We start from the raw sequence: 57,671 nt of genomic DNA on the forward strand, positions 1-57,671 counted from the left end.
TTCCCGGTGCCATCCCCGTCGGCACCTCGGCCCGGGCACGACGTCCACAGCCGCCACAGCGCCCGCCGAACAGTTCGATTCGGGTCACCACTGGGCGGATCACCGGGAGGTCGATGTGGTCGTAGCGGTGACGGCACCGCTGCCGATCCGCCGACAGCGGCATCCCGCAATGGGGGCAGACCTCGACCAGGCGGCACTCGGTTTTGTCCGGGTCCTCGGCCAATGGCCGCGATACCCCGGGGCGTGACGGACGCGGTTTCCGGGGGCGGTCCTCGTCCGGCGAACGATTCTTCCGGCCGGGGCCGTCCTTGGACGGCGGAAAATGCGAATTCGACGAGGTCTTTTTCGGCTTGCCCAGCGCCGCTTCAAGTTCGGCAATTCGGGCGGCCTGACGTTCGATCAACGCCGCCTGCTCTAACAGCAAGGCGTCCTTATCGGCGTCACTCAGGCGGTAGCGGATCGGAGACTTCATTCATCGGTTGACCCATATTCCGCGCCTCGGCGCAAGCCCTTTTGCCAACCCCGTGAGCAATTACGTCGCGACTATGAGTGTTCATCAGATCGCGTACCCGTTCCAACTGTACTCGGGTCAGGTCGGGGCGGTTGACCAACAGGTTCCGTATCCATTCATCATGGATCAGGTCGGTCCAGCGAGCACGAAACAAGTCAGCGACGGTCAGTTACATCAGCAGGTCGCGCAGCGGGGCCGGATACAGCACACAGGTGTCCAGCACGACGGTGAAGCGACCAGCCATCAATAGCCCATCCCCAGGTCCTGAGAGGCCCGAGCCAATTCGTCCAGAGCCTGGGAGCGGTCGGCATGCAGGCGACCTTTGTAGGCTTTGACATCGTGGAAGCGGACGCGGCGATGGGTGCCGACCTTGTGGAAGTCGATTTCGCCACGCTCCAGCAGCCCGATCAAATGGGGGCGCGAGACGTTGAGGAAGTCGGCGGCCTCCTGCGTCGTCATCTCGGCATGGATAGGGATCATGGTGACGGCGTTGCCTTCCGCCATCTCGGTCAGGATGTGGCTCAACAGCCGCGCCACCGACTGGGGCAGCACCAAGGTCTGGCCGTCATCCAACTGAACCCGCAACTCGCCCCTGGCATGGCCTGCCAGAATGCGCCCGGATTCCTCGGCGATCCGGGTCTCGGCTTCCGTCGGCACCACCGGGTCGTAGGCCTTCAGGTCCGACATTGATCTCTCCCGTATTTCGGTAACAGCCTGTGGCCCTTCATATGGCACCCAACCGCAATAAACGCAACAACCGAAACATCCGAAACGGTCACGACGCCTCGTAGCTGCGTTCCAACAGGGGCTTGGCCCGCTCGAAATCCTCGCGGGAGCGCAAGGTCAGTTCCAGGTCGCCGGTACCGAAATGGCCGAGTTGGCGGACATCGCGGCTAAAGCCGGGGACCAGCTCGATCTGGTCTGGATCGACCTTGATGTAGACCAGCAGTTTTCCCTGCTGGTTGTGGATTTCGACACAGGCGAAATTCTTGATGCGGCGGAAGGCGATGTAATGCTTCAGAATTTTCACCTGAACGTCATCGCCGAGCGAGATCATGAAGCTGTTCAGTGCCGCGTACAGGTCGGAGAGCGGCTGGCTGGCCTGGGCCAGATGCTGGGTTACGGTCTTGCCCCTGGTCCCGCCATTGCTGGAGCGGGGGCTTGGATCGGCCGGAAGGGTCTCGGTGGTGGAAACCGCGTTAACCAGATCGAGCAGCAGCAGATCGTCGCCATAATGGTGGTAGCGGATCAGCTCGATATTGCGGTTCATCTGCTTGACCGCGTGGGAATCGTATTTGGTGAAGTCGCCGGCGATGCACAACAGGCGCGGCGACGACCATTCCACCGACGCGGCGGCCTCCTTGCCATAGCGGTCCAGCACCAGCCATTCGAAATCCTTGCGGTGGTCCATCAGCCAGTCCAGATAGAACAAACCCTGGTTGATGACGTTCTCGTTGCTGGACCGTTTGTATTCGATGATGACCGGGCATCCGTTCTCGTCGATACCCAGCGTGTCCATCCGCCCGCCGTGGTCTTTGCCGGTACTGTATTCGCTGGCGAGGAAGCGCACCCCCAGGAAGGTCTCCAGGTGCCGCTCGATCAGGGTCTGAAGCGACTTCTCCAACGCCGCCGACTGGCCCACGATCTCGGTCGGGCCATGGGGCGCGAGGCGGAATAGCTTGATGTCGCTCATGGTGTGATCCCGTGGGGTAACCGATCTACAGCTCTCCGCGAAAGGCCCGTTGGGAGAGGGAGGCGAAGAGAGTATCGGATTGCACCGCAAGCACAGCCGCACCCCGTTTTGTCGATTGGACCCTTGCGTACAACTCGGAGAAACGCCGTTGCAGACCGATGGCGGGAACGACGATAGGAAGATCGAGAAGCTTGGCCTTAGAGATGTTGGGCATCGATCCGGCAGCTCCGTTGGCTAAACCTCGAATCCGTTCCCTCACACCAGGGTGGGTCAGTTGCGCCCACAAAAAAGGCTTATGAATCTGCTCGTTGCTCTTGGTCTGAAGCCTGAAAATCAAGTCAGGAAGCAACAACTTAGAGGGGCACTGCTCAACGAGCGCCGCAGCACCGACCAATTGATAAGTGTTTTTTCGTGAAAACAGAAGGTCTCCAGGCCGAACCTCATGGCGCGGATCAACGTCATCAAGGCTTGCAACAGCCTTACTTTCGCTGGACCGGAATACGGTTGAGGTAACCGCACTAAGCTTCAACACTCCCCATTCATCGAGAAGTGCCGCACGGTCCTGACAGCGCGGGCTGAAACCGCTATCAATGTTGCTCAGGACATCGCCGAGAGCGACAACTGGCCACTTGCGAGCATTCACAACTGGATCACCGAACATGTCCAGGAAGGCCGAGCGCAGGAAGTCGTCGGCCAGGGCGATGGCCTGTTGGCGTTTGCGGCGGATGGCATCCGCCTTGTCCAGGATGACGGCGATGCGGCGCTGTTCGTCGAGGGGCGGGCACGAAACCTCAATTTCGGCCAATGCCGAAGGTCTTGCCCGAAGAAGAGAACCGCCAACACCAGCAACCGTAGACATGAAACTGGCGTGAAATGGTGGGCTCAGCAACGTATGACGAAGATATTGAGGAAGAAACCGTTTGCTGCGATAGGGAATCCATTCACCAGACCCGATTAGTCGATAGGCATTCTTCGGCCCGACGATCCATACCCTTTGGATGTGCGGAACGATCCGAGAGATGACAACATCGTCAGGCTCAAGGAGTTGCTTCGATGACCCGATTTCAACCCCTCGAACAATCTCCGGCTGCCCCGCGTCATACGCTGGGATGCTGTAAAGTTCGAAGGTCTCATCAGGATATTTTTGAGGATCGACACTACCGCGTCGCTTGACTGCAATCTCCCCGAGGGCGATACGCGGCCATTTCCCAGCCTGAACGCTGCTCACCCCAGCATCTCCTCAAGCGCGGCCATATCGTTGGCGATATCGTCGTGGAGAGCCTTCATCCGCTCCAGAATGACCTTGGGCGGGTCGTACTCTTCTTCCTGGTGGATGGTCTCGCGGTAGCGCGACAGCGACAGATCGTATTTCTGCGCTCGGATTTCGGCGGCAGAAACGAAGAAGGCCTTGGCGGTGCGGTCCTTATCCCTGGCCGGATCACGGGATTTCCAGCGGGCCACGGCGTCGGGCAGATCGTTGTCCTTGACCGGATCGCGCTTGTCGTCGAGCGAGAAACCATCCGCCTGAACGTCATAGAAAAACACGTTGTCGGTGCGTCCACCCTTGGTGAAGACCAGGATGCCGGTGGAAACTCCGGCATAGGGCTTGAATACACCGGACGGCAGCGAGATCACCGCCTCAAGCTGGTTCTCGTCGAGCAGCATCTTGCGAAGCGCCACATGGGCGGTGCTGGAGCCGAACAGGACGCCATCGGGGACGATGGTAGCCGAGCGCCCACCCAGCTTCAGCATCCTGAGGATCAGGGCGATGAACAGCAGCTCGGTCTTCTTGGTCTTGACCTTGGCGAGCAGGCTGGGGTGGACGTCCTCATAATCCAGGCTGCCCTTGAACGGCGGGTTGGCGAGGATGAGGGTGAGCGCATCCTTGGCATGACCGGGGAAGTTCTCGGGGAAGCTGTTAGATAGGGTGTCCTGGTAATGGATATCCGGGGCCTCGACACCGTGCAGCATCAGGTTCATCGAGGCGATCCGCAGCATGGTCGAATCGAAGTCGAAGCCGTGGAACATGCCCTTACGGATATGGGCACGGTGGGGCTCCAGCAGATCGCCGGTATAGGCCTTGTTGCCCTCGGCATCGACCAGGACGCCTTTTGGCGAGGTGTATTTCTCGGTCAGGTATTCCATCACGCCAACCAGGAACCCGCCAGTGCCGCAAGCCGGGTCGCCGATCGTTTCGCGCGGGGACGGGTCGAGCAGATCAACCATGAAGCGGATGATGTGGCGGGGCGTGCGGAACTGGCCGTTGATGCCGGCGGTCGTCAGCTTCGAGAGCAGGTATTCGTAGAGGTCGCCCTTGGTGTCGGCGCTGCCCAGCGGCAGGGCGTCGATCATGGTAACCGCCGAGACCAGTAGGCTGGTCTTCTGGATCAGCAGTTGGGCGTCCTTCATGTACTCGCCGAAGGTCGTTTCCTCCACCCCGGTGGTGCGGAAATGGGGAAACACCTGATCGCGGACCAGGGGCAACATCTGGGCACCGCCCAGGTTCTTGAAGTGCGACCAGCGCAGATCCTGCTGATCGGGGCCGAACAGACGGCGAAAGGGCTTGCCGGTGCGGCCAGCGGTGCGTTCGTTCCGTTGCTCGGTGATGTCGAGCAGGCGGGCGAACATCAGGAAGGTGATCTGTTCGATGACGGTCAGCGGGTTGGTGATGCCGCCGGTCCAAAACTCCGTCCACAGGCGATCGATCTGACTCTTCAACTCTCCGGTGATCATTTAGGCGGTGGGTCTTTCAGGAAGGAAGGTCTCGATGACCCGCAGCAGGTGGTCGCGCTGGACATCGTCCGGGAATATGCCATCAATGCCATCGGCATCGAGGTAGGTGAAGGGGGCTTCGACCAGCCGGTCGAATTCGATGGCTCCGTTTTGGGCGATATGGTTCTGAAGCAGTTGCAGAAATTGGGTCTGCTCCGCCGTCAGACTGGGATAGGCCAGAACGAAACGGGTAAAATGCCCCTTTACCGCCTCGGCGTCGAGACCGACGATGCGGCGGATCAGCAAATCCAGATGGCCGGCGGCATCGGGGTAGAACTCGGCGAGCAAGGTCAGATCGATGTCGGGGCGGCGGGTCAGCACCAGCGAGACCAGGGCGTCGAGGTCGGCCTGGGTTACGGTTTGCCCCGCCCTGATCTTCTTCAAGGTCGGGTCGGTTTCGAACAGTTCGTGCAAGGCCTCTTCGACCCGCACCCGATAGGCCGCGAAATCGACCGAACGGATGTTCGACGTGCGCTGACCTCCCTCGATCAGGCCCCCGTCCTCCTCGACATCGTAGATGCGGATGACGTGGCCCGGCCCGGTGCCGTTGGTCTGGCGGTATTGCATGATGCCGCGCAAATCCTGGCGCAGCTCCTCCAACTGGGCGGGGGTGACCGTGCCCCAGAAGGCCGGGTCCTTCACCTTGCGGATCGAGGCGGCCTTGGCCCGCACCTGATTGAGGGTGACCTGAAGCGCATTGACCGCGTTGACCAGATCGCCCTTCAGGTTCTGGAACTCGGCCGAGCGGGTGATCAGCGCCGTCTGCATGCCGGTGACCAGAAGATCGAAGGCGAGCGCGTCGGAATGGCCGCGGACGTTGACCCACTGCATCAGGGGGGCGATGCGGGTGCGCAAAATCTGCTGAGTGGTGGGGGTGAACGCGCTGACCACGCCCTCAACCAACACCGCGTGAACGTCCCGCCAATGCTCGCGAACCGAGATGCTGTCTTCCGGCAAAGCCCGAACATCGGCCTCGATCAGCGCGGCAGTGGCGTTGAAGGTGTCGAGGTCCATCGCGGTCAGTGCCGTCACGGCGAGAGTTAACCGCGCCTCGAACACCAGACGCATCAGGGGCCGCGAGACCGAGGGTTCCGCCTCGGGCCGGTTCTGCTCGAAATACTCGAAATTGCCCCAGTGATCGAAGATGCGAAACACGGTCTTGTCCTGGCCCGGACCGAACAGATTTTCGCACAGGCGGGTGCCGCGCCCGATCATCTGCCAGAACTTGACCTTGGACTTCACCGGCTTGGCGAACACCAGATTGACGATCTCGGGCACGTCGATGCCGGTGTCGAGCATATCAACCGAGATGGCGATGGTCAGTTCGTCATTGGTGCCCTCGCCCTTGAAATCGTCGATCAGAGCCTCGGCCCGAGGGTTGTAGGTGTCGATCACCTGACAGAACCGGCCCCCATATTGGGGATACATGTCGTCGAACAACTTACCCAGCAGGATGGCATGGTGGTGGTTGCGGGCAAAGATCACCGACTTGCCCACGGTCTGGCCGGTGGCGTCGCGGATGCCGTTTTCCATCAGGTTGCGGATGATCAGCCGCTCGGTGTCCTTGTTGAACACCAGCTTGCTGACATCCTCCGCCTCGTGGTTCACCATGGCGGGGTCGATGTCGCCGTCCTCGATCTGGCGGCGCTGCTCCTCCGACATTTCGGCATACTTGATGCCGTCGCGCAGAAACTGGGTGGTGTGCGTGAAAACCTCGTAAGGAGTCAGCCATTTCTCGCTGACGGCCCGTTCCAGCGAGTAGAACGCAGTCGGGTCTTGGTTGCGGCAGCCGAACAGGTCGAAGGTGTTGCGCGAGATGAACTCGACCGGGGTGGCGGTCAGCCCCACCTGGAGGGCATCGAAATAGCGGAACAGGTCGCCATAGACGTTATAGACGCTGCGGTGGCTCTCGTCGGCGATGATCAGGTCGAAGAAGCCGACGTCGAAGGTCTGGAACACGTTCATCATCGACGGATAGGTCGCAACGTAGATCCGGCGGTTCCGATCCTTGGCGGTTCTGGCATTAACGACGGTAAGCGGCTCTCCGGACAGATGGTCGGTGAAGGCGTTCTTGGCTTGGCGCCGCAATTCGTTGCGGTCGCACAGGAACAGCACCCGCTTCACCCAGTTGGCCCTGATCAGCAGATCAACCAAGGCGATGGCGACCCTGGTCTTGCCCGTCCCGGTGGCCTGGACGATCAGCGCCTTGGTCCGCTTGCGGCTGAAGGTCTCGGTCAGCTGTTTGATGGTCTCGATCTGGTAAAGACGCCCGGCGATGGCCGGATTGACGGTCAGCGTGTCCAACGGCTTCTTGGCATTTCGCCGGAAGCGGACCAGATGCTGAAGGCTGTCTTTGGAGTAAAAGCCGAACACTTGGCGGGGCGGGTAGCCACCGGCGTCATCCCACAGCCAGATGTCGTATCCGTTGGTGGTGAAGATCGCGGGGCGTAGGCCGTGGGCCGTCTCCAGGGCGTTGGCGTAAAGTTCAGCCTGCTTGCGACCCATTTCCGAATCGACCGAGGTCTTCTTCGCTTCGATCACCGCGAGCGGCTTGCCGTCCTCGTCCCACAAGACATAATCAGCAAAGCCGGTTCCGGAGTCGGTGGGCTGGTCGCGCAGTTCGACCTCCTGGCCCACGTCGGCGGTGTCGGCACCATTGGCCCCGACCGTCCAGCCCACATCGGCCAAGGCCACATCGATCAGCCGGTGCCGCGTGGTGGCCTCGTCGAACTTCAGAACGTCGGCAACTCGCTGCCCTTGCGCCTTGGCGTCCGCCCGGACCTCCAGCGCGTCATAGGCCTGCTTGAGGGCATCGCGTTCCGCCACCAGGGCGGCAAGCTGTTGTTCCAGGGACTCGCGGTCCGCACCGCTCTCCGCCTTGTCCCGAGGTTCGGGAACGGGCCTGAACGGGGGAAGCTGGTCTGGCTTGGCCCCCTGGAACCGCACCAGGAACCAATGCCCGAGTTGGGCCGCTTCCTCCAGAACCCAAGCCGCCCTGCTGGTGTCTATGACTTGCCCGTGGGCCGCCTTGTTGCCTTCTCTGCGCAGGATGTGGAGCTTGTCGAGGATGACCTTGGGAAGAGCCTGCTTGAACTCGGACGCAGAGATCAAAGCATCGAAGTGCTGGTCTTCCGGCCGCTTCAGTCGCAGTTCCCAATAGATGGCCTTGGTCAGCTGCTCACCGAAGATACGCAGCTTGGTTAGCGCACTTGTCGGGTCTGAATGCAGGTAATGTTCGGCGAAACCACCCAGTTCAGCCAGGGCCGGACGGTGGCCGCGCAAATTCTCGAAATTGACCGACTGCATGTTGCCCGACCGCTCCCCTGACAGCAGACACCGCCACCCATGCGATCAAACATATAACAGGGCTCAACGCAAGGCAGACCATGCCGCTTATCTGCTTCTGAACATTAATGGCATGTAAGCCCTATCGCGACGGCCAGTGTTGGGAAGACATTCACCGGACTCTGTGCGTTCTGCGTTTCTGTCCAAAACGACCACAGGCCCCCACGTTACGTCGATGACGTTCAGCATCTACTATCTGTACTCAGACCCAGAACATCAACAAGAAGATGAAAATACATTTCATTACGGTGAAATACCTAATAGCGTAATTTGAAATTAAATATGAAAAACTATTAATATTTTTTATTAAATAAACACATATTTTTTGTTTTTATTAAAAATATTATGATTTTGTTTGGAATCAAATCCGTCCAACATTAGCGTATACATTACAAATAAAAAGAAACTATTGATGAATTTACCCCCCATCGCACCATCAGGAGATCATTCACTCGATAGACTAGGCAAAGCCAAGCTAGGGATTGATCTGGCTGCGTTAAACGGTAATCTACCAAAGGGAGATCCGTGCTCCAGGCAAATACCGCTGCCACAGACCCCACCATCTAGCGTCAGTCGGTGGCGTGTCAGAGAGGGATTTGATGTGAGAGCGCAGAGGCAGGAAAGAAGCCGTGATCTGGCACGTTGAATGTATGGCCCGGAAAGGCTGTCTAGAAGGGGGTAGAAATGTTGAATAAGCTGAATGCTGTTCGCTTGCGGCGCTCTTTGGTTGTCTTTGGGGCAGCGATCATGCTTGCATCGTGCCAGGCAGCCACGACAATGCTGGATAAACAAGATCTCGACATCCAAACCCATATGAGCGAGACGATATTCCTCGACCCCGTCGCGCCAAATAAAAAAGTGATCTATGTTTCCGTCCGAAACACGTCAGACCATCCAGAGCTGGACCTGAAGTCACAGATCATCATGAAGCTGACCGCGCGTGGCTATACGGTCGTGGAGGATCCCAAAGCTGCACATTTTCTGATGCAGTTGAATATTATCCAGGCTGGACCTGTCGATCCGCAGAAAAAGAATTCTTTCTTATCAAGCGGCTACGGTTCCGCACTTGAGAGCGCAGTTACCGGCGCGGCAGCAGGGGCGCTGACGACATACGCAACGGGAAGCACTGCCGCTGGCGTCGGAGTCGGTGCCGGAATCGGTATCGGCAGCTTCATTGCCGATCGTCTGGTCAAAGATGTCTTCTTCACAGTGGTCGCCGACATCCAGATCTCAGTTCGTCCCGAGAAGGGAACGAGCGTCAAGGAAACAACAACGACCGCACGCCTGAGCGGAAACGCGTCCCGAAAAGATCAAGGCAACAAAGGAGTCGGGGCTTCGGAAAGCGTGACGTCTCGCGATCTCAACCTGTCTTCCAGTTCCAATGGGCGGACGCAATCCGTGGAATCAAACTCTGAATTCATCAAGTACAATGTCCGCGACGTCGCCTATGCCAACCAAGTCAATCTAAAATGGGAAAATGCGTCTCCCGTTCTTATCGATAGAATATCTTCAAGCGTTGCCAACTTGTACGAATGAGGCATAACTTGAAGCAAGTCATCTACGTCTGCTTGCTAATGATGACCTGTTTCGTCTCCGCTGCCTCGGCGGCGGAGACTCGGGTTGCTCTCGTCATCGGCAACGGAGCCTATCGGAACGCTCCCACCCTACGGAACCCCGCCGCCGACGCGACCGCCGTCGCAACTGCGTTGCGTCGATTACACTTTAACGTTGTCCTGGGCACTGATCTTGACCAGCAGGCGATGATTAGCAAGCTGCGGATATTTCGGCAAGCATCTGAAAACGCAGAAATCGCAATCATCTACTATTCGGGACACGGCATACAAGTCGCGGGAGAGAACTGGCTGCTACCTGTATCCGCTAAATTGGAAAGCGATCGAGATCTGCAATATGAGGCGGTCAGGGTCGACTCCGTTTTGGAAGAGACCATGGGAGCCAAGAACTTGCGTGTGTTCGTGATTGACGCGTGTCGTGACAATCCATTCAAACAGAGCCTTGCCAGATCAATGGGAGCAACACGTTCGGCGGCGATTGGACGCGGACTCGCTCGTTCCGAACCAAAAATCAGAGGAACTCTAATAGCTTATGCAACCAAGGCTGACGATGTTGCCAGCGACGGAATAGGAAACAACAGTCCTTTCACCTCGGCTTTCCTAAAGCATGTCGAGACACCGGGTGTTGACGTGCGTCTGGTCTTTGGGAAAATCCGCGATAGCGTCATGGCGGAAACCGCTGGAGCGCAAGAGCCTGCAATATATGCCTCGCTCGGTGGCGATCCGATCTATCTCAATCCTGCGGTAACGCAAGGCGCTCCTTCGACGGCAGATTCCACATCGACGGAAATCGTATTTTGGAACTCTATAAAAGATGAAAATAATCCCGGTTCTTTTTTAGAGTATAAAAGGCAATACCCGAGCGGCCGATTCATAGGCTTGGCTGATATCAAGCTGAAGCAATTAGCAGAGAAATCGTCCTCCACCCCGTCAAAATCAGCCGACGGAACGATAATGGGTCAAGTCTCATCATATTCGCCTGACGGCTGGCCGGTTATTGGCGGCAAAGTGGTTCGGCTTTATGGCGTTCAATCATTTCCAATCAAAAACATCGAATTCTTTAAGTGGTTCAGCACGAATTTCTCGACAATCGTCTGCCAACCTCGTCCGGGAGACAGTTATCGCTGCCTAAATCAGGACAATATAGACCTTTCTCAGGCCATCCTCTTGAATGGTGGAAGTCGAGCCACAAAGGATGCCATTACAGAATATCGAGAAATTGAAAATCGTGCAAAAAAAGAGAAGCGGGGAATATGGAAGGGATAGATATGAAGCCTATATTAATATTAATTGCAATAACCGCCCTTCTCTCCGGCTGCGGAACAGCAACAAAATTTGCACAACTCAACCCGGAAATTGAAAAAAAACTCATAGAAGACCTAAAGAAAGGCAATGCTGTTCTTGATTGTGGAATGTCGTGCGAAGGATCGTGGTCAGATGCGTCCAGCCGCATGTTTAATTTATACAGTGCCGCTTCCTGGGAAAATCTAGGACTGACGGTAATGCAAATTGGTCGGCGGCGGGACTTGGGTTATTTCTACCTGGGGGCGGCTGCCGCCGGGTTGGGTGCCCATGAGGCCGCCGTCAAGTATTATCGCATGTCGGGCGCCCTGGCGACAGATTACCAAGAGACATTCAAATGCACCGGAGTCAACATCAAGGTATTGCTTGGCGACGACTGCAATGGCTTTATCTTGCCACGTGATATTTACAAGCCTCTATGGGCATCTGAGGCGATCATCGTCTCACAAAAACCGAAACTACCTTCGGCTTCCGCTGGAGTGAAAACACAGGAAACGACGAAACGTCCCAAGAAAAGGAACACATCCAGCGCCTCTCCCCAGCAGGGAGACCCGCCGCAGGAAATTGCTTCCGCTGCCAGTGACGGCTGGATCACTCCGCCGCCAGTAACCAGATGACAGCGCCGATGGCACGTTAAACATCAAGTCGGCTCGACGAATTATAGCAACCGGCCAACGGGGCAAATCCAGGGTTGGCCGGTATTATATAAAAGCCTTGAATTCTCGCTTCGGTGTCGAAGACACATAACCGGAGAAGCGCTCTCCACTCTCTCCGGGCACGTCCACTTCTAAACCAAGCCCTCACATGAGGCCGGGCCAATAGAAGGAATCATCGGTTGGTCGCTTGCCAAAGATAGCCTGTCCAACTCGCACGACATTGGCACCTTCCTCAATGGCGGCCTCATAGTCCCCCGACATACCCATCGAAAGTTGCGTAAGGTCAGGGTGAACGGTGACGGCACGGTCCCGCAGGCGACGCAACAGACGGAAGCATGCTCGCACGCGCTCGGTATCCGCGCTGAAGATCGCGAGCGTCATCAACCCTTGGGGTTTCAGCCGGGGATATGCGGAGAGGCGTTCGACGAATGGCAGGAGATCATCGGGATGCAGACCGTATTTGCTGGCCTCGCCAGAAGTGTTGACCTGCACGAACACATCGAGATCCCGCCCCTGAGCCTCAAGGCGACGATTCAGTTCCTCCGCCAGCCGGAAGCTATCGAGCGCATAAAACGCCGACGCAAACCGAACGATATACTTCACCTTGTTCGTCTGGAGATGACCGATGATGCTCCAACGGATCGCCAGATCGGCCAGGGCCGTCTGCTTGTCGCGCGCCTCCTGAAGCTTGTTCTCGCCGAAGTCAGAAATGCCCGCCGCGAAGGCGAAGCGGAGGATATGAGCGGGAACCGTCTTGGTGACGGGGAGCAGCCGCACATCGCCGAGAGGGCGGCCACTGCGAAGGCAAGCCTCAGCGATACGCTCTTGCACGGCTTTCAAATTCGCCGCGAACGCCACGGTGGGATCATTGCCGAAACGTGCGATGTCCTCGGGCGAAAGATCGACCTTCAAAGGTGAAGTCATATCAGAACAGGCTCCCGCATCATGACGATCAGTAGGGTAGCGGGAAGCGCGCGACGAGATTGCGCACCTGCCCGTTAATCTGCTGTCGGTCGGCGTCGAGCGATCCCCCCCGAACGGCGTGAAGCGTGTCGAGAATAAGACCCGCGATACGGCGATACTCGTCGGCACCGAAGCCACGCGAGGTTCCTGCGGCACTCCCGACCCGGATTCCGGATGTCACCATCGGCTTTTCGGGATCGTTCGGGATGGCATTTTTGTTAAGGGTTATGCCGACCGACTCAAGAGCCTTTTCGGCAACATTGCCAGTCACGCCGAGGGGGCGCAGATCGACCACGGCCAGATGGCAATCCGTGCCGCCCGACGTGATCTTCAGCCCGCCCTCGGCGAGACTCTGTGCGAGAACGCGACAGTTCTCCACGACACGCTGCGCATAGATCTTGAAAGAGGGGTGCAAAGCCTCGTCAAACGCCACGGCTTTCGCCGCGATGACATGCATGAGGGGGCCGCCCTGAAGGCCAGGGAACATCGCCGAATTGATCTTCTTCGCAAGCTCAGCGTCATTGGTCAGCACGAACCCGCCCCGCGGCCCACGCAGCGTCTTATGGGTGGTCGAGGTGACGACATCGGCGAAGGGCACCGGAGACGGATAGACGTCGCCCGCGACCAGTCCCGCGAAATGTGCCATATCGACCATCAGGATTGCGCCCACCTCGTCCGCGATCTGGCGGAAGCGCGGGAAATCCAGTCGGCGGGGATACGCTGATCCTCCCGCGATCAGGAGCTTGGGGCGATGTTGACGCGCCAGCTCGGCAACCTGATCCATGTCGATGAGATGGCTGTCCGCCCCGACGCCATAGCTGACGACATTGAACCATCGCCCGGACATATTGACCGGCGCACCATGCGTGAGATGGCCGCCCGCTTTCAGATCAAGACCGAGGATCGTATCGCCGGGATTAAGCAGCGCGAGGAAAACAGCCTGATTGGCCTGGCTGCCCGAATGCGGCTGGACATTGGCATAGGCGCTGCCGAAGAGTTGCTTCAAGCGCTCAATGGCCAAGTCTTCGACCACATCGACATTGACACAGCCTCCATAATAGCGCCGGTGGGGATAGCCTTCCGCATACTTGTTGGTGAGAATCGAGCCTTGGGCTTCCAGAACGGCGCGGCTAACGAAGTTCTCCGAAGCGATCAGCTCAATGGAATTGCACTGACGATCCCGTTCGTCCGCAATGGCGGCGAATACGGCATTGTCGGCGTTAGACAGGTCGGCACTGTTGATGCCTCCATCTGCTGTCAGTTGACACAAGGTCTGCGGGGTCGATGTTTTCATCGCTCATCTCCTTCACGGTTCCGGCAAATGTTCCTCCCAGTCCTATCATGTGAGTGGTCTGGTTCTCCCATCCACTTAACAAATATGGTCCAGACCAATTTCCGCCGTGGCGGTGACACCGGACGGGTCAAGACGCCATGGAGAGCATGACCTAACCGCCCTTCACCATATGAAGTGCGTTTGCCAGCTTCCTGACCGCGACCTCTAATTCAGACGGAGTGTAGGCGGCAAAGCCCATTAGGAAACCAGCCTTGCCGCCGCCAACGGCATGAAGTGCCGATAATCCCAACAGCTCAATGCCAACACGCCGCGCGGCGTCGATAGCCGCCCGCTCGGAAATGTCGCAGGTCAGCAAACAAGGCATTTGCAGCCCCCCGATGGGGACGCGGGGTTCGACAAATTCGGAAAGATGGGTGTGAACCAGCCTGGCCAACACGTCGAGTCGCTGCGCGTAGATTCCCCGCATGGCACGGACATGCGCCCCGAAATGTCCGCCGTCCATGAACCGGGCCAGCGTCAGTTGCGCAATGGAAGCGGTATGTCCGTCAAGCAGCGTGCGCGCGACCGTCATGGGCTTCACCAATTGCGGCGGCAGGACAACGTAGCCTATCCGCAAACCTGGAAAGAGGGACTTGGTGAAGGTGCCGATGTAGATCGTCCGATCATGTGGGTCGAGACCCTGCACGCAAGCCGTGGGCTTGCCTGCGTAATGGAACTCGCTGTCGTAATCGTCCTCGATGATCCATGCCTGATGCCGGGCCGCCCATTCGATCAGCGCCAGACGGCGATCCAGTGCCAGCGTTGCGCCGGTCGGGAACTGGTGCGAGGGGGTAAGGAATACAGCCTTGGCTCGTCGAGGATCGTCCATGATCCGTTCGACCACGATCCCTTGACGGTCGACGCAAACCGGCACGCATTCCAGCCCCGCAGCATCGAATGCCTTGCGTGCACCATAATAGGCCGGATCTTCAATGAAGATCCGATCACCTGGATCGAGCAGCATGTTCGCACAGAGCGTCATTGCCTGCTGCGAACTGGTGAGAACAAGCACGCGGTCGGCGGTGGCGCGCGCTCCACGTTCGAGATTCACATAATCCGCAATCGCCCGACGCAGCGCCTCGGCGCCTTGCGGGTCGCCATGATGGAGCGCCGATGTGCCAAGCTCTTTAAGCACCTGCCGTTCCAGTCGTTCCCATAGCTGAAGCGGGAAAGAGCGCGTTTCCGGCACACCGTGCGCGAACGGCCGGGGAGACAGCATTTCGCGCACGCCTCCGCTCTGGAACATGCCATTTCCACGCTTGCTGAGGTTCGGAGCCTGGTTGCGCAAGAGCGCATCGCGTTGCGAAATTCGGCGGCCGGGCGTGAACTCGGTCATTTCCGAGACGAAACTGCCACTGCCGACACGTCGCTCGATGAACCCTTCGGCGTGAAGCTGCGCATAAGCGGCCTCTATCGTGTCACGGGACACACCAAGCGATTTAGCCAGTGCGCGCGAAGCGGGCAGCGGCTTACCCGGACCGAGCGCGCCGTCGAGGATCAATTGCCGGATCGCACGTTGTATCCGTGCATGCAACGGCATCGCCGCATGTGCGGGATGAGCAAGCCATGCCGTCACGGATTCGAGTTGGGAATGCCTGAACAAATGGTCTGGCTCCATCGATAAAAGTGGCGGGGAATAGCAGGCCATTGACCCGCTATAAGTCAAGGCATGTTTTTCGGCCTCGCGCCCGTTTTCAGGAGATCGGTCAAAGCCATGCCCTCCAGTCCACCATCATCGTCCCTTCGGTTGAATGACCTCACCCACCCCATCGTCGCGGGGCTGATCTCCGTCATCGTCAATTATGGCGGCACGTTCATTCTGGTGTTTCAGGCCGCGCACGTTGCCGGTCTGAGCCCCGAACTTACGGCATCCTGGGTGTGGTCGGTCTCGATTGGCGTAGGCTTGACGGGCCTTCTCCTAAGTTGGCGCTATCGCGAACCGATCATCACGGCCTGGTCCACACCGGCAGCGGCCTTCCTCGTGACCGCGCTCGCCACGACCTCCTATGCCGAAGCTGTCGGGGCCTACATCATTTCGGCCGTTGCCTTCATCCTGCTCGGGGTGTCGGGTTATTTCGAGAAAGTCATCCGGCTTATCCCGCCCGGTATCGCCTCGGGTCTGCTTGCGGGCATCCTGCTGCAATTCGGCATCGGAGCCTTCGGCGGCGCGAGTGTCGATCCAATGCTGGTCGGCCTGCTGATTGTTGCCTATGTGCTGCTGAAGCGCGTCTCCGCGCGCTATGCCGTCGTCGGCATATTCTTGATCGGCCTCGTCTTTCTACTTTTGCAAGATCGCGTCGATCTTTCCGGGCTGCGACTGGAGTTCGCCGCGCCAGTCTTCACCATGCCGGCGTTTTCGCTGAACGCTCTTCTGAGCGTCGCGCTGCCGCTATTCCTCATTACGCTGACCGGCCAATACATGCCGGGGATGCTGGTCCTGCGGAATGACGGCTTCAAGACCAGCGCCAATCCAATCGTCACGGTGACGGGGATTGGCTCGCTCATCATGGCCCCGTTCGGCTCACACGCCTTCAACATCGCGGCAATCACGGCAGCCATCGCCACGGGCAGAGAGGCGCATGAAGACCCTTCGAAGCGCTGGATTTCCGGGATCGCGGCCGGTGTGTTCTACATGCTGGTCGGCGTGTTTGGGGTGACGCTCGCGGCCGTCTTCATGGCCTTTCCCGCGACCTTCATCACCACGTTGGCAGGTTTGGCGCTGCTTGGCACCATCGGAGGAAGCCTTGCCGGAGCCATGGCGGAACCATCTTCTCGCGAGGCTGCGTTGATAACCTTCCTGGCTTCGGCTGCGAACATCAACATGCTGGGCGTCGGTGGAGCGTTCTGGGGGCTGGTAATCGGCCTTGTGGCCTACATGATGCTGAATGGTCGGCTACCCCGGCGGCAACGTGTCGAACTTGCAGCCAACGGGAGCCCGGCCGAGTGATGACAATGCCAACCTCTATCATCTCCATCCAGAGCCAGGTCGTGCACGGACATGTCGGCAACAGCGCCGCAATCCTGCCCATGCAGGCGCGCGGGCTGAATGTCGCGGCGGTGCCGACAACCCTGCTGTCCAACCATCCCGGTTACGAGACCATGCGCGGCCGTGTTCTCGAACCGGAACTTGTCGGCGACCTGCTGCGCGGGGTCGAGGAACGAGGGCTGATCGAGACGAGCCGCTACATTGTCTCGGGCTATCTGGGGTCCCGCGCGAATGGCGAGGTGGTCGCGGCCTTCGTCGAGCGGGCGCGGCAACTCAACCCGAACATCGTCTATATCTGCGATCCGGTCATGGGTGATTCCAACCTTGGAGTCTTTGTGGCCGATCAAGTGATCGGATGCCTGCTCGACCGGCTCGTGCCGCTTGCCGACCTCCTGACGCCCAATCAATTCGAGCTTGGCCTGATGACACAAAGCCAGCCTGCTTCCTGGCTGGAGCTGGCGGCGGCGGCAGGAAAGATACAGGCGCTACGCGGCGCACGGCTGATCGTCACCGGCTGCGCTTTCCCGGACACGCCGGACGACTCACTTGAGAATGCAGTCTTCGAAGGCGATGAAACGACACGCCTGATATCGCCCCGCCTGCCCATCGTGCCAGTCGGCACGGGCGATCTCTACACCGGCCTCGTGACCGCCAACCTCGCACTTGGCCTCACACTCGTTGAAGCCGCGCGCGATGCCGCCACAATCGTGTTCGACGTGCTCGGCCGCACCATCGTCGCAGGCGAACATGAAATGCAGCTCGGCAGCGTCATCGACGCTCTGCTGCCTGCGCGCAAAGAGGATAAGCAATGACCCTGTTCAATAACGATGCCTTGATTGCGGCACAGGCTTCGGCTCGTGGCACCCTTCCCCACACCGTTCAACCCAACACGTCCACCGTCACCATGGGAGACGTCGAATGACCAGTGCGCTTCTCCCGGTCTTCCAACCCGCCTCCATGCTGTTCGAGCACGGTGAAGGCGCATGGCTGACCACGACAGATGGCGAGCGCTATCTCGATTTCGGCGCGGGCATTGCGGTCAACGCGCTCGGCTATTCGCATCCACATCTTGTCGGAGCGCTGGAACAGCAGAATCGCAAGCTATGGCACCTGTCCAATGTCTATCGCATCCCCGGCAGAGAGCGCCTTGCCGAACGGCTGACAGCCGCATGTTTTGCCGATGTCGCGTTCTTTGCCAACTCCGGGGCCGAGGCCAATGAGTGCGCGATCAAGATCGCACGCCGCTATCAGGATACTTGCGGCCACCCCGAACGCTGGCGGATCGTCACCTTCGACGGCGCATTCCACGGCCGCACGCTGGCAACGATGGCTGCTGGCGGCAATCGGAAGTATCTCGACGGTTTCGGGCCGGCGGTCGATGGGTTCGATCTCTGCCCGCGTAAGGACATAGAGGCGGTTCGGGCCTGCATTGGCCCACAGACAGCCGCCATCATGATCGAACCCATTCAGGGGGAAAGCGGGATCAGGCCGGTAAGCCACAGCTTCCTGCGCCAGCTCCGCAACCTCTGCGATGAACTCGGCCTTCTCCTGATCTTCGACGAAATCCAGTGTGGGATGGGCCGCACAGGCTATCTGTTCGCCCATCAAGAAGCGGGGACCGCGCCTGATATCATGAGTCTGGCGAAGGGCCTTGGCGGCGGCTTTCCCATCGGGGCCTGTGTCTCGACCCGGCATGCGGCGCGCGGCATGATACCGGGAACGCACGGCTCGACCTTTGGAGGCAATCCACTTGCCGTCGCCGTGGCGAATGCGGTTCTCGACATCGTACTTGACGAGGCACTTCTCGCCGAGGTCCGCCGCAAGGGCGATCTGGCGCGGGCGCACCTCGACGATGTTGCCGGGCGGTTTCCCGATCTGATTGTCGAGGTGCGAGGGCGCGGGCTCATGCTCGGGATCAAAACCACACATACTTCGCAAGAGGTCGTTGACGCGCTGCGCACGCATGCGAAGGTTCTGACGATTGCCGCAGGTGATAATGTTACCCGCGTCTTGCCGCCATTGATCGTCACCGACGAGGAAATCCATCTGTTCGCCGAACGCCTTGACCAGACGCTGGCCCTCCTCTCGAAACGCGCGGAGACGCAGATCGCCCGGCAGGGACATTACTAAATTTTAACATCAGCCTATCAGAAGCGGATGATAGCCTCGCGTCGAGGTCATAAGGCTCTTTGATGCGTTCCGTCTCCCTTCCTATCCAGACGTTTCGTCAGGCGACTGTTCTTATCAGTCTTCTGGCGTTCTTGCTGGGCGGGATAATGGGAAGCGCCCTGATCTTATGCTTCGGCGACGATGGTCACATCGCCGTCGAATTTGCGGAAAGCACGATTCACACAACGCCGTCAGCCGCCCTTCAGAGCGCGGACGACCATGTGCGCACCGCCACGGATTGCCTCGACGTCCCCGTTGTCCAAGCCCCCAGACCCTCTGTCCCAAAGACAGACGGTTTGCCGCTGGCTCCGCTTCTTGCCATTCTGTGCGTCGTCTGGTGTCTTGCCCCTCGGTTCTTGGGCAATCGGACCACGGATTTCTCTGGCCCGCAACGTGACGTGCGGCTGAAGCTCCATCGGACAGTTGTTCTTCTGAACTAGCGCTCTTCCCGATAGATCGGCGTGGCGTTTTTCGCGGTCGTTCGACCGCGATGAACGAACGTGCACGCCTTCTTCCTTGTCACACCGTCACAAGATCTATCCTGGGAGAAGAATCATGCTCCGCATGATGAAGTTCGCCATTATCGGCTCGATGTCGCTTGCCCTGATGGGATGCTCCGATCGCCTGATCCGCTCGGTCGTCGTTCACGACGGCCATGTCGATCAGTCCGCGATCACCGTTCCGGCCGGAACCCCGTTCACCTTGACGGCATCGGCAATCGACAGCCCGTCCGTGTCCCTGTCCGCCAGCGAAATCGGCCTGTCCCCCGTCAGCGTTCCCAACACCAATGCGCCGACGCTGCGCCCCGGCCAGAGCCTGTCATCCGCCGATATCCGCAAGGTCAGAATCGATGTCGGAGCGGTTCCGCCCGGAACCTACCGGATTCTGGTCGAAACCGACGACACGATCAAATCGGTTCCTCTGATCTCAAAGTAGCGACGCAGCGACAGGACCCAATCCCTTTTGGGTTCCGGTCGGAGACTTCTCCCGGTGACGACAGAATCGCCGGGGGAAGTCCCTCATGCCTTGTTCGAGGAACCTTCGATGAAAAAACAGATGCTTTTGCCTGCTCTGGCAATAACGATCCTGGCCGCCCCGGCCTGGGCGCAGGACAGCCAGGGGAGCCTTGCCCTGCCCGAGACGATCAGACCGTTCCTGGCCGATATCCTGGCCAATCACCCGCGAACGGCAACCCTGTCCGCGTCGATGGCGCGGGCGCGGGCCGACGCCAACGCCGCCGATCAGCCGCTCTATAATCCCGAACTTGAGTTCGATGCGACCCCGGTCGTCTCGTCACCGCCGGACAGCGACCTGTCAACGGCCTATACCGCCAGCGTTCGCCTTGCGGTCGATATCTCCGGCAAACGCGATCTGCGGGCGCGGATCGGCACCGCCCAGGCGCAAGCCGCCGAAGCGGACGCTCAGGCCGTTCAGGCAGATGTTGTTACCGAAACACTGTCCGCCCTGGCAGGCGTTCAGACCGCCCGGCAACGGGTTGATCTCGCGGCCAAACAGGTCGAACTGGCCAACACCTTCCTCGACATCAGCGCCCGACGGCAGAAAGCGGGAGAGCTTCCGGCGATTGATTTCAGTACGGCGCAAATGGCCGCCGCCGAAGCGAACCGGGCGCGGGAAGAGGCCGACCTTGCCCTGGTCCAGGCCGAGGAAACCTTGCGCGCGGCCTGCTTTTGCGCAATCGAGAAAGTCCCGTCGCTTCCCGCCACGCTGCCGCCATCGCCTCGGTTTTCCGAACCGCAGATCGAGGCGATCATCGATGCGAAACCGGAGGTTCTGGCCGCCCGCCGCCAGATTGACGCAAGCCGTCAGACCCTTGATCTGGCTCGGGCGCAGCGTGTCCCCGATCCGACCTTCCGGCTCGGCGGTTCGTCGGAAGGCGAGGAACGGCGTGTGCTGGTCGGATTTTCGATCCCCCTGCCCGTCCTGAATTCTGGTTCGGCCGAGGTGATTGCGGCAGGACGCGCGCTGACCCAGGCCGAACTCCAGGAACGCCAGACCGTGCAGGAAAACGCGGCGGCGATTCGGGCGGCTTCGCGCTCCTATCAGCGCGCCCGCCAGGGTGACGAGACCTGGCAACGGCAGGCAATTCCGCTGCTGGAAACCCAGACCGCCCTGCTCGGCAAGCTGTGGCGGGTCGGCGAATTGAGCGCCACCGACTTTCTGGTGCAGATGCGCGAAACGGCGCGGGTTAACGCGGCAGCGGTCGAGATCCGTGCCACTGCCTGGGACGCGTTCGCCCGCCTGTTCAAGGCCGTCAACACCACGCCTTTCGCCGGGAACCAGAGCCATGACTAAACGTCTGAATCTGAAGCGGGTCGGCGTTGGCCTCGCCGTCCTTGCCATTGTGACGGTCGGCACGGCCGCATTGTGGCCCGCCCCGCCACGGGCCGTTGATGAACCGCCCGCCGCCGCCCACGATGTCGGGGAGTCCGACGACGAGGGATTGACAATCCCTCCCGAGGCGATGAAACAGGCGGGAATCGTGATCGAGCCGCTGCGGCTTCACTCCCTTGCCGACACAATCCAGGCTCCGGGCGAGGTGGTAAGCAACCGCTATGGCAGCGGCGTGGTTACCCCGCCCACCACCGGGCAAATCACCGAACGCCGGGTCGCCATCGGAACCAAGGTCCGCAAGGGTCAGGTTTTGGCGGTGATGTTCAGCGCCGAGATGGCCGAGGCACAGGGCCAATTCCAGATCGCCGATCAGGAATGGCGGCGCGTCCGGGATCTTGGCAAAGACATCGTTTCGGAAAAACGGTTCAACGAAGCCGCAATGCAGCGCCAGCAGGCGATGACCCGGTTGCTGGGCTTTGGGATCGCCGCCCGCGAGATCGAAGCGTTGGCGAAGCGAAATGGCGGCGTGGCCGGTCAGGTCCCGTTGCTATCGCCCCAGGACGGCACCGTCGCCTCGGACGATTTCGCGTTGGGTGAACTGGTAACCCCCGGTAAGATTCTGTTCACCGTGACCGATCAGCGAACCGCCTGGGTCGATGCCCGGATCAGTCCGACCCAGGCGCAAAAGCTGCACGAGGGACAGGCGGCCATCGCCCGGATCGGAGACGAGTCCCGTCCGGCCGTGATCCGCTCGATCCATCCGGCACTCGACGAGGTAACCCGCACGGTCGGCGTGCGACTGGAAGTCGGCAACGACGATGGCCGATTGCGGCCGGGTCTATTCATCGATATCGACATTCCCGTCGCGGCGGCAACGCCGGTCACGGCCGTTCCCGTCGATGCGGTGATGCGGGGACCAGACGGCGACTGGGTGGTCTATACCGCCGATGAATCGGGCCGGTTGCGGGCGGTCGAGGTCACGGTTCTGCGTACCGCCAAGACGATGACGGCCATTGATGGGATCGCGCCCGGAACGCCGGTCGTGGTGACTGGCGCATTCTTCGTTCAGTCCGAAGCCGCCAAGGGCGCCTTTGATGTCCACAATCATTAGGCGGAGGCGGCTATGTTGAATAAACTGATCGAATTCGGGATTTCAAACCGGCTGGTCGTCGTCCTGGCCCTGATCGCGGCTATCGTCGGGGGCAGCCTGATTCTGCCAAGTCTCCGACTCGACGCCTTTCCCGATGTCACCAACGTCCAGGTCACCGTCAACACCGAAGCGAACGGCCTTGCCGCCCCGGAAGTCGAGCAGCTGATCACCTATCCGATCGAGGCGGTGATGTACGCGATGCCCGACGTCGAGTCGGTCCGCTCGATCTCGAAATCCGGCCTGTCGATGGTCTCGGTCGTCTTCAAGGACGGCACCGACATCTATTTCGCCCGCCAACAGGTGTTCGAACGCCTCCAGGCAGCGCGAGAGAAAATACCGGACGGCATCGGCACCCCGGAAATCGGCCCCAACACATCCGGCCTGGGGCAAGTGTTTCAGTATGTGCTGCGCTCGGAAATTCCAGGGAAGTTCAGCAATACCGAGTTGCGCGGCCTCAACGACTGGCTGGTAAAAGTACTGATCGCCCCGGTCAGCGGCGTCACCGATATCCTGTCGTTCGGCGGCGAGGTCCGACAATACCAGATCCAGCTTATTCCCTCGCGGCTACTGGCCTTTGGCCTGAGCGTCGCCGACATCAAGGCAGCGGTCGAGGACAACAACCGCAATGCTGGCGGCTGGTTCATGGACCGGGGGGCGGAACAATTGGTCATTCGTGGCGTCGGATTTGTCCGGGGCGGCGACGATGGCCTTCAGGATATCGCGCGGATTCCGGTGAAGGAAAAAGACGGGGTTACCGTGCGGGTCGCCGATATCGCTACGGTCGCGTTCGGCGGGGAAATACGTCAGGGCGCAGTGTCGATGACCACCCGAACCGATGGGGGCGAAGCGATGCCGCTGGGCGAAGTGGTCACGGGCATCGTTCTGAAACGGCTTGGGGCTAACACCAAAACCACCATCGACGGGATCAAGGAGAAACTGCCGATCATCCAGAAGGCCCTGCCGGACGGCGTGTTGATCGAGTCGGTCTACGATCAGGCGGATTTGGTCGAACATGCGGTAAAGACGGTAACGACCGCCCTCGGTGAAGCCTTTGTCCTGATCGTAATCGTGTTGCTGCTGTTCCTGATGAACCTGCCCGCCACGATCCTGGTGCTGGTTTCGGTGCCGATCTCGATTGGTTTGGCCTTGATGGCGATGGCGTATTGGGAGATTTCGGCTAATCTGATGTCACTGGGTGGGTTGTCGATCGCAATCGGCATGATGGTCGATGGCTCGGTGGTCATGATGGAAAACATCTTCTCCCATCTGGCACGACGCGTAAGCGATCCCACCGAAGAAAACGATGATTATCGGCTGCGGATTCTGGAAGCGGCAAAGGAGGTCGGCCGACCCGTCTTCTTCGCGGTGCTGATTATCATCGTCGTGTTCGCACCGCTGTTCTCGCTGGAAGGCGTTGAAGGAAAGCTGTTCCAGCCGATGGCGTTAAGCATCGTCCTGGCAATGATCGCCTCCCTGCTGGTCGCCCTGATCGTGATCCCCGCCTTGGCGACCTTTATGTTCCGGCGCGGCGTCACCGAACGCCATAGCCCACTGCTCCAACCGCTCGAAACTCTATACCGGCGACTGCTTCCCTCCGCGATGGCGGCGCGCAAGACGGTGACCGGGTGCGCCCTGGGCCTGCTGATCGCCGCCTTGGCGCTGATTCCTTTCCTCGGCACCGAATTCGTGCCCGAACTGGAGGAAGGAACCCTCAACATCCGAGTGACCCTGGCCCCCTCGGCCAATCTCGACACGGCGCTGGCGGTCGCGGAAAAGCTGGAACGTCAGGTGATCGCCTTTCCCGAAGTCGTCACCGTCTCCAGCCGGATCGGACGCCCCGAACTGGGAGGCGATCCCGAGCCGGTTTCGAATATCGAGCTTCTGGTCGGGCTAAAGCCGGTCGCCGAATGGACCAGCGCACGAACCCGCAAGGATTTGCAGGCGGCGATGGAACAGAAACTTTCGCTTCATCCCGGTCTGCTGCTGTCGTTCTCTCAGCCGATCGCGACGCGGGTCGATGAATTGCTGTCGGGGGTCAAGGCGCAATTGGCGATCAAGCTATTCGGTCCCGACCTTGACGTCCTGGCCCGTAAAGGCACCGAGATCGAAACCCTGGTCAAGGGGATCGCCGGAACCCGCGATGTGGCGATGGAACAGATCACTGGCGAAGCCCAGCTTCTGGTCGTTCCCGACCGCGAGCGGCTGGCGCGTCATGGCCTGTCGGTCAGTCAGGTGATGGACCTCATCAGCGACGCGATCGGGGGAGTCTCCGCCGGTCAGGTGATCAAGGGCAACGAACGCTATGATATCTCGCTTCGTCTGGCACCGCGCTACCGTTCGACGCCGGAAGCGATCGCCGATCTGACCCTGCAATCTCCCAACGGCGCCTGGGTCCGCCTGGGTGACGTCGCCTCGGTCAGAATCGACAGCGGACCGCCGCAGATTCGCCGCGACGACGTTCAGCGCCGCGTCGTGATCCAGGCCAACGTCGAAGGCCGTGACATGGGCGGAATCGTCACCGAGATCGATCGCGCCATCGCCGAACGGATCAAACTGCCACCGGGATATTCGGTGGAATTCGGCGGCCAGTTCGAGAATCAAATCAGAGCCCAGGCCAAATTGATGATCGTCGTGCCGATCTCGCTTGGCCTGATCTTCCTGCTGCTGTTCTTCGCGTTCGGCTCGGCCGGACAGGCGTTTCTGATCATGATGAATGTTCCCCTCGCCCTGATCGGCGGGATCGTCGCGCTATTCGCCAGTGGGCAATATCTCTCGGTGCCAGGGTCGATCGGGTTCATTGCCCTGTTCGGGGTTGCCGTGCTGAACGGCGTGGTGATGGTCAATGCGATCAACCAGAACCTGCTGGGCGGGATGGCGTTAGAGGACGCGATTCTCAAAGGCGCTCTGTCCAGATTGCGGCCGGTGCTGATGACCGCATCAATCGCGGCACTCGGTCTGATCCCGATGCTGCTGTCGAATGGTATCGGCTCGGAGGTGCAACGACCGCTGGCCACCGTGGTGGTGGGAGGGCTGGTCTCGGCCACCCTGCTGACCCTGGTGGTGATTCCGGTCGCCTATCCCGCCTTCTCCCGCCGGATGATCGAGGGATGGCGACGGACGCACGATATGCCGTCCTAATCGAGTGGATGCGATACCGGCCAACCCGTTGGCCGGTATCGAGCCGCCATTGCGGCGTTTCTCCGGTTTGGACACTTCCGGAAACTGGCGTCGTGGCTGAATTTATGATTCCATCCTTATCTGGCTGAGATGCGAGGACGGAATGGTCGTTCAGCATGGGTTCTGGGATATCGAGCATCGTCTGTCGGAATTATCGGCCGAGGGTGGTCAACCATCCGATACTGCGCTCGACGACCCAACGGCGAGTGTTTGATCCACGGCCAGCGCTTGCGGATGGCGTCGAGAATAGGCATGGCTCCGGCACTGTCCGAAATATCCGCTGTGGTCAGGTTCACGGCAAGCAATCGCCCGTCGGTATCCACCGCGATGTGCCGTTTGCGGCCGACGACCTTTTTCCCCGCGTCATAACCGCGCTTGTCGGCCATAGGGGCCTTGACGTCATGGATGGTGCGGAACAGCAGGAAGCGCACGAAACGCCGAAACCACCAATAGACCGTCTGCCACGACGGAAAATGCACCGGCAGCATTCGCCACTCGCAGCCAGACCTCACCATGTAGCGCAAAGCGCTCACCACCTCGCTCGAACTCAAGTCGTTTTTTAAGCGGATACGATCTCCCGCCCCCTCGCGCCGGTTGGGTTCAGAGACGCGAGGGGACGGGGAATATCCGGCCGACCCGGCGCGGGAACGGGCAAGCCGAATTAGAGGCGTCTATCCGGCCAGACGTGAGGCTGGAGCGGGCACGGTGCGCTGCTCCGCCCCGCTATAGGCACTGAGCGGACGGATCAGCGAGTTGGACTCGATCTGCTCGATGATATGGGCGGTCCAGCCCGTAATCCGGCTCATCACGAAAATCGGGGTGAACATCGGAATGTCGAACCCCATCAGGTAATAAGCCGGGCCGGTAGGGAAATCGAGATTGGGGTGGATGCCCTTTTCCTCGATCATCGTCCGTTCCAGGGCGTCGTACATCTCGACCCATTTTTGCCCGTGCTTCTTGGCGGCCATCGCCAGAAACGCCTGCTTCATGGTGGGAACGCGGGAATCGCCGTGTTTGTAGACCCGGTGGCCGAACCCCATCACCTTGCGCCGGGTCGCCAGGGCATCGCGTAGCCAGTCACCGGCCCGGATCGGATCGCCAATCTCCAGCATCATGTGCATCACTGCCTCGTTGGCCCCGCCATGCAGCGAGCCCTTCAGCGCGCCAATCGCAGCAGTCACCGCGCTGTAGATGTCGGACAGGGTTGAGGTCACGACTCGGGCGGTAAAGGTCGAGGCGTTGAAGCTGTGTTCGGCGTAGAGGATCAGCGACACCTCGAAGCAGCGCACCGTTTCGGGCTCGGGCACCGCGCCAAAGCACATGTGAAAGAAGTTTTCGGCAAAGCCCAGCGCAGGATCAGGGGGGATGCGGTCGAGACCGCGACGGCGGCGGTAATCGAACGCCACCACCGTCGGCAGCTTGGCCATCATCGTCAACGCCTTGACCAGATTGGCACGAGGATCGTTGTTTTCCGAGGAGGGGTCCTCAGCCCCCAGCGCGCTGATCGCGGTACGCAACGTATCCATCGGATGGCAGCTATCCGGCAGGCGGCCGAGCAGCGAAATCATGCTGCGGCTCAGTTCGCGCTGCGCCCGCTCCCGTTCCATGAAGCGACGAAGCTGGTCGGCATTGGGCAAATCGCCGTGCCAGATCAGATAGGCCACTTCCTCGAAACAACAATTCGCCGCCAGATCCTGAACCGGATAGCCGCGATAGGTCAGCGAATTGCTCTCCTCCATCACCTTCGAGATTGCCGTGGTATCGACGACCACACCGGCCAGACCTTTGCGAATTTCAACATCCTGGGCGTTCATTGACGGGCCTCCCTGTTTTTCTTTAGATGTGGAAATTGAAAATGCTGGAATCGAAGCGGTTGTAATCCTCGTAGCCGAGCAGTTCGTAGAGACGGGCGCGGTGCTGCATCCGGTCGAGGATGCTTTCCTGGCTGCCTTCGATCTGAAGGGTCTTCAAGCCCACTTCGGCCGCTCCCATCGCGAGGCGCAGCAGGGTGACCGGATAAATCACCATGTTGATCCCCAGATTTTGAAGCGTGCGAGCGGAGAGCAGCTTCGACTTGCCGAACTCGGTCATGTTGGCCAGCAGCGGTGCCGGAATAGCGCGACGAAACGCTTCGAACTCACGCTCATCGGCCATCGCCTCGGCAAAGATCATGTCGGCCCCAGCGTCGAGATAGGCCTTGGCCCGCTCAATCGCCGCATCCAGCCCCTCGATGGCGCGGGCGTCGGTGCGGGCGCACAGCACGAAATCGGGATCGCGCCGGGCCGAGGCGGCGGCTTTGATCCGCCGAACCATCTCGCCGGTTTCGACCACCGCTTTGTTATCAAGATGGCCACACCGCTTCGGGTTGACCTGATCCTCGATGTGACATCCGGCCAGCCCCAGATCCTCCAGCATCCGGATGGTGCGGGCGGCATTCATCGGCTCGCCGAAACCGGTATCGACATCGATCAGGCTGGGCAGGTCGGTGACGCGGGCGATCTGGTGGCCGCGCTGCGACACTTCGGACAGGGTGGTGAGGCCGATATCGGGTAGCCCGAGGTCGGCCGATAGCACCGCGCCGGAAATATAAATTCCATCGAAGCCCTGCTCCTCGATCAGCATCGCCGTCAGCGGCGAGAACGCGCCGGGAAAGCGTTGCAGCTTGCCCGAGGCCAGACCGGAGCGGAACGCCTGTCGCTTTTCCTTCGGCGTCGCAGTGGAATGCAGCATTAGAAAATCCCTCTTGAAACAACCGTCCCCAGACGAGACGGATCGACGGTGAAGGTCAGCCCGGCCAAATCCCCCGCCCCAAGCTCGGGCAGGCGCTGAACATGGACGAGAAAACGGTCCTGCTCCGCGTCCGGGACGATGCCTTGGGCCAGGGTGCGAAACTTGGCGATATAGTGTTCGCGGCCAAATGGACGCGCACCCAGCGGATGAGCATCGGCAACCGCCAGTTCATCGACCAGGACCGTTCCATCGGTCATCGTCACCACCACGCGGCCCCCAAAGGCTTTTTCGTTGGGATCGCTCGAATGGTAGCGCTGGGTCCACGCCGAATCTTCCAAAGTACGGATCTTGTGCCACAACCGCACGGTATCGGGACGGGCGGCGCGCTCGGGAGCATAGGAGCGTTCGTGGTGCCAGCCGCCGTCCTGCAACGCCACCGCGAAGATGTACATGATCGAATGGTCGAGTGTTTCCCGGCTGGCGGTCGGGTCCATCTTCTGCGGGTCGCGGGCGCCGGTGCCGATCACATGATGGGTGTGATGGCTGGTGTGGATCACGATACTGTCCACCTGATCGAAATCGCCGATGCGCGGGCCTAAGCGGCGGGCGAGATCGATCAGCGCCTGACTCTGATATTCCGCTGAATATTCCTTGGTGTAGGTGTCGAGGATCGCCCGCTTGGCCTCGCCCGCCTCCGGCAAAGGCACCTGATATTCGGCCTTGGCCCCTTCCAGCATCCAGGCGATGAATCCGTCTTCGCCCTCGTAGATCGGAGACGGCGCACCTTCACCACGCATCGCCCGATCGACCGCCTCGACCGCCATCTTACCCGCGAAGGCTGGGGCATAGGCTTTCCAACTGGAAATTTCGCCCTTGCGCGATTGTCGGGTCGTGGTGGTGACATGCAGGGCCTGCTGCACTGCCTGAAAGATGATGTCGGTCGGCAAACCGAGCAACGTTCCGATCCCCGCCGCCGCCGAAGGCCCCAAATGGGCGATATGGTCGATCTTGCGCTTGTGCAGACAGATACCCTTGACCAGATCGACCTGGATTTCATAGCCGGTGGCGATGCCCCGGATCAGATCGGCCCCGCTACGGCCGCAATGCTGGGCCACCGCCAGGATCGGCGGGATATTGTCGCCGGGATGGGAATAGTCGGCGGCAAGAAAGGTGTCGTGGAAGTCGAGTTCACGCACCGCGACCCCGTTGGCCCAGGCGGCCCAGTCCGGCGACACCCGCTGCTCGGATGCCAAACCGAATAGCGTAGAACCGGGCGCATAGGGGTGAGCCAGCGCCTGAGCACGGGCATTGACAACCGGGCGGCGAGCCAACGAGGCAGCAGCAACGGCGGCATTGTCGATGATCCGGTTGACGATCATCGCGGCAACGTCGTCTTCGACCGCGACCGGATCGGCGGCGATTTCGGCGATCTTCCACGCCAGTTGATCCTCGCGCCGCAAGGGTTCTTCGGATCGGTAGGGTCTGACCAGATGGGTCTTCATCACGCGTCCTTGTTGATTGACTGAGTCGAAACGGCGGCAACAGGCACAGGGCGGCCATCGGCATCGACCGCGACCATCACGAAACAGCCCTGGATGGCGAGGCAGCGTTCGCCACTGACCGGAGATTCCGCATGCATCTCGACCACAACGGTCATCGAGCTGCGGCCGATCCGCTCGACCCGAGCGACCAGTTCGACCATCTGGCCGACCTTGACCGGGACACGGAAATCGATCCGTTCGGACGCCGCCATCACCACCGCATGACGTGCGGCACGGGTGGCGGCGACGAAGGCCGCCTTGCCCATCAGGTTCAGCGCGGTTCCGCCGAACAGGGTTCCGTAATGATTGGCCTGTTCGGGAAAGATCATTTCCACGAACCGGCTTTCGGGAAATCCGGGAAGAACCACGCCGTCACCGCCTTTGCCTGAAAGAGAGAGGGCTTGCCGCCCGCTCTGAACATTTGCAATTCTACGCATCGGAGAACGGCGCATAACCCCTGAAAAGGCGGAGTTTTGCGAGCGAACTTCGGACGTTTTGCGAATATTGCGAAGGATCATGACGGATGCGGAAGGCGTATATGGGGGCGCGGTTGCAGCGGCTGCGCGAAGAGCGGGGGATGACCCAGGCGACGCTGGCCCGCACGTTGGGACTATCGCCCAGCTATCTCAACCAGCTTGAACGTAATCAGCGTCCTTTGACCGTGCCGGTGCTGTTAAAGATCAACGCGGCGCTGGGGATTGACGTTCAGTTGTTCTCGGAAGACGAAGAGGCGCGGCTGATCGCCGATCTGCGCGAAGCTCTGGCGGAGTCCGGGACCGGCGAGACAATCCCGCTTGGCGATATCAAAAGCCTTGTTTCGGGCTTACCGACGATCGGACGCGCGCTGGTCGCCCTGCACCAGCGTGGCCGCGCCACCGACGACCGTCTGGTCGCTCTGGCCGCCAGCCTTGGCACCCCGGCAGATCACCTGACAGCGGCGGCTCGTCCGGCGATGCCGTATGAAGCAGTTCGCGACTATTTCTATGACCGCCACAACCACGTCGCCGAGTTGGACGAAGCCGCCGAACAACTGGTCGAAGCGCACAGATTATCTGTTGGAGCCATGGATGACGGACTGGAACGGTTGCTGCTCGACCGCCACCACATCCGCACCCAGATCCCCGTAGAGGGCGATCTGCCCCCCGGCGAACACCGCCGCTTCGATTCAGATCAGCGGGTTCTCCGCCTGTCGCGTTCGCTTCATCCAGGACAGCGCGCCTTTCAGATGGCGACCCAATTAGCCTTTCTGGAGCAGGCGAATCTGATCGACCGGCTAACCGACTCGCCGCGTCTATCCGGGACCGAATCGCGGTCCCTGGCCCGGATCGGACTGGCTAATTACTATGCCGGGGCCGTCTTGCTGCCCTATCGCGATTTCCTCGCGGCAGCGGAATCGCTGCACTACGATATCGACCTGCTGGGGGCGAAGTTCGGGGTCGGCTTCGAAACGGTGTGCCACCGCCTCTCTACCCTGCAACGTCCGAACGCACGTGGTGTGCCGTTCTTTTTCGTCCGGGTTGACCGTGCGGGTAACATCTCGAAGCGGCAATCGGCCACTGATTTCCACTTCTCCCGCGTCGGCGGCACCTGTCCGCTGTGGAACGTCTATGAAGCGTTCACCAGCCCTGACCGCATCCTGACCCAATTGGCCCAAATGCCCGACGGCCGGACCTATCTGTGGATCGCCCGCACGGTGGCGCGGAATACGGGCGGCTATGGCCGTCCGGGCAAGACCTTTGCCATCGGGCTGGGCTGCGACCTGCGCCATGCCGGGAGACTGGTCTATGCTCGCGGCCTCGATCTTGCCGACCCTGCCGCCGCGATTCCAATCGGCGCGGGCTGCAAGGTCTGCGAGCGGCCGTCCTGTCCGCAGCGCGCCTTTCCGCCGATTGGCCGACCCCTGCTGGTCGATGAGCGCCGCAGCCAGTTCGACCCCTATCCGGCGGCATGACCCCTATAAAATCGAGGGTCGGAGGTTTCCCTCCAACCCTCGACTCCTGCCAGACCCCGCCGTGTGCGTTCCCACCACCCGTCGGAAACCGGCAATCCGATCAGGCCAGATCGGCCCGCAGGCGATGGGCCGCCTCGACCATGTTCACCAGCGAGGAAATCACTTCTCCCCACCCCCGCGTCTTCAGGCCGCAATCGGGATTGACCCACAGACGTTCGGCGGGAACCCGCTTGGCCGCCAGCTCGATCAGGGCAACCATGTGATCGACCTCGGGAATGTTGGGCGAGTGAATATCATAGACGCCCGGCCCGATCTCGTTCGGGTAGGCGAAATCGACGAAGGCGTCGAGCAACTCCATATCCGAGCGCGAGGTCTCGATCGTCACCACGTCGGCATCCATCGCGGCAACCGAAGCAATGATATCGTTGAACTCGGAATAGCACATATGGGTATGGATCTGGGTTTCGTCGGCGACCCCGGAGGCGGTCAGGCGGAAAGCGCGAACCGTCCAGTCGAGATAAGTCTGCCAGTCCCGCCGCCGCAGCGGTAATCCTTCACGGAACGCGGCTTCATCGATCTGGATGATACGGATGCCCGCTTTCTCCAAATCGAGCACCTCGTCGCGCAACGCCAAAGCAAGCTGCTGGCATGTCGCCGAGCGGGGCTGATCGTCGCGAACGAACGACCAGTTCAGTACGGTGATCGGCCCGGTCAGCATTCCCTTCATCGGCTTGGTCGTCAGCGATTGGGCATGAACCGCCCAGGCCACCGTCATCGGCGCGGGACGAGTCACGTCGCCATAGATGATCGGCGGCTTGACGCAACGCGAACCATAGGATTGCACCCAGCCATTCTGGGTAAAGGCAAACCCGTCAAGCTGCTCGCCGAAATATTCAACCATGTCATTGCGTTCCGGCTCGCCGTGAACCAGAACGTCGAGACCGATATCTTCCTGCTTGCGCACCACCAAGGCGATTTCGTCCTGCATCCGCTGGACATACTCGGCCTCGGACAGAGTCCCGGCCTTGAAATCCCGGCGGGTGGCGCGGATCGCGGCGGTTTGCGGGAACGAACCGATCGTGGTGGTCGGAAACGGCGGCAGCTTCAGCCATGCTTTCTGTTTCGCGGCCCGGATCGGATAAGAAGACTGGCGATGCAACATCGCATCCGTCACCGCGTTCAATCGGGCCGTCACCTCGGGGCGATGAATGCGCGGCGAGGCCCGCCGGGCGGAAAGCGCCTCACGCGATGGGCGCAGCAACTCGGTTGCCGCCGCTCCGCCCTGGTCGAGAGCCTGCTTCAGAGTCTGAAGCTCGCCCAGCTTCTGCACCGCGAAAGCCAGCCACGACCGCAAATCCGGCTCCAACGCGGTCTCTTCCGCCAGATCGACCGGGACATGCAACAGCGAGCAGGATGGAGCCAACCACAGCCGATCGCCCAACACCCCCCGGATCAACCGCACCCGCTCCAGCGCCGCATCGAGATCGGTGCGCCAGATGTTGCGGCCGTCGATCAGGCCGACCGACAGGATTTTTGGGGAATCCAGCCGGGCGGCGACAGCTTCGGCCTCGATTCCGCTCCGCACCGCGTCGATGTGGAGTCCATCGACCGGCAGATCGGCGGCGATCTTTAGAGCGTCATCCAGCGGACCGAAATAGGTGGCAAGCAGAACCTTCAGCCCCTCGACCCGCAACGCCGCGTAGGTCGGGGCGTAAATGTCCTTCCAGGTCTGAGGCAAATCGAGCGCCAGGGCCGGTTCGTCGATCTGGACCCATTCGACCCCCAGCCGTTTCAGTTCGGACAGGATATCGCGATAGACCGGCAGCAGGGAGGGCAGCAGATCAAGGCGGTCAAACGGCTCGCCTTTGACCTTGCCCAGCCACAGCCAGGTCAGCGGGCCGAGCAGGACCGGCTTGGCCTTATGACCCAGCTCGGTTGCCTCGGCAACCTCGTCAAACAGCTTCTCGGAGGCGAGCCGGAAGGTCTGCCCGGCATGAAGCTCCGGCACGATATAATGGTAGTTGGTGTCGAACCACTTGGTCATTTCGCAAGCGGGCACAGGAACACCAGTGGGCGCGCGGCCCCGCGCCATGCGGAACATCGTGTCGAGATCGACCCGTTCGCCCGACCAACCAAAGCGTGGCGGCACCGCGCCTAGCATCGCCGACTGGTCCAGCACATGGTCGTACCACGAGAAATCGCCGACCGTGACCATATCGAGCCCCGAAGCCGCTTGCCGGGTCCAGGCGGCGGCGCGCAAATCCCGTCCGGTCGCAGCCAGGGTCGCGGCGTCGATCTCGCCCTGCCAATAGCTTTCAACGGCTTTTTTCAGTTCGCGCCGGGGGCCGATGCGCGGAAATCCGAGAACGTGACTGACGGTCATGGGACCAATCCCTAAAACTGATAGTGAATAGCGAGCCGGGATGATATGAGTCCGCCGAACCTTGATTCAATCTCATAGTTCTAATGATGATTATGAGTTTTTATAAAGATATTCGGTGCACGAAAGGACCGCCCCGATGATCCTCGACACCCGTCATCTCCGTCTGATCAGCGCCATTGACGAAACCGGCAATCTGGCCCGCGCCGCCGATCGCCTCAACGTCACCCAATCGGCTTTATCCCATCAGATCAAAGGGTTGGAGCAGGCTTTGGGGCTACCTCTGTTTCTGCGCAACAGCAAGCCGCTGCGCTTAACCACCGCTGGACGCAAGGTTTTGATCTTCGCACGCAAGGTGCTGCCCGAGTTCCAAGACCTTGAATCCGAACTGAAGCGAATGGCAGAAGGCGAAACTGGTCGATTGTTCATCGCCATCGAATGCCACGCCTGTTTCGAATGGCTGTTGCCGGTCCTGGAAAGCTTTCGGCGTAAATGGCCCGAGGTCGAAGTCGATATCCGCCTGGGTGCCAGCTTCGATGCCTTGCCCGCGTTGCAGCGGGGCGAGGTCGATCTGGTGGTTTCCTCCGATCCCGCCGATCAGAGCGATATCGCGTTTGAGCCACTCTTCGGCTACGAAGCGCTGGCGGTTATTTCACCAGCCCATACGCTGGCCGACAAACCGTTCCTGCTGCCCGAGGATCTGGCGGGCGAGACCCTGATCACCTATCCGGTCGATCGCTCCCGCCTTGATGTGTTCACCCTGTTCCTCCGTCCGGCTGGAATCGAACCCGCCGGAGTACGGCAGATCGAGCTGACGGCGGTGATCCTGCTCCTGGTCGCCAGCCAGCGCGGCATTGCCGTCCTGCCCGATTGGGTGATCCGCGAAACCGGACGGGAAAGCGGCCTTGCCGTTCGGCCTCTGACCGAAACCGGACTGCGACGCACCCTGTTCGCCGCCGTGCGCAAAGGGGAAAGCGAAACCGCCTTCATGGCCGATTTCATCACCATCGCCCGCACGCGGGGCGTCGTCACGACATAGAAGGCTCGCCGGGGGCTCGGGTGCCCTCTCCTCGTTCGCAGACTCTGTCGACATTCGATAGCGGACCTTTCTGGACTCCATTTCTCAGGCCCGAATACGGGCCATGAAAGTCTCTACCTTGGCGTTGAGGAACTGGATGTCCTCAGCTAGGTGTTCGGCGGAAACCAGAACCTGTTCGGCCTCGGTTCCGTTACGGCGGGTACCGTCATTGACTTCGGCGATCGAGTTGGACACCGTTGAGGTTCCGTTTGCCGCTTGTTGAACGCTACGGGTAATTTCCTTTGTTGCTGCCGACTGCTCTTCGACTGCCGACGCGATTTGTGATGAGATCGAGCTGATTGTGTCGATGGTTTTGGCGATATCGTTGATGGCTTCCACCGCTTTTTTGGTCGTCGTCTGGACTTCGGTGATCTGGTTGGTAATTTCATCGGTGGCGCGTGCGGTTTGATTGGCCAGGGCCTTAACCTCGCCCGCCACAACGGCAAATCCCTTGCCTGCGTCACCGGCCCGCGCCGCCTCAATGGTAGCGTTGAGGGCCAAAAGGTTGGTCTGCGACGCGATATCGCTGATCAAGGTCACAACTTTGCCGATACGGTTGGCGGCTTCAGTAAGGTGGGCAATCGTTTCACGATTGTGATCAACCTGCTGCACCGCACATTGCGATACGCGAGCAGAATCGGAAACCTGACGGCTGATTTCATGGATCGATGCGGCCAATTCCTCGCTGGCGGCTGCTACGGTTTGGACATTGTTCGAGGCAATATCCGCCGCCGCAGAAACTTGCTCGGCGCTGCCAGCAACCTGGACCGCGATGGAAGACATCGATTTCGCGGCTTCCTGCATGGTGCTGGCCCTACTACCGACAGAGCGGACGACTCCCGCCACCTCGCTCTCGAACGATCCTGCGGTTTCAAGCAATAAGTTTCGCCGTTCCACTGCGTTTCGTTGCTCGATCTCGATGGCTTTTTGCTGCATTTCGCTCATCGCCAGAGCGTTATCTTTGAAGATCTGAACGGCATGAGCCATCTTGCCGATTTCGTCGCCTCGTCCGGCACCTGCGATCTGGACGCCGACATCGCCGTTGGCCAGACGAGTCATCGCGTCGGTGATGCTCTTGATCGGTCCCGCGATTCCGTTTCCGACCAGGACGGCAAGAGTCGCAGCCAGAAGCAGCATGACAATCCCGGCACCGAGAAGTTTGGCTTGGGTCGCCCGCGCATCGGCGAATACGAAATCCTCCGGCACCGAAATCATGAAGCTCCAGGTTTCCGGCGCTCGCCCAAACCGTAACGGAATAAGAACCGTCAAGTACCGAATGCCTGCGGCGTCGGTTAGAGTCTGTTCAGAGACCTCACCCTTAGCGGTTTTGGCCAAGGCCGCAAGCAGGTCAGGATTATCGACCGGCTTCCCGCGCAAAGCTGCGTCGGGATTGGCAACCCATTGCTTGTCGTGCGAGATCAGGGAGACTTGCCCTATTCCCATCGGTTTTAGGGTGGCCAGATCGGCTTGAACCTGACTAAGGGCAAGATCGACGGTAGAAACCCCGACAGCCTTTCCCGCCGAAATAATCGGCGAGACCACCGTGACCATCAACGTTACCTGCCCCCCTACTTCATAGGAAAAAGGCGGTGTTATCGTGTCGCGTTTTTCTCGTATTGGGAGATTATACCAGAATTCTTCGGCTGGATCGCCAGTCAGCGGACTGATCTCAACGACCGGGGCCCCATTCTTCAGATAGGCATAAGCAAGATAACGTCCCGCCGCATCACCCCAAGCCCCCCCCACATTCTCGGCATCGCGACCATCGAAATTGGGTTCGAATCCGGCGTAAACCCCCGTCGCTCCTGGATTGTCTTTCAGGACGCGCAGAAGATCCTGAGCGACCTCGGCCCGATTGATGCTTTTCCGGTCGGTTCGGCTCAACCACAGGGCATTGGTTCGAGCTATGGTCTGTCCATTCTCGATCAAGTGGCGAACAAGGCTCGAATCCGCATTGGCCGTTTGCCGCATCAGTGCCAGTGCACCGCTTTTGGCATCCCTGAAAGCCTGATATGAAGAGTAGCCAACGATAAGTGAAAAACTTATCGCAATAAGGGAAATGATCGGAATTAAGATTCTCGCACGGATGGACATGTGCTTGGGCGAGTTTATGACCGACATTTACCCCTCCTGGGTAGGATTGACGGACTCCAGGTTGATTATGTCCATCCGATTAGACATATATAATAGGGTCTATTCCCGCGCGATTTCAACCAGTTCATCGTGAAATTTATACTCACTGAGGCTCTCTAGCCCAGAGATCGGCCAATCAGGCGCTGGCGCCGACGGTGGTCGGCGTAGATCTTCTCCAGCAGGGTCAGGGCAACCCGATAGCCGACCTCGACGGTGGCCGAATTTGGTTCGTCGCAGCTTATGGTGGATATCCATGAAATCCACGCACTTTTCTTGATGCTGCGATCTGGTCAGGAAAGTCGAGGAGCCACCAACCCTCTACGCCACATCGTCCGATGACATGCGGCACATCCAGCACTATCTGTCAGCTAATTGCTTTGGCGACACCATGACATGAAACAGAATGGATGTAGCGACACGGGAGCTTCTCACCTTCAGCATGCTGGTTTCGCTCGGGGGCTGCGAAGCGCAGGCCAAGGGCCATGTCGCCGCGACTCTTCGTGTTGGCAATGACCGCGCCAAGTTGATCGACGTGTTGACTCAGCTACTGCCGTTCATCGGCTATACCCGACCCCTCAACGGGCTGAAGGTCATCGACGACGTCACCGGAAATCGCGAGAATCTCAGGACAAAGGAGATAGACGATGCAGAAACGCAAACTCGGGAACAGCGGTCTTGAGGTTTCAGCCATCGGACTGGGCTGCATGGGGATGAGCTTTGGCTACGGCCCGGCCCACGACAAACAGGAGATGACCGCCCTGTTGCACCGAGCGGTAGAGCTCGGCATCACCTTCTTCGATACGGCGGAAGTCTATGGCCCGTTCGTTAACGAGGAACTGGTGGGGGAGGCACTGGCTCCCGTTAAGGACAAGGTGGTAATCGCCACCAAGTTCGGGTTCAAGATCGATTCCAACGGCGGGCCACAATGGATCGGCCTGGACAGCCGGCCGGAGCATATCAAGGCGGTAGCCGAGACTTCGCTCAAGCGTCTCAGGGTCGAAGCCATCGACCTGTTCTATCAGCACCGGGTCGATCCCGAGGTGCCGATTGAAGACGTGGCCGGAGCGGTCAAGGATCTCATCCAGGCCGGAAAGGTCAAATATTTCGGCATGTCCGAGGCCGGAGCGGGAACCATCCGCCGCGCCCATGCCGTCCAGCCCATTACCGCCCTTCAGAGCGAATACTCGCTATGGACGCGGGGACCGGAAGCGGAAATCCTGCCGACGCTGGAGGAATTGGGCATCGGCTTCGTCCCCTACAGCCCGCTGGGCAAGGGCTTCCTGACTGGCCAGATAACCGAGGCCAGCACCTTCGGCGGCACCGACTTTCGCAGCATACTTCCGCGCTTTACGCCGGAAGCGCTAAAGGCCAATCAGGCGCTGGTCGATCTGCTCAAGGTGATTGCTGACCACAAACAGGCAACCCCAGCCCAAATTGCGCTGGCGTGGCTGTTGGCGCAAAAACCATGGATCGTTCCGATTCCCGGCACCACCAAGCCGCACCGGCTGGACGAGAACATCGGCGCGGCCAATGTGGATCTTTCCACCGCCGATTTGTCCGAGATCGCGGCGGCAGCCGCCAAGATCACGGTGCACGGCACTCGCTATCCCGAAAAGCTGGAACAGATGACAGGTCTCTAACAGGAGAATCTTCATGACGACCAAAGCCTACGGTGCCCACGCCGCCGATAAGAAACTGGAACCCCTGGACATTGAACGCCGTCCGCCCGGACCCCACGACGTCCAGATCGAGATCGCCTATTGCGGCGTCTGCCACTCCGACCTGCATACGGTCCGTTCGGAGTGGGAAGGCACGCTTTACCCTTGTATCCCTGGTCACGAGATTGTCGGCCATGTCAGCGCGGTTGGCGGCCATGTAACCAAGTTCAAGGTGGGCGATATTGTCGGCGTCGGCTGCCTGGTGGACAGTTGCCAGACCTGCGCCTCATGCGACGAGGGACTGGAGCAGTTCTGCGAGACCGGCTTTACCGCCACCTACAACTCCCCCACCCCGGACGCGCCCGGCCATACGCTGGGCGGTTACTCCCAGCGCATCGTCGTCAGCGAGAAGTTCGTGCTCAAGATCCGCCATCCCGAGGAGCAGCTTGCCGCCGTGGCACCGCTGCTGTGCGCCGGCATCACCACCTATTCGCCGCTGCGCCACTGGAAGGCAGGGCCGGGCAAGAAAGTGGGCATCGTCGGCATCGGCGGCCTGGGCCATATGGGAATCAAGCTGGCCCACGCGATGGGCGCGCACACCGTCGCCTTCACCACGTCAGAGTCCAAGCGCCAGGATGCGCACCGGCTGGGCGCGGACGAGGTGATCATCTCGAAAAACCCCGACGACATGGCCAAACATGCGAGCAGCTTCGACTTCATCCTCGACACTGTGGGGTCCAGTCACGATCTGGACACCTATACCGCTCTTCTAAAGCGCGATGGGACCTTGTGCCTGGTGGGAGCCCCCGAACATGCCCACCCTGCCCCCAACGTCATGAACCTGATCTTTGGCCGGAGGGCCATTGCCGGTTCGCTGATTGGCGGGATCGCAGAAACCCAGGAGATGCTCGATTTCTGCGCCGAGCACGGCATCGTCTCGGATATCGAGATGATCCCGGCGGGAAAGATCGACGACGCCTATGACCGGATGCTGAGAAGCGACGTCAAATACCGCTTCGTCATCGATATCGCCTCAATGGCCAACTGAAAGCCGCCACGATCGAACCTGTCCGGATTGCGCTCGCCCTGCCCTTGACTTTCGTGGCCATGGGTTTGCTGATTCTTATCTTCGGAGGGCTTGCCGCAGTCCGGACACCCAGAGATAGCCGAAATCCTGGTGATTGTGCACGTCGAGCACCCTGGGCCGAGGTCTTCCTGGCCAGGGTCAAGGTCCGAGAACTGCCGATCCCACCCCAGTTGCAGGCGATCATCGCCGCCAACAACGGCGCGACCGAGCATCAGCTGAAGCGATTTATGGATGGGAGAGTCCGAAGCAGGCGGTGCTCTATATCCGCAAAGCCGATCGCAAACGCCTTGCGGATCAGGCCATGCACCTGCTGGTCCCGGAACAGACCGAGGCCGAAAGTGTCTCACTTTCGGCTTCAAAATCCGCCAGCGAGACAATCAAGGATAAAAAGACTTAATAAACTAACCCGCCCCCGAAGATTGGTGCCCCGTGCCGGAGTCGAACCAGCACGACCGAAGGTCGCCGCATTTTGAGTGCGGTGCGTCTACCAATTCCGCCAACGGGGCTCCGGGGCGGGGCGGCACAGCATCTACCATAGGAAACGCTATCCCGCCAGCGCAAATTAACACCAACCGCATTAATCGTCGTCAGGGAGGGATTAAATCCTCCGGCTTTCCTTGACTTGCGCCGGTTTCGCCGTAGAGTCTCTCCCCCTATCCGTACCCGATTGCTCGAAAGAGAAGTTCCATGGTCGCCATCACCTTGCCCGACGGTTCGGTCCGTCAGTTCGATTCCCCGATTTCTGGCCTCGATCTGGCTCGGGACATCGGCACCGGACTTGCCAAGGCGGCCCTGGGGATCACTATCGACGGCGCGCCGTGCGATCTATCGACCATCATTTCCGCCGATGCGCGGATCTCGATCCTCACCGCGAAGAGCGGGGCCGAGGCACTCGACCTGCTGCGTCATGACGCCGCCCATATCATGGCCGAAGCGGTCAAGGAACTGTACCCAGAGACTCAGGTCACGATCGGCCCGTCGATCGAAAACGGCTTTTATTACGATTTCGCCCGGCCGACCCCGTTCACCCCCGACGATCTGGTCAAGATCGAAGCTCGAATGGCGGAGATCGTCGAGCGCAACGAAGAAATCACCCGTGAGGAATGGGATCGCGATGAGGCTGTCGCCTTCTTCCTCGGTCTAGGCGAAAAGTACAAAGCAGAACTGATCGCGGCGATCCCTGCCGGTCAGACGATCAGCCTGTACCGCCAGGGCAGCTTCATCGATCTGTGCCGTGGGCCGCACCTGCCCTCAACCGGAAAGCTGGGCAAGGCATTCAAGCTGATGAAGCTTGCCGGTGCCTATTGGCGCGGCGATTCGCGCAACGAAATGCTCCAGCGCATCTATGGCACCGCCTGGTTCGACAAAAAGGAACTGGACGCCTACCTCCACATGCTGGAAGAGGCTGAGAAGCGCGATCACCGCCGCCTTGGCCGCGAGATGGACCTGTTCCACCAGCAGGAAGAGGCTGCTGGATCGGTATTCTGGCACAAGAAGGGCTGGGTGCTGTGGCGCGCGGTGGAATCCTACATGCGCCGCCGGCTGGAGGCCAACGACTACCAGGAGGTCAAGACTCCGCAGTTGGTCGATTTCTCGCTGTGGGAAGCATCGGGCCACGCCGATAAATTCTCTGAGAGCATGTTCACGATCACGACCCAGGACGAACGGCATCTGGCGGTCAAGCCGATGAACTGTCCCTGTCACGTCCAGATTTTCCGCCAGGGGATCAAGAGCTATCGCGACCTGCCGCTGCGCATGGCTGAGTTCGGCTCGTGCCACCGCTACGAACCCTCGGGCGCGCTGCACGGCATCATGCGCGTGCGCGCCTTCACCCAAGACGACGCTCACATTTTCTGCACCGAAGATCAGATCACTTCGGAAACCGTCGCCTTCTGTCACCTCCTGAAGGAGGTCTATCAGGATTTCGGCTTCACTGACGTCCGGGTCAAGTTCTCCGACCGCCCGGTGAAGCGGGCCGGGTCCGACGAGACCTGGGACAAGGCGGAAAGCGCCCTGCTCGAAGCCGCCAAAGCCGCCGGACTGGAAACCGTTCTCAATCCGGGCGAAGGGGCTTTCTACGGCCCCAAACTCGAATTCGTCCTACGCGACGCGATCGGCCGCGACTGGCAATGCGGTACGCTTCAGGTCGATTTTGTTCTGCCCGAGCGCCTGGACGCCGCCTATGTGGCCGAAGACGGCACCAAAAAACGCCCGGTGATGCTGCATCGAGCCATTCTTGGCTCGTTCGAACGCTTCATCGGCATCCTGATCGAGAATTTTTCCGGGCGCTTCCCCATGTGGCTGGCTCCGGTTCAGGTCGTGGTCACCACCATCGTCTCTGACGCCGACGATTACGCCCGCGAGGTCCAGGCGGCCCTGCGTGCCGTCGGTTTGCGCGCCGAACTGGACCTTCGCAACGAAAAAATCAATTATAAGGTTCGCGAGCATTCGGTCGCTAAAGTGCCGGTTCTGTTGGTGGTCGGCAAGCGCGAGGCCGAAAATCGTGCTGTCGCCATTCGCCGTCTGGGGGGAAGCGACCAAGAAATTGTTGCGCTGGATCAGGCAGTGGCTACACTGGCGAAAGAATCCGCTCCGCCCGCCTGATCGGTGGGCGAACCAACAAAGGGAGGTCGGGACGCTTTAAGCGCTCCGACCGTTTTGTATACTCAAATCGATGGAGAGTGTTCTATAGCTAGACCGCCCATGCAGACGCCGCCCAGATCCGACGGGCCCCGCGTCAATCGTGAAATCGATGTGCGTTCCATCCGTCTGGTGGGCGCCGACGGTGAGATGATCGGTGTCGTCACCCTGCGCGAAGGCTTGCTGATGGCCGAGGAAGCTGGGCTCGACCTTGTTGAGGTCTCTCCCAACGCTGATCCGCCAGTCTGTAAGATTCTGGATTTCGGAAAGTTCAAGTACGAAGCCCAGAAGAAAAAGAATGAAGCGCGCAAGAAGCAAAAAGTCATCGAAGTCAAGGAAATCAAACTTCGCCCCAACATTGACGAGAACGATTACGGCGTCAAGATGCGGAGCATGAAGAAGTTCCTGGACGAAGGTGACAAGGTCAAGGTGACCATGCGCTTCCGTGGTCGTGAACTGGCTCACCAGGACATCGGCATGAAGCTCCTCGAACAGGTTCGTGACGATCTCGAAGCTCTCGGCAAAGTCGAGCAGGTGCCCAAGATGGAAGGGCGCCAGATGGTGATGGTGATCGCTCCGCGCTGAGCCGCCGTCTCCCGCGCGCTGGTTGATTTCTCTCCGGCGCGCGGGCGACGACCTTATTTTTTATGTATGGCGGCCAAAGTGCCGCAGGAAAAGGGATTCGTCGGGCAACGTCTCCGCCTCCCTACCCTTTCCAACCAAATTCGCTTTTGAGCACAGATTGCAGCGCGCCCCCTATGCAATCTTAAGTGCAATGCAACCGACCAACGACTCAAATCGAGGGTCGTCCGGTATCAGGCAGGCAATTCCCTTGGGGAGCATTTACCTCTAATCTGGAACTCCATTTTCAGGAGATCCTGGGTCATGACTGGACGCATCGAATCCCGCTTGGCTGAATTGGGGGTGGCTCTACCGACCCCTGCCGCCGCCGTAGCGAATTACCTCCCCTTCGTCACGAGCGGTTCTCTGGTGTTCGTGTCGGGTCAATTGCCGCTGGTCGATGGCAAAGTCACCGTTAGCGGTCATCTTGGAGCAGATGTCAGCCTTGAGGACGGCCAGAGCGCCGCGCGTCAGTGCGCCATCAATCTGTTAAGCCAAGCCCGCCTTGCCGCTGGCGGCGATCTCGACCGGGTGAAGCGGCTGGTGCGGTTGGGCGGATTCGTTGCCAGCACACCCGATTTCACCGACCAACCCAAGGTCATCAACGGGGCATCCGACCTGATGGTCGCGGTTCTTGGCGATGCCGGACGCCATTCCCGCGCCGCTGTCGGCGTCGCATCACTCCCCCTCAACGCCGCTGTCGAGATCGAAGCGGTGTTCGAACTGGATTGACCGGAACCAACCCGGAGCGGATTAAGAAGCCACCGTCAGGGCACGATATCGAAATCGTTGCCCGCCTCGGTGAGTTCCAGCATTCGCATCACTCCGCTCTGGGCCGAAATCAGACGGACGCGCTGGGCGTTGTCGCCCAATTCCTCGCGGGCGATATGCAGCAGACCGAGACCAACAGAATCGATCCGCGACACTCGGGCCAGATCGAAGGTCAGGCGTTTCCCCTTGGACATGACCAAACGCTGCACCAGCTTCTTGAACTCGGTGCTGGCAGAAAAATCGAGAACTCCGTCCAGCAGGACGTTCAGCCCCCCAGCTTCCTCATTAACGGTGATCTTCATCGATCGTCCTTATGCCGCCAGAGATCCGCTCGCAAAAAATTCTACCTTCACGATACGATACCACACTGACAAGACTCGACGACAGAAAGGTAAATCACACCAACTCCAGATCATTGATCCCTGATACAGGGATTTTCTGATGAAAGAGAAAATTCCTGAAAATCGTGGACATGATTCGGCGGAGAGGGGCGCGCTTGGCATCAAGGATCGGAACAGTCGTTCAACTCCTCGGTAAAGAGGAAGCGTTCATACACTTATAATTCGACGCCGATTGAGACCACTGGCTTCGATTAGAATCGTCGGCATGTTTTCGCCAGAACACACAATCGTAACAAGGGAAAGAAATCTTCCCCCCTAATTGATCCATGGATTTCCGGCTTGGGGACGAAGAATATAACCGGGGACAGATGATATACGGGACACGGATACGGGGACATCCCCCGTCCGCCCCCACCAATCATAGGTATTCAGCAGTAAACCAGGAAGGGATGAGGCGAATGACGACCGGGGCTTCCCTCTATGACATCTTGCGTCCGAAATTGCGCGAGGCGACCAAGGCGGCTCACCACCGCATTGACCACCACCCTCTGATGGCACCATTGGTACGGGGCGAATTGACCGCCAGCCTCTATGGCGATGCCCTGTTGGCGCTATATTGCTTCCACGCTCCCAGCGAGCGGGCTTTTGCCGCATTTTTGTCCGATCTAGACAGCGTGCCGCCCTGTCGGAGTGAATGGCTGGCCGCTGATCTCGAAAGTCTGGGGCGCACGGAAATCGCCGCATCTGATATCGGTCCGTTCTGGTCCGGACAGCCCCCCTCGTCTCCCTCCGAATACATCGGCATGCGCTATGTGATCGAGGGTGGCTCGCTCGGGGGACGCGCGATCCTGGCTCCGCTGATCGAGCGCCTTCCTTCTGAGTGCAAGCACATCACACGCTTTTTCGATGGTCAGCAGGATGAGCGCGACTGGCTCAACTTCTGGACCTTGGCCGATCGTCTGGGGCCGCTTGACGCAGATGAAACCGTGCGCGCCGCAGTTCGCTTTTTCGACGAGATCGAACAGATGGCTGATCGTCGTTGGCAGGAAAGCCTTACCACCGCGTCTCCAGCTACCAATTAGTAGGTAATATTTATAGCAATATCTGGGAATTGATGAGATCGGAATCGGGGGTTAATTTCAAGAGAATGGCAAATTATTTTACGATAAGGTTGTGCCGAACAAAGACAATCCTCTTTACAATGAAAATGCGGGAATTACCCCTTTACCGTGCGACAATCGTGAGATCGATGCGGCATTGAGGGCGGCGGCTCGGTGTTACGAGGCCAACCCGTATTTCATGGCGCGCTATGCCGAGCGGGGAGAAGCTTTCTCGCGCTCGGATGGCGGCTATATGGTGACTCTCACGTCTCATCCGCTGGCCTATGTGATCCAGCAGATCAAATGGCTCGGTGTTCTGCTGGCATCCCGTGGAATGCCCCGCTGGCTGTTGGAAAGCCATCTCGACCTACTCTACGATGAGTTGTCGGCAACCATACCCAAGCGGCGAGTCAAATACCGCAAACTGCTGAAGGCGGCGGAGGTTCTGCGCGAAGCGCGGCACGACTGGATTTCCCAGCCCGATTTCGAAACGCTTGCGGCAGCATTTGCCGCCAATTCCGGCAATGGACTTGCCAATGCCGGAGAGATGCTGGTTAGCGCCGTTTGCGACGAGTTCTGCGGGATCGCCAAGGCCGTGCCCAGCCTGGTCACATGGCTTGGCGATCCCGGCCGCTTTCCGGCGCAATGGTGTACCTCCGTCGAGGACACCCTGACATGTGCCCGCGCCGTCGCGGCACGAAATGGCTACAATCATGCAAAAATTGAGGTGTCGATTGGGGCTGCTTGATACGGTTGTTTTGTTTTTCTTGACTGTTTTTCTCTTGAACCTATCCTCCCGTCTCGGAAGCATCGCGATACGGTGACCCGTGAGAGTGCTCGATGAGTCCCCTTGACACGTCTTCATGCGAGACGGAGCCAATTCGCTATCCCGGAGCGGTCCAACCGCACGGAGCGTTGCTGGTCCTGGACGCCGAGAGCCGTACCATCGAGGCGGCGAGTGAATCGTGTCTGGCATTGTTCGGACTTCTGGCCGGAAGCCTGCTTGGCCGTCGGATCGGTCTGATCGTCGGATGGGACGTCGAGGCTGCCCTTCTCGCCCCCCAGATCGACGGGTTGGAACCGCTGGTGCCACTGGTGCTGAACGGAAAGACGCTCTATGCCCGGTCAAGCACCAACGAAGCCGGCCTGATCGTCGTCGATCTTGAAACCGCCAATCAGGAACGGGCGTCAATCCAACGCTTGATCTATAATTGCCGCCGGGATCTGGCCCGCCTGCGCCGACTGAGTGACATTCCCGAGATTACTCAGAACGCGGTTGAGATGATCCGCGACATCACCGGATTCGATCGGGTGATGCTGTATCGCTTCGACGAAGCGTGGAATGGGGCGGTGATCGCCGAAGCTCGCGCCGATGATGTTGCCGCCTATCTCGGGCTCAACTTCCCCGCGAGCGACATTCCCCGCCAAGCCCGTGAATTGTTCCAATTAAGCAAGGTGCGGCTGATCCCCGACGTCCGCTATACCCCGTCCGGGCTGATCGCACGACGGGAAGCCCGGTCGATCGATCTGGGGCGGTCGTGTCTACGGAGCGTTTCGCCGATCCATATCGAATATCTCACCAACATGGATGTCCGTTCGACCATGGTCGGGGCTTTGGTGGTGGAGGGAAGCCTGTGGGGACTGGTGTCGTGTCAGAACACACTGGAGCCGCGATTCTTCAGTCCAGCCGAGCGCGATACGCTGGGGTGGATGTTCGAAGACATTGCCGCTTTGGTCGAGGCGACCCAGATACGGCAGCGGCGCGAGCGGGAATATGGGCTGGCCCTTCGCCGCCGCAGACTAGTCGATGCGATGGGGGTCCATGATTTCAAGTCGCTGATGCAGCACGAGAGTCGCGCCGACCTTCTGGAAGTGGTCGGTGCCGACGGATTCGCGCTGCTGGTCGATGAGTCGATCCAGACCATGGGAGTGACGCCCGACGCGGCCCGCATCCGGGAGTTACAGACACGGCGCAGGGAACTAGAGACCGACCCGACCTTCTTCGCGTCGAGCGCCTTGACCCGCGACCTGGGGGTAACCGAATGCAACGACGGGGTGGCGGGGGCAATCTTCGTCTCGCTGCGAGACCGGCCCGACATCACGATGATCTGGTTTCGCAACGAGCGCTATCATTCGGTGCGCTGGGCTGGCGATCCTGAACACGCGCACTTCGTCGATGAAAGCGGACGCATCTCACCACGGAAATCGTTCGCGCTCTTCCTCCAGAATATCCGAGGGCAGTCTCTGCCGTGGAGCCAGGCCGAGCTGGATTCCGCGGGGGAACTCGGTTCACTGATCGAAATCGAGGTTCAGCACCGCTACAAAACCGAACTGAACATCCTTCAGACCGTACTGTCCCGCGTCAACGAGGCGATCCTGGTGACCGAGCCGAACTTCGAGCCGGGTCAGAGCCAGAAAATCCTGTGGGTCAGTGAGACCTTCGAGCGGTTAAGTGGCTATACCGCCGAGGAACTGACGGAAATGCAGGCCGAGATCATGTTCGGCCCAAAGACCGGGGCCGCCGACCTTGCCCGCATGGGTGAACAATTCGCGCGACGGGAAGCGGTGCGGGTTGAAGTGCTGCGCCAAACCAAGGACGGCAAGCCATTCTGGGTCGATATGGACATCCTTCCCGTCCTCGACCGCACCGGCCAGGTTGCGCAATTGATTTCAATCGAACGCGACATCACCGCACGTCGGCAGATGGAAGAATCGCTGAGGAAACTCTCGACCGCGATCGAGCAAAGTCCGGCCTCGGTGGTGATTACCGACCTCGACGCCAAAATCGAGTATGTCAATCCGCGCTTCACCGAGGTCACCGGATACACCGCCGCCGAAGTGATCGGAAAAAACCCCCGTATCATCCAATCGCAGGAAACGCCGAGGGAAACATTCCAGGCTCTTTGGGACAATCTGACCGGGGGAGACATCTGGAGCGGCGAGCTTCTGAACCGACGAAAGAATGGTGACCTCTACTGGGAAGAGAGCCATATCGCCCCGGTCAAGAACCCGGATGGAATTGTCACACATTATGTCGCCGTCAATCTCGACATCACCGAGAGAAAGAACGCTGAAAAGGCATTGCGGGAGAGTGAAGCCTTCGCCAAGACCATCCTTGATTCGATCCCGGAACACATTTGCGTCCTCGATCCCCAAGGCCGCATTGTCTCCGTCAACAAGGCTTGGTGTAAATTCGCCCAAAACAACGAAGCCGTGTGGCTGGCGGAAAATGTAACGGCATTCAGTTACCGCGACATCTGCATCGCCTCAGCGGATCAGGCGGATGGAAAGGACGCGATCGACGCCTGGGCCGGGATCGAGTCGATCCTGAAGAAAACATCCGATCATTTCGTTCTCGACTACCCTTGCGACTCCCCAGACGCCCCCCGTTGGTTCCGGATGAGCGTCTACCCGATGATCGCGCCGTGCGAAGGCGCGGTGGTGGCGCACGAGAACATCACCGAACGCAAGCTCATGGAGATCAGCCTCGATAACGAGCGCACCCAATTACGCACCTTGCTTGAGACGATTCCCGATCTGGTATGGCTGAAGACACCCGAGGGGGTCTACCTGACCTGCAATACCGCGTTCGAGCAGTTCCTGGGCGCTTCCGCCGCCGAGATCGTCGGCAAGGCAGATCGTGACTTTCTCGACGACGAGCAAGCGGCGATCTTCCGGGAAAGAGACTGTGCGGCGATCGCTGCGGGAACGCCCTGTATCACCGACGAGATCATGACGTTCGCCAATGACGGCCACCGGGCTTTCATGGCGACAATCCGAACCCCGATGCTCGATCATTCCGGCGCACTGGTCGGCGTTCTCGGGATTGCCCGCGACATCACCGAGCGGATGGAAGCCGAGGCCAGGATCAAGGCCATCAATCTTCAATTGGCCGACCAGGGACGCAAGCTGGAACAGCGCGTCATCGAACGCACCGAGCAATTGCGCCAGTTGGCGGTTAAGACGACGCTGGCGGAGGAACGAGAACGTCAGGCCATCGCCGCAGATCTCCACGACGATCTCGGCCAGATGCTGCATGTCGCCAAGATCAAATTGGGTACGTTGTCGAAATCCATACGAGACGGATTCTTTTCCGAGAGTTTGATCTCGGATCTGAACTCTATTCTTGCCGAAGCAAGTGGCATGGTTCGCTCGTTGACCTCCCAACTCAGCCCTCCGGTACTGAGAGAACTCGGGCTGGTGCCTGCGCTGGGATGGCTGGCCGACGAGATGGGAAGGATCTATAGCCTGGACGTCTCGGTCGAGGACGACGGTGCGTCGAAACCTCTCACCAGCGCACAATCGGCGATTTTGTTCCGTGCGGTGCGCGAACTCCTGATCAATGTCTCCAAGCACGCCCAAACCGACACGGCCGAAGTCAAGGTGAGAGCGGAAGACGGCCGGATCGTCATTACGGTGACAGACAAAGGCATTGGAATTGCGGACCCTCGATGGACAACATCGTCCCCAAAAGGCTTTGGACTGAACAGCCTGCGGGAACGCATCACTTACCTGAAAGGAGCTGTGACAATCGAGAGCAATCCGGGACACGGAACCGTGGTAACTCTGTACATGCAGTTTGAGGCTCCGCCCACTTTGATAGCAGAGGGTCTATGACGACCATTCGCGTGATGCTGGCCGATGACCATCGCATGTTCCGCGAGGCATTGCGTGTGCCGCTGGAAGCTGAAGCCGATATCAAAATCATTGGCGAAGCCAGCACCGGAGAGGAGACCCTCTCGACCCTTGCGCAGATTTGTCCCGATGTCCTCCTCCTCGACATCGGCCTCCACGATATCAATGGTATCGATGTAGCCCGCAAAGTCGCGAAGCTGTATCCCGCCGTCCGCGTCATCGCCCTGTCCGGTTACGCCGACCGACTTTACATCGAAGAAATGTTGAAGGCCGGAGCGCGGGGCTATGTTGTTAAGTCGGCTGGGGCAGACGAACTGATCTCCGCCATCCGCTCTATTGCCGCCGGTCATAACTTTTTATCGCAAGAAGCGACCCAAGTGATGATCCAGCGCATCCAGAACGACGCCAAGGCGCTGGCTCCGCCGCCCAGCGTGATCAGCCCGCGAGAACGCGAAGTTCTCTGCCGACTGGCCAATGGGCTTCGAGCTGCTGAGATTGCAGCCAGAATGGGAATCACCGTGTCAACGGTCGAGGTCCACCGCCGCAACCTCAAACGGAAGCTAGGCCTTCATACCACGGCGGAACTGACTCGCTACGCGATGCGCGAGGGTCTCGTCTCCGCGTATGAAACCGGAGTCTGAGGCTTATGCTCACTTCTCCAGGCATTCAGAGCCGGAGCAACGTCGTCAAGGTCGTCCAGATAGCGCACACCAGCCATCGGCTTCAGGCGCGTCACGCCGAGACCACCGACCCAAATCTCAGTGGGAGGCTCGATTCGGCTACGCAATGTGTTCAGAAACTGGGTGGCGTTCCGTGCGGGATAGGCAATGCTGAACGACAAGCCGACGATATCGACTTGGCAGGCATTGATTGCGGCAACCAATTCCGCCATCGGAATCTGCGCTCCCAGACGGATGCAGGAAGCGCCTTCCATCGACAACATCGCTTCTGCCATCAGCAGGCCAATCGTATGAATTTCTCCGGGAGCCGTCGACATCAGAACACGGGGCCAGCCAGACGACCCCGAGACGGTTCTAATCGCGTCATGCAGAACGTCGAGGACCGCTTCTGTGTAGATATGCTCCTCGAACATCCGAATATCGCCCCGCAGCCAAGCCTCGCCGACAAAGAGGGTCAGCTCGGAGAGGGTCTTGCCGATAAAATCGGTCAGCCCATCGCGGGCCCATTGCTGCTTGAACAGGTCTTTCAGGCGAGGAATATCGTGTTGCAAGACCGTATCGAGGACTTGCTGTGAAAATTCGGTCGGTTGAGATGACATGGAGGGCGAGCTTTCCCAGACCATCCGCTCCAGGGTCTTCATGTCCAGGCCGACGACCTTGCCGGGGCGCAAACCGGCCCCGATCAATCGCCGGATCATCCGCAGTTGATCGACTTGTTCCGCCGGGTAAAGCCTGTCGCCGTTTTCGTCACGATCTGGACATGGGAAGCCATAGCGGGTTTCCCACTTGCGGACGACTTCTTTGGTCAGTCCTGTCTCTTTTTCAATGGCGGCAATCGGGACCAGAGCACCCGAAGTTTCCGGCTGTCGCGGCATCGTCGGGAGAGTGGTAATCTTTGGGGGAAATTTGGGCAAAGACGATAAAGCCTCTCGTCAAGGCACAGGGCCGATGGGGGGAGCCGGCACTTAGAACTATGAAAACGCAACTCTGCCACTGCCCAAGAGAGCATTTGCCCTCGGCAGGGGAACGTCATCAGGGTTGAGATAGACTGATCACGCACGGATATCAAGCTCCAGGGCGATTTGCCAGAGATTCTCACTTTGGCAGACATGGAAAATGGCGAAGCGCTGGCTTTGCGGGCCAATCCTGGCCTCTGGGGTCAAGTACCCCGGTGCAAAGCGATGATCGGCAGCATCTGCGCGCTTCTTTATGAAGCGGTCGGAGAAGGCGCTGACAATCAGAAAAACAATTTACGACCACGGCTGGACCGACCGTCCAACATTTCACCGTGAGCCACCAATTGAAAAACACACCGCCGCTGTCGGGTCTCACCCTGAGAAATGTCGGCAGGGAGTAAAACCCAACAGCGGAATATCAGGACAAAAGACAATTGCCAGCCACGACGGCGGGGCCGAAATCTGCCCTGGCAAGCTGGACCGCTTTCTATTGTGAATAGCCCCCCATTCACAACAGGACGTGATGATCTCCAGCCTGACTGTCGATTTACTTCGTGGCGTGCTTCGCGGCCGACGTGGCCAGGAAGTTGTAGCCCGGCACGCTGAGAACGTAGGTGTGGACGGCCAGCGCGGTAACCAGCGCAACAATCCAGATCACGGGAAGCCAGGTCGACGGGTTGATGACCAACCAAATCTTATAGTCGTCTTTGGGATTGCTCATGTGAATTCCCCTAAAATATTGGAGCGGGCTCAAAACCAAGGCTTCCAAACCCACACCAGCACATGGGCGGCGAGAGCGAAAACGAGGAAGGTCAGGAAGGCGGTCTGGAACTGGCTATGGACTTCCACAGCTTCCTGTTCAGTCAGTCCCGACAAGCTTCTTTCAGCCATGTCTCAATCTCCGAAATTTAGGAGGGGTCAAACACCCCCCTGAACTACACGGCACTGAATGGAAACGGGCGGCGCTGAGAAACAAAGCTCAATCACCGCCCGCACCCATCGGTAAAATCCCCTCAAAAGAGAGGAATTTACTTCGTGGCAACCTTCGCGGCGGCAGAGGCCAGGAAGTTGTAGCCCGGCACGCTGAGGACGAAGGTGTGCACGGCCAGCGCGGTCGCGAGAACGACGATCCAGATCACCGGCAGCCAGGTCGAGGGATTGATGACCAGCCAGATCTTGTAGTCGTCTTTCGGATTGCTCATGGAAAAGTTCCCCCAGAATAGAAAGTCAGAATTTAGAAGTCAGGATCCTGTCGGATCAGAACCAGGGCTTCCAAACCCAAACCAGCACGTGCGCGACGGCGGCGAGGATCAGGAAGGCGCTGAAGGTGGTCTTGAACTGATCGTGGAATTCGACAGCTTCTTCTTCGGTCAGGCCCGACAAGGTTCTCTCAGCCATGTTGTCTTCTCCAGTGTTGTGGCTGGGCTGCACTTTCATGCTGTACCCACCCCTCATTAACGTTGGGTAATGTTGCACTGGCCGCGATGGCTGTCAATCGAATTTGTCCAAGACAGAATTTTTATTAGAGGCCGCAGACTCCGACAGAATGCCTGCAACAGCCACTCTCCTAATAAAAATTTACCAATGTGACTTTTATAAACTTTAAGTTGGCTTTTTCGTCCGCGCGGAAATCGCACTAATATGTTGAAATAAATAAGAAATATTAATTCAATCGAACAGAGAGACCAAACGATGAGAGAGGAAAACCCCTCTGCATCACTCCACCTCAGGAGGAAGCCCACGCTGTACGGGACACGGAACCCTCTGTCATTTTGTATATAACAAAAAGACATTGGAATGAGGGCGTCAGAGTGATGATGAGGCGGCGCTCGCATGGGCGGATAAAATCACGCCTTACAAACTAAACGAACGGGACCGAGCAAGTCCCGTTCGCACTTAGGGGTATCTTATACTACAAGCACACCAAAATACTGACGAACAAAACTTCGAAACGCCAGTCTTCGTAACTCTATAACAATCGAGCCACGGTAACCCCAATTAAAAAAGAACACAGAAAATTAAATTTAATTTCTACACGCTCAATTCGAACTAAATTCTCATTCCCGTTGTTCAATGAACGGATCATGACACTGCGATTCGCCGCCGTCAACATTTTTTGTCTAGGACAGAAAATTTCAGAATACGTTATTCCGAACGCACAGAACGGCAAGAGATCGCCTGACAGCACCCTATCAACCGATACCCCTCCGACATAAACGACGAATTTTCACTCACAAAATACGAACATACTCTTGTTATTAAAAGATTTAATGGAATTGACCCGTCCATCTTTATGTCAATCACACGGATCTCCCCCTCCCTTCTCGATCCCCTTTCCAATCCACTCCGCTTCCCGTTTTTGTCCATGACACGTTCGAAGCCCGACACTCCGATTAAGATAAGGATGGCTACGACAGATCGTCGCCACCTCCTGATGCCGTAAAATATGAACAAATATAAATTTTGGCCGATGGCAATTAATTATATAACTATAATTTAAATTAATTTACTTGGATAAAATATCTCGAAATTGATCTTGATTAAGTAGATTGACCTCACAACCCAATACAAACGCTCAGGCCATATTCGTCATCGCCTTGCGGAAATACCATAAGGTCACGCTAAAAAATCCAGCTCCAATGACGAACAGCCCCAGCAATTGTGACCACACCACATCGAATCCGGCCCCACGATACAGAATCGATTGAGCCAGGATGACGAAGTGGGTGGTCGGCGCGAGCATCATCAGATCCTGGACAAGCTCGGGCATGCTGTCGCGGGCCGTCAGACCGCCAGACAGGACCTGAAGCGGAATCAGGATCAGGATCATAACGATACCGAATTGCTGCATCGAGCGGGCGATGGTCCCGATCAGGATGCCAAGCGCGGTCGTAGCAAAGATGTTGAGAGCAGCCCCGAACAGAAACAGCGGAATCGATCCCGCGATCGGGATACCCAACACGCCTCGTGCCATGATGAGCAGCGAGCAGCTTGCCGCCAGCAACACCACCAGTCCCATCGACCAGATTTTGGCCGCCATGATTTCAAACGGGGATACCGGCATCGCCAATAGATGCTCGATCGTCCCCCGCTCGCGCTCGCGGATCAACGCGGCCCCGGTCAAAATGATCGAGAGCATCGTCACATTGTTGATGATCTCCATCACCGCGCCGAACCAGGATTCGGTCAGCGTTGGGTTATAGCGGGCACGCAGCACGAGATCGACCGGCGCCGGGGGGGCGGGACGGTCACGGCGCAGGAACGTCGTTACCTCCTGAACCACCATCGCCTGAATATAGGCGCTGCCGGTAAAGGCCTGACTGACCCGGTTGGCATCGACGTTGAGCTGAACGCTAGGGCGTCGCCCCGCCAGCAGATCGCTTTGAAAATCAGGGGGGATGTCGAGAATAAAGGTATAGGTTCCCTCGTCCAGGCCGGGATCGAGCCGAGCCAGGGAAATCATCTCGGGCCGCTGGAAATGCGGCGGATAGAACGCGCTGGCGATCCGCGCCGACAGCGGCGATGCGTCCTCGTCGATAATCGCGATCGGCGCGTTATGCAGCGTTTCCGGCATCACCGTCGCCGCGACATAAATCCCCAGGCTGAAGACGTAGAGAATCAGCACCAGCATGATCCGGTCGCTGGCCAGACTGCGCAATTCCTTGACGCCCAACCGGGCGATGGTCGCGAACGATGACACTCACCCCTCCTGCTTCTTGAGGAGAAGGATGCACAGCGTCATCAATACGACGATGCTGGCCACGATGGGGAGAAGCGACGGCCACAGCTCAACAAATCCCAGCGCCTTGGAAAAAGTGCCGCGCGAAATGATCAGAAAGTAGGTCGCCGGGAAAATCCGGCCGATGATGGCGCCACCGCCTTCCAGCGACGAAACCGGATTGATCAGCCCCGCATATTGGATTGCCGGGACGATGGTGCCGATGGTGGTACCGAAAATCGCAGCGATCTGGCTGCGCATGAAGGTTGACATCACCAGCCCGATCGCCGTCGCCGACAGAATGAACAGGAACGCCGCAACGGTCAGAAAGGCGAGGCTGCCGGTAAGCTGCACGCCGAACACCACCGTTACCAGCAGAGTGAGCAGGACGAAATTGACCATCCCCAACAGGACATAGGGGATTTGCTTGCCGATCAGGAATTCGGCCCGAGTCACTGGTGTCACATAGAGATTGACGATCGAGCCGAGTTCCTTCTCGCGCACCACGCTCAACGAGGTCAACATCGCCGGAATCATCAAGAGAAGAATCGGAATCAGCGCGGGCACCATCGCGACGATGCTGACGATTTCGGGGTTGTAGCGAAATCGGATTTCGACCTCGACCGGGCTGAAGAACGGCCGCGTGCCCGACCGGCGCAACGCCGTTTCCGATAGCCAGGAAACATGCATGGCGCGGACATAGGATTGGATCGTCTCGCCCCTCTGCGGCATCGCGCCGTCGAACCACGCCGCAACCTCGACCGGCATCCCGCGATCGATATCGCGGCCGAAGCCAGGGGGAATCTCGATGGCAAGCCCCAGCTCACCGCTCGCCATCCGGCGATCCAGATCGGCATAATCGGCAATCGGCGGCTGTTCCGAAAAATAGCGCGAGCCGGATAGGGTGGTCGCGTAATCGCGGCTGAGGCTAGTCCCGTCATGATCGAGAACGGCAAAGCGGATATTCTCGACGTCAAGGCTGATCCCATAGCCCATGATCAGCATCAGGATAACGGTGCCGAACAGCGCCAGCGTGCCACGAATGGGATCGCGGCGGAGTTCAAGCCCCTCGCGCCTCGTATAGCTCCACATCCGCCGCGGGCTGAAACCGCGCCACACTGGCGCTGGCGTGGCGGGAGGGGGCACGATCTCGACCGGGGCCTTCGCGCCAGATGTCTCCGCGCCTCCGGCCTCGGTCAAATAATCGATGAAGGCCTCTTCCAGACTGGCCGCACCACGTCCGGCGATCACGCCCGCTGGACTGTCGCAAACCAAAACCCGACCGGCATGCATCAGGGAAATGCGGTCGCAGCGTTCGGCCTCGTTCATGAAGTGGGTCGAGATGAAGATCGTGACCAGATCGTTGCGCGACAGATCGACCATCATTTGCCAAAACATGTCGCGCGCGATCGGATCGACGCCGGAGGTCGGCTCGTCCAGAATCAGCAGTTCTGGCTTGTGGACCATCGCGACCGCCAGCGACAAACGTTGGCGCACCCCCAGCGGCAGGGTGTCCGGCAGAGACTCGATCTCGGCGGCAAGCTCGAAGCGGTCGGCCATCTCGGCAACCCGGCCAGGAACCTCCGCCGCGGAAACCCCGAAAAGTTGGGCGTGCAGCGTCAAATTCTGCGCCACGGTCAGCTCGGAATAGAGCGAGAACCCTTGCGTCAT

The 57,671-nt window shown here is 59.3% G+C and carries 44 protein-coding genes, 1 tRNA gene and 2 pseudogenes (1 of these 47 running past the window's edge); 22 read left to right on the plus strand and 25 right to left on the minus strand.

Features of this window, described 5'->3' with window-relative positions; translation table 11 throughout:
• The 6 genes and pseudogenes from PHAMO_RS03985 to PHAMO_RS04015 all read right to left on the minus strand — a co-directional run.
• Positions 1-472, minus strand: a pseudogene (locus tag PHAMO_RS03985) (IS66 family transposase); the annotation flags it as partial.
• A gap of 282 nt (positions 473-754) precedes the next feature.
• A complete protein-coding gene (locus tag PHAMO_RS03995) occupies positions 755-1,198 on the minus strand; it encodes a helix-turn-helix domain-containing protein (RefSeq protein ID WP_002726684.1) in 444 nt (147 codons plus the stop codon).
• Between the two features lie 88 nt (positions 1,199-1,286).
• Positions 1,287-2,204 carry a DUF5655 domain-containing protein gene (locus tag PHAMO_RS04000; RefSeq protein ID WP_002726685.1) on the minus strand — a complete coding sequence of 306 codons (918 nt, stop codon included), beginning with the start codon at positions 2,202-2,204 and terminating at the stop codon, positions 1,287-1,289.
• 25 nt (positions 2,205-2,229) lie between these two features.
• Positions 2,230-3,432: a restriction endonuclease subunit S gene (locus tag PHAMO_RS04005; RefSeq protein WP_002726686.1), complete on the minus strand. Its 1,203-nt coding sequence runs from the start codon at positions 3,430-3,432 to the stop codon at positions 2,230-2,232.
• Complete coding sequence (locus tag PHAMO_RS04010) at positions 3,429-4,937, minus strand: type I restriction-modification system subunit M (RefSeq protein ID WP_002726687.1); 1,509 nt, start codon at positions 4,935-4,937, stop codon at positions 3,429-3,431. The genes PHAMO_RS04005 and PHAMO_RS04010 overlap by 4 nt, the downstream gene beginning before the upstream one ends.
• A complete protein-coding gene (locus PHAMO_RS04015; RefSeq protein ID WP_002726688.1) occupies positions 4,938-8,282 on the minus strand; it encodes a DEAD/DEAH box helicase family protein in 3,345 nt (1,114 codons plus the stop codon). It abuts the gene before it with no gap.
• 723 nt (positions 8,283-9,005) lie between these two features.
• Here PHAMO_RS04015 and PHAMO_RS04020 point away from each other — a divergent pair.
• Genes PHAMO_RS04020 through PHAMO_RS04030 form a run of 3 tightly spaced genes read left to right on the plus strand, consistent with a single transcriptional unit; the run spans position 9,006 to position 11,811 of the window.
• Positions 9,006-9,857, plus strand: coding sequence for a complement resistance protein TraT (locus tag PHAMO_RS04020; protein ID WP_002726691.1), 852 nt, complete (start codon positions 9,006-9,008; stop codon positions 9,855-9,857).
• An 8-nt stretch (positions 9,858-9,865) separates the two neighbouring features.
• Entirely contained in the window at positions 9,866-11,158 is a 1,293-nt protein-coding gene (locus PHAMO_RS04025; RefSeq protein ID WP_162136941.1) for a caspase family protein, read from the plus strand.
• A 2-nt stretch (positions 11,159-11,160) separates the two neighbouring features.
• Complete coding sequence (locus PHAMO_RS04030; protein ID WP_155801539.1) at positions 11,161-11,811, plus strand: hypothetical protein; 651 nt, start codon at positions 11,161-11,163, stop codon at positions 11,809-11,811.
• A 183-nt stretch (positions 11,812-11,994) separates the two neighbouring features.
• On the opposite strand, the gene PHAMO_RS04035 is transcribed toward PHAMO_RS04030, so the two are convergent.
• The 3 genes from PHAMO_RS04035 to pdxR all read right to left on the minus strand — a co-directional run bounded on the left by PHAMO_RS04035 (position 11,995) and on the right by pdxR (position 15,749).
• Positions 11,995-12,762, minus strand: coding sequence for a YggS family pyridoxal phosphate-dependent enzyme (locus PHAMO_RS04035; protein WP_235720786.1), 768 nt, complete (start codon positions 12,760-12,762; stop codon positions 11,995-11,997).
• Positions 12,763-12,802: 40 nt separating this feature from the next.
• Positions 12,803-14,107: a serine hydroxymethyltransferase gene (gene glyA, locus PHAMO_RS04040; protein WP_002726699.1), complete on the minus strand. Its 1,305-nt coding sequence runs from the start codon at positions 14,105-14,107 to the stop codon at positions 12,803-12,805.
• 151 nt (positions 14,108-14,258) lie between these two features.
• Complete coding sequence (gene pdxR / locus PHAMO_RS04045; protein WP_002726701.1) at positions 14,259-15,749, minus strand: MocR-like pyridoxine biosynthesis transcription factor PdxR; 1,491 nt, start codon at positions 15,747-15,749, stop codon at positions 14,259-14,261.
• Positions 15,750-15,893: 144 nt separating this feature from the next.
• Here pdxR and PHAMO_RS04050 point away from each other — a divergent pair, with 144 nt between their 5' ends.
• From PHAMO_RS04050 to PHAMO_RS04085, 7 genes are all read left to right on the plus strand, one after another.
• Positions 15,894-17,093 carry a benzoate/H(+) symporter BenE family transporter gene (locus PHAMO_RS04050; protein ID WP_235720788.1) on the plus strand — a complete coding sequence of 400 codons (1,200 nt, stop codon included), beginning with the start codon at positions 15,894-15,896 and terminating at the stop codon, positions 17,091-17,093.
• A complete protein-coding gene (gene pdxY, locus PHAMO_RS04055; RefSeq protein WP_002726705.1) occupies positions 17,093-17,944 on the plus strand; it encodes a pyridoxal kinase in 852 nt (283 codons plus the stop codon). The genes PHAMO_RS04050 and pdxY overlap by 1 nt, the downstream gene beginning before the upstream one ends.
• Positions 17,945-18,050: 106 nt before the next feature.
• Positions 18,051-19,262 carry an aspartate aminotransferase family protein gene (locus tag PHAMO_RS04060; protein WP_002726706.1) on the plus strand — a complete coding sequence of 404 codons (1,212 nt, stop codon included), beginning with the start codon at positions 18,051-18,053 and terminating at the stop codon, positions 19,260-19,262.
• Between the two features lie 594 nt (positions 19,263-19,856).
• The gene (locus PHAMO_RS04070; RefSeq protein ID WP_002726710.1) at positions 19,857-20,237 is read left to right on the plus strand and encodes a cupredoxin domain-containing protein; all 381 of its coding nucleotides are present in this window, start codon (positions 19,857-19,859) and stop codon (positions 20,235-20,237) included.
• Between the two features lie 108 nt (positions 20,238-20,345).
• Positions 20,346-21,614 (plus strand): TolC family protein, encoded by a 1,269-nt coding sequence (locus tag PHAMO_RS04075; RefSeq protein WP_002726712.1) that lies wholly within the window; start codon positions 20,346-20,348, stop codon positions 21,612-21,614.
• Positions 21,607-22,764 (plus strand): efflux RND transporter periplasmic adaptor subunit, encoded by a 1,158-nt coding sequence (locus PHAMO_RS04080; protein ID WP_002726714.1) that lies wholly within the window; start codon positions 21,607-21,609, stop codon positions 22,762-22,764. The genes PHAMO_RS04075 and PHAMO_RS04080 overlap by 8 nt, the downstream gene beginning before the upstream one ends.
• Positions 22,765-22,776: 12 nt before the next feature.
• Complete coding sequence (locus PHAMO_RS04085; protein WP_002726716.1) at positions 22,777-25,941, plus strand: efflux RND transporter permease subunit; 3,165 nt, start codon at positions 22,777-22,779, stop codon at positions 25,939-25,941.
• 245 nt (positions 25,942-26,186) lie between these two features.
• Here PHAMO_RS04085 and PHAMO_RS18870 read toward each other — a convergent pair.
• From PHAMO_RS18870 to PHAMO_RS04110, 5 genes and pseudogenes are all read right to left on the minus strand, one after another.
• A pseudogene (locus tag PHAMO_RS18870) lies at positions 26,187-26,519 on the minus strand (transposase); the annotation flags it as partial.
• A 132-nt stretch (positions 26,520-26,651) separates the two neighbouring features.
• Positions 26,652-27,794: a bifunctional 2-methylcitrate synthase/citrate synthase gene (locus PHAMO_RS04095; protein ID WP_002726720.1), complete on the minus strand. Its 1,143-nt coding sequence runs from the start codon at positions 27,792-27,794 to the stop codon at positions 26,652-26,654.
• Positions 27,795-27,816: 22 nt separating this feature from the next.
• A complete protein-coding gene (gene prpB / locus PHAMO_RS04100; RefSeq protein WP_002726722.1) occupies positions 27,817-28,710 on the minus strand; it encodes a methylisocitrate lyase in 894 nt (297 codons plus the stop codon).
• A complete protein-coding gene (locus PHAMO_RS04105; RefSeq protein WP_040566174.1) occupies positions 28,710-30,212 on the minus strand; it encodes an MmgE/PrpD family protein in 1,503 nt (500 codons plus the stop codon). Before PHAMO_RS04105 ends, prpB begins: the two co-directional genes overlap by 1 nt.
• Positions 30,212-30,619 carry an acyl-CoA thioesterase gene (locus PHAMO_RS04110; RefSeq protein ID WP_002726725.1) on the minus strand — a complete coding sequence of 136 codons (408 nt, stop codon included), beginning with the start codon at positions 30,617-30,619 and terminating at the stop codon, positions 30,212-30,214. The genes PHAMO_RS04105 and PHAMO_RS04110 overlap by 1 nt, the downstream gene beginning before the upstream one ends.
• Before the next feature lie 155 nt (positions 30,620-30,774).
• On the opposite strand from PHAMO_RS04110, the gene PHAMO_RS04115 reads away from it, so the two are divergent.
• Positions 30,775-32,202: a short-chain fatty acyl-CoA regulator family protein gene (locus PHAMO_RS04115; protein ID WP_002726728.1), complete on the plus strand. Its 1,428-nt coding sequence runs from the start codon at positions 30,775-30,777 to the stop codon at positions 32,200-32,202.
• Between the two features lie 100 nt (positions 32,203-32,302).
• Here PHAMO_RS04115 and metE read toward each other — a convergent pair whose 3' ends face one another.
• Positions 32,303-34,585, minus strand: coding sequence for a 5-methyltetrahydropteroyltriglutamate--homocysteine S-methyltransferase (gene metE, locus PHAMO_RS04120; RefSeq protein ID WP_002726730.1), 2,283 nt, complete (start codon positions 34,583-34,585; stop codon positions 32,303-32,305).
• A 136-nt stretch (positions 34,586-34,721) separates the two neighbouring features.
• Here metE and PHAMO_RS04125 point away from each other — a divergent pair, with 136 nt between their 5' ends.
• On the plus strand, positions 34,722-35,621 hold the full coding sequence (locus tag PHAMO_RS04125) for a LysR family transcriptional regulator (RefSeq protein WP_002726732.1): 900 nt from the start codon (positions 34,722-34,724) through the stop codon (positions 35,619-35,621).
• Between the two features lie 84 nt (positions 35,622-35,705).
• Here PHAMO_RS04125 and PHAMO_RS04130 read toward each other — a convergent pair whose 3' ends face one another.
• Positions 35,706-37,631, minus strand: a complete 1,926-nt coding sequence (locus PHAMO_RS04130) for a methyl-accepting chemotaxis protein (RefSeq protein ID WP_002726733.1) — start codon at positions 37,629-37,631, stop codon at positions 35,706-35,708.
• Between the two features lie 565 nt (positions 37,632-38,196).
• Between PHAMO_RS04130 and PHAMO_RS18315 the strand changes: the two genes are divergently transcribed.
• From PHAMO_RS18315 to PHAMO_RS04145, 3 genes are read left to right on the plus strand one after another with little or no spacing between them, the layout of a single operon-like run.
• The gene (locus PHAMO_RS18315) at positions 38,197-38,472 is read left to right on the plus strand and encodes a carboxymuconolactone decarboxylase family protein (RefSeq protein ID WP_002726735.1); all 276 of its coding nucleotides are present in this window, start codon (positions 38,197-38,199) and stop codon (positions 38,470-38,472) included.
• Entirely contained in the window at positions 38,438-39,433 is a 996-nt protein-coding gene (locus tag PHAMO_RS04140; RefSeq protein WP_002726736.1) for an aldo/keto reductase, read from the plus strand. The genes PHAMO_RS18315 and PHAMO_RS04140 overlap by 35 nt, the downstream gene beginning before the upstream one ends.
• Positions 39,434-39,446: 13 nt before the next feature.
• Positions 39,447-40,499: an NAD(P)-dependent alcohol dehydrogenase gene (locus PHAMO_RS04145; protein WP_002726737.1), complete on the plus strand. Its 1,053-nt coding sequence runs from the start codon at positions 39,447-39,449 to the stop codon at positions 40,497-40,499.
• Between the two features lie 459 nt (positions 40,500-40,958).
• Here PHAMO_RS04145 and PHAMO_RS04150 read toward each other — a convergent pair.
• Positions 40,959-41,044 (minus strand) — tRNA-Leu (locus PHAMO_RS04150).
• 181 nt (positions 41,045-41,225) lie between these two features.
• Here PHAMO_RS04150 and thrS point away from each other — a divergent pair.
• From thrS to PHAMO_RS04165, 3 genes are all read left to right on the plus strand, one after another.
• Positions 41,226-43,142 carry a threonine--tRNA ligase gene (gene thrS / locus PHAMO_RS04155; RefSeq protein ID WP_002726739.1) on the plus strand — a complete coding sequence of 639 codons (1,917 nt, stop codon included), beginning with the start codon at positions 41,226-41,228 and terminating at the stop codon, positions 43,140-43,142.
• A 99-nt stretch (positions 43,143-43,241) separates the two neighbouring features.
• Positions 43,242-43,763, plus strand: a complete 522-nt coding sequence (gene infC, locus PHAMO_RS04160; protein WP_002726740.1) for a translation initiation factor IF-3 — start codon at positions 43,242-43,244, stop codon at positions 43,761-43,763.
• 300 nt (positions 43,764-44,063) lie between these two features.
• Entirely contained in the window at positions 44,064-44,531 is a 468-nt protein-coding gene (locus PHAMO_RS04165) for a RidA family protein (protein ID WP_002726741.1), read from the plus strand.
• Positions 44,532-44,566: 35 nt separating this feature from the next.
• Here PHAMO_RS04165 and PHAMO_RS04170 read toward each other — a convergent pair whose 3' ends face one another.
• Positions 44,567-44,872: an STAS domain-containing protein gene (locus PHAMO_RS04170; RefSeq protein WP_002726742.1), complete on the minus strand. Its 306-nt coding sequence runs from the start codon at positions 44,870-44,872 to the stop codon at positions 44,567-44,569.
• Between the two features lie 497 nt (positions 44,873-45,369).
• Here PHAMO_RS04170 and PHAMO_RS04175 point away from each other — a divergent pair, with 497 nt between their 5' ends.
• The 4 genes from PHAMO_RS04175 (at position 45,370) to PHAMO_RS04190 (ending at position 51,287) form a co-directional block, all read left to right on the plus strand.
• Positions 45,370-45,993: a biliverdin-producing heme oxygenase gene (locus PHAMO_RS04175; protein WP_002726743.1), complete on the plus strand. Its 624-nt coding sequence runs from the start codon at positions 45,370-45,372 to the stop codon at positions 45,991-45,993.
• 91 nt (positions 45,994-46,084) lie between these two features.
• Complete coding sequence (locus PHAMO_RS04180) at positions 46,085-46,759, plus strand: hypothetical protein (protein ID WP_040566176.1); 675 nt, start codon at positions 46,085-46,087, stop codon at positions 46,757-46,759.
• A gap of 92 nt (positions 46,760-46,851) precedes the next feature.
• On the plus strand, positions 46,852-50,628 hold the full coding sequence (locus tag PHAMO_RS04185) for a PAS domain S-box protein (RefSeq protein WP_002726747.1): 3,777 nt from the start codon (positions 46,852-46,854) through the stop codon (positions 50,626-50,628).
• Entirely contained in the window at positions 50,625-51,287 is a 663-nt protein-coding gene (locus PHAMO_RS04190) for a response regulator (RefSeq protein WP_002726749.1), read from the plus strand. Before PHAMO_RS04185 ends, PHAMO_RS04190 begins: the two co-directional genes overlap by 4 nt.
• On the opposite strand, the gene PHAMO_RS04195 is transcribed toward PHAMO_RS04190, so the two are convergent.
• The 7 genes from PHAMO_RS04195 to rbbA form a co-directional block, all read right to left on the minus strand.
• Entirely contained in the window at positions 51,239-52,240 is a 1,002-nt protein-coding gene (locus PHAMO_RS04195) for a MerR family transcriptional regulator (RefSeq protein WP_155801541.1), read from the minus strand. The two genes, PHAMO_RS04190 and PHAMO_RS04195, sit on opposite strands and share 49 nt — an antisense overlap.
• 589 nt (positions 52,241-52,829) lie before the next feature.
• Entirely contained in the window at positions 52,830-53,003 is a 174-nt protein-coding gene (gene pufA / locus PHAMO_RS04205; protein ID WP_002726755.1) for a light-harvesting antenna LH1, alpha subunit, read from the minus strand.
• A gap of 29 nt (positions 53,004-53,032) precedes the next feature.
• A complete protein-coding gene (pufB, locus tag PHAMO_RS04210; protein WP_040566179.1) occupies positions 53,033-53,173 on the minus strand; it encodes a light-harvesting antenna LH1, beta subunit in 141 nt (46 codons plus the stop codon).
• Between the two features lie 137 nt (positions 53,174-53,310).
• Positions 53,311-53,484, minus strand: a complete 174-nt coding sequence (gene pufA, locus PHAMO_RS04215) for a light-harvesting antenna LH1, alpha subunit (RefSeq protein WP_002726757.1) — start codon at positions 53,482-53,484, stop codon at positions 53,311-53,313.
• Between the two features lie 55 nt (positions 53,485-53,539).
• Positions 53,540-53,680, minus strand: a complete 141-nt coding sequence (gene pufB, locus PHAMO_RS04220; RefSeq protein ID WP_002726759.1) for a light-harvesting antenna LH1, beta subunit — start codon at positions 53,678-53,680, stop codon at positions 53,540-53,542.
• Positions 53,681-54,857: 1,177 nt separating this feature from the next.
• Entirely contained in the window at positions 54,858-55,982 is a 1,125-nt protein-coding gene (locus PHAMO_RS04225) for an ABC transporter permease (RefSeq protein WP_002726764.1), read from the minus strand.
• Positions 55,983-57,671, minus strand: partial view of a ribosome-associated ATPase/putative transporter RbbA gene (rbbA, locus tag PHAMO_RS04230; RefSeq protein ID WP_002726766.1) — the 3' portion only. It continues 1,062 nt past the right edge of the window; the window shows 1,689 of its 2,751 coding nt (coding positions 1,063-2,751); its start codon lies off the right edge, out of view; the stop codon is at positions 55,983-55,985.

The sequence above is a fragment of the Magnetospirillum molischianum DSM 120 genome (assembly GCF_000294655.1).
Classification (GTDB): domain Bacteria; phylum Pseudomonadota; class Alphaproteobacteria; order Rhodospirillales; family Magnetospirillaceae; genus Phaeospirillum; species Phaeospirillum molischianum.

Bases quoted from the DNA above. Each gene is read 5' to 3' on its own strand.
- PHAMO_RS03995 (WP_002726684.1), bottom strand. From the start codon at position 1,198: ATGTCGGACCTGAAGGCCTACGACCCGGTGGTGCCGACGGAAGCCGAG.
- PHAMO_RS04000 (WP_002726685.1), bottom strand. From the start codon at position 2,204: ATGAGCGACATCAAGCTATTCCGCCTCGCGCCCCATGGCCCGACCGAG.
- PHAMO_RS04010 (WP_002726687.1), bottom strand. From the start codon at position 4,937: ATGATCACCGGAGAGTTGAAGAGTCAGATCGATCGCCTGTGGACGGAG.
- PHAMO_RS04015 (WP_002726688.1), bottom strand. From the start codon at position 8,282: ATGCAGTCGGTCAATTTCGAGAATTTGCGCGGCCACCGTCCGGCCCTG.
- PHAMO_RS04020 (WP_002726691.1), top strand. From the start codon at position 9,006: ATGTTGAATAAGCTGAATGCTGTTCGCTTGCGGCGCTCTTTGGTTGTC.
- PHAMO_RS04030 (WP_155801539.1), top strand. From the start codon at position 11,161: ATGAAGCCTATATTAATATTAATTGCAATAACCGCCCTTCTCTCCGGC.
- glyA (WP_002726699.1), bottom strand. From the start codon at position 14,107: ATGAAAACATCGACCCCGCAGACCTTGTGTCAACTGACAGCAGATGGA.
- pdxY (WP_002726705.1), top strand. From the start codon at position 17,093: ATGACAATGCCAACCTCTATCATCTCCATCCAGAGCCAGGTCGTGCAC.
- PHAMO_RS04060 (WP_002726706.1), top strand. From the start codon at position 18,051: ATGACCAGTGCGCTTCTCCCGGTCTTCCAACCCGCCTCCATGCTGTTC.
- PHAMO_RS04070 (WP_002726710.1), top strand. From the start codon at position 19,857: ATGCTCCGCATGATGAAGTTCGCCATTATCGGCTCGATGTCGCTTGCC.
- PHAMO_RS04075 (WP_002726712.1), top strand. From the start codon at position 20,346: ATGAAAAAACAGATGCTTTTGCCTGCTCTGGCAATAACGATCCTGGCC.
- PHAMO_RS04080 (WP_002726714.1), top strand. From the start codon at position 21,607: ATGACTAAACGTCTGAATCTGAAGCGGGTCGGCGTTGGCCTCGCCGTC.
- PHAMO_RS04085 (WP_002726716.1), top strand. From the start codon at position 22,777: ATGTTGAATAAACTGATCGAATTCGGGATTTCAAACCGGCTGGTCGTC.
- PHAMO_RS04095 (WP_002726720.1), bottom strand. From the start codon at position 27,794: ATGAACGCCCAGGATGTTGAAATTCGCAAAGGTCTGGCCGGTGTGGTC.
- prpB (WP_002726722.1), bottom strand. From the start codon at position 28,710: ATGCTGCATTCCACTGCGACGCCGAAGGAAAAGCGACAGGCGTTCCGC.
- PHAMO_RS04105 (WP_040566174.1), bottom strand. From the start codon at position 30,212: ATGAAGACCCATCTGGTCAGACCCTACCGATCCGAAGAACCCTTGCGG.
- PHAMO_RS04115 (WP_002726728.1), top strand. From the start codon at position 30,775: ATGCGGAAGGCGTATATGGGGGCGCGGTTGCAGCGGCTGCGCGAAGAG.
- metE (WP_002726730.1), bottom strand. From the start codon at position 34,585: ATGACCGTCAGTCACGTTCTCGGATTTCCGCGCATCGGCCCCCGGCGC.
- PHAMO_RS04125 (WP_002726732.1), top strand. From the start codon at position 34,722: ATGATCCTCGACACCCGTCATCTCCGTCTGATCAGCGCCATTGACGAA.
- PHAMO_RS04130 (WP_002726733.1), bottom strand. From the start codon at position 37,631: ATGCGGCAAACGGCCAATGCGGATTCGAGCCTTGTTCGCCACTTGATC.
- PHAMO_RS18315 (WP_002726735.1), top strand. From the start codon at position 38,197: ATGGATGTAGCGACACGGGAGCTTCTCACCTTCAGCATGCTGGTTTCG.
- PHAMO_RS04140 (WP_002726736.1), top strand. From the start codon at position 38,438: ATGCAGAAACGCAAACTCGGGAACAGCGGTCTTGAGGTTTCAGCCATC.
- PHAMO_RS04145 (WP_002726737.1), top strand. From the start codon at position 39,447: ATGACGACCAAAGCCTACGGTGCCCACGCCGCCGATAAGAAACTGGAA.
- thrS (WP_002726739.1), top strand. From the start codon at position 41,226: ATGGTCGCCATCACCTTGCCCGACGGTTCGGTCCGTCAGTTCGATTCC.
- infC (WP_002726740.1), top strand. From the start codon at position 43,242: ATGCAGACGCCGCCCAGATCCGACGGGCCCCGCGTCAATCGTGAAATC.
- PHAMO_RS04165 (WP_002726741.1), top strand. From the start codon at position 44,064: ATGACTGGACGCATCGAATCCCGCTTGGCTGAATTGGGGGTGGCTCTA.
- PHAMO_RS04170 (WP_002726742.1), bottom strand. From the start codon at position 44,872: ATGAAGATCACCGTTAATGAGGAAGCTGGGGGGCTGAACGTCCTGCTG.
- PHAMO_RS04175 (WP_002726743.1), top strand. From the start codon at position 45,370: ATGACGACCGGGGCTTCCCTCTATGACATCTTGCGTCCGAAATTGCGC.
- PHAMO_RS04185 (WP_002726747.1), top strand. From the start codon at position 46,852: ATGAGTCCCCTTGACACGTCTTCATGCGAGACGGAGCCAATTCGCTAT.
- PHAMO_RS04190 (WP_002726749.1), top strand. From the start codon at position 50,625: ATGACGACCATTCGCGTGATGCTGGCCGATGACCATCGCATGTTCCGC.
- pufA (WP_002726755.1), bottom strand. From the start codon at position 53,003: ATGAGCAATCCCAAAGACGACTATAAGATTTGGTTGGTCATCAACCCG.
- pufB (WP_040566179.1), bottom strand. From the start codon at position 53,173: ATGGCTGAAAGAAGCTTGTCGGGACTGACTGAACAGGAAGCTGTGGAA.
- pufA (WP_002726757.1), bottom strand. From the start codon at position 53,484: ATGAGCAATCCGAAAGACGACTACAAGATCTGGCTGGTCATCAATCCC.
- pufB (WP_002726759.1), bottom strand. From the start codon at position 53,680: ATGGCTGAGAGAACCTTGTCGGGCCTGACCGAAGAAGAAGCTGTCGAA.